Source organism: Bradyrhizobium sp. 199, assembly GCF_023073355.1.
Taxonomy (GTDB): Bacteria; Pseudomonadota; Alphaproteobacteria; order Rhizobiales; family Xanthobacteraceae; genus Bradyrhizobium.
The window spans coordinates 1,744,887-1,799,305 of record NZ_JADPJI010000005.1; the positions used below are offsets into that span (position 1 = coordinate 1,744,887).

General features: G+C 64.1%; 61 protein-coding genes and 1 pseudogene (2 of these 62 cut by a window edge). 32 read left to right on the top strand and 30 right to left on the bottom strand.

Annotated elements, in window-relative coordinates:
- Positions 1-1,098 carry the 5' portion of an aminotransferase class I/II-fold pyridoxal phosphate-dependent enzyme gene (locus IVB28_RS16890; RefSeq protein ID WP_247527627.1) on the bottom strand. 90 nt of this gene lie to the left of the window's left edge, so the window shows 1,098 of its 1,188 coding nt (coding positions 1-1,098); the start codon lies at positions 1,096-1,098; the stop codon falls past the left edge of the window.
- 194 nt (positions 1,099-1,292) lie between these two features.
- Between IVB28_RS16890 and IVB28_RS16895 the strand changes: the two genes are divergently transcribed.
- From IVB28_RS16895 to aat, 10 genes are all read left to right on the top strand, one after another.
- On the top strand, positions 1,293-2,693 hold the full coding sequence (locus tag IVB28_RS16895) for a M48 family metalloprotease (RefSeq protein WP_247527629.1): 1,401 nt from the start codon (positions 1,293-1,295) through the stop codon (positions 2,691-2,693).
- Positions 2,694-2,822: 129 nt separating this feature from the next.
- On the top strand, positions 2,823-3,590 hold the full coding sequence (locus IVB28_RS16900) for a DsbA family protein (RefSeq protein ID WP_247527632.1): 768 nt from the start codon (positions 2,823-2,825) through the stop codon (positions 3,588-3,590).
- 210 nt (positions 3,591-3,800) lie between these two features.
- On the top strand, positions 3,801-4,598 hold the full coding sequence (locus IVB28_RS16905) for a DUF1236 domain-containing protein (protein WP_247527633.1): 798 nt from the start codon (positions 3,801-3,803) through the stop codon (positions 4,596-4,598).
- Between the two features lie 255 nt (positions 4,599-4,853).
- Positions 4,854-5,321 carry a type II 3-dehydroquinate dehydratase gene (gene aroQ, locus IVB28_RS16910; protein WP_247527635.1) on the top strand — a complete coding sequence of 156 codons (468 nt, stop codon included), beginning with the start codon at positions 4,854-4,856 and terminating at the stop codon, positions 5,319-5,321.
- Between the two features lie 37 nt (positions 5,322-5,358).
- The gene (gene accB / locus IVB28_RS16915) at positions 5,359-5,847 is read left to right on the top strand and encodes an acetyl-CoA carboxylase biotin carboxyl carrier protein (RefSeq protein ID WP_247527637.1); all 489 of its coding nucleotides are present in this window, start codon (positions 5,359-5,361) and stop codon (positions 5,845-5,847) included.
- 82 nt (positions 5,848-5,929) lie between these two features.
- Positions 5,930-7,288: an acetyl-CoA carboxylase biotin carboxylase subunit gene (accC, locus tag IVB28_RS16920; RefSeq protein WP_247527638.1), complete on the top strand. Its 1,359-nt coding sequence runs from the start codon at positions 5,930-5,932 to the stop codon at positions 7,286-7,288.
- A 106-nt stretch (positions 7,289-7,394) separates the two neighbouring features.
- Complete coding sequence (locus IVB28_RS16925; RefSeq protein WP_247527639.1) at positions 7,395-8,921, top strand: ATP-binding protein; 1,527 nt, start codon at positions 7,395-7,397, stop codon at positions 8,919-8,921.
- The gene (locus tag IVB28_RS16930) at positions 8,918-9,358 is read left to right on the top strand and encodes a response regulator (protein WP_247527640.1); all 441 of its coding nucleotides are present in this window, start codon (positions 8,918-8,920) and stop codon (positions 9,356-9,358) included. The genes IVB28_RS16925 and IVB28_RS16930 overlap by 4 nt, the downstream gene beginning before the upstream one ends.
- Positions 9,355-10,458, top strand: a complete 1,104-nt coding sequence (locus IVB28_RS16935; RefSeq protein ID WP_247527641.1) for a histidine kinase dimerization/phosphoacceptor domain -containing protein — start codon at positions 9,355-9,357, stop codon at positions 10,456-10,458. The genes IVB28_RS16930 and IVB28_RS16935 overlap by 4 nt, the downstream gene beginning before the upstream one ends.
- A 61-nt stretch (positions 10,459-10,519) precedes the next feature.
- The gene (aat, locus tag IVB28_RS16940; RefSeq protein ID WP_247527642.1) at positions 10,520-11,200 is read left to right on the top strand and encodes a leucyl/phenylalanyl-tRNA--protein transferase; all 681 of its coding nucleotides are present in this window, start codon (positions 10,520-10,522) and stop codon (positions 11,198-11,200) included.
- Between the two features lie 142 nt (positions 11,201-11,342).
- Here aat and IVB28_RS16945 read toward each other — a convergent pair whose 3' ends face one another.
- Entirely contained in the window at positions 11,343-12,368 is a 1,026-nt protein-coding gene (locus tag IVB28_RS16945) for a DUF2155 domain-containing protein (protein ID WP_247527643.1), read from the bottom strand.
- Between the two features lie 207 nt (positions 12,369-12,575).
- On the opposite strand from IVB28_RS16945, the gene IVB28_RS16950 reads away from it, so the two are divergent.
- The 3 genes from IVB28_RS16950 to IVB28_RS16960 all read left to right on the top strand — a co-directional run bounded on the left by IVB28_RS16950 (position 12,576) and on the right by IVB28_RS16960 (position 14,894).
- Positions 12,576-13,523, top strand: a complete 948-nt coding sequence (locus IVB28_RS16950) for an alpha/beta hydrolase (protein WP_247527644.1) — start codon at positions 12,576-12,578, stop codon at positions 13,521-13,523.
- A gap of 13 nt (positions 13,524-13,536) precedes the next feature.
- Positions 13,537-14,544, top strand: coding sequence for a Na+-dependent transporter (locus IVB28_RS16955; RefSeq protein ID WP_247527645.1), 1,008 nt, complete (start codon positions 13,537-13,539; stop codon positions 14,542-14,544).
- Positions 14,545-14,639: 95 nt separating this feature from the next.
- Complete coding sequence (locus tag IVB28_RS16960; RefSeq protein ID WP_247527647.1) at positions 14,640-14,894, top strand: PepSY domain-containing protein; 255 nt, start codon at positions 14,640-14,642, stop codon at positions 14,892-14,894.
- A 43-nt stretch (positions 14,895-14,937) separates the two neighbouring features.
- Here the strand turns inward: IVB28_RS16960 and IVB28_RS16965 are convergent, their stop codons facing one another.
- Positions 14,938-15,876, bottom strand: coding sequence for a GlxA family transcriptional regulator (locus tag IVB28_RS16965; protein WP_247527649.1), 939 nt, complete (start codon positions 15,874-15,876; stop codon positions 14,938-14,940).
- A 95-nt stretch (positions 15,877-15,971) separates the two neighbouring features.
- Here IVB28_RS16965 and IVB28_RS16970 point away from each other — a divergent pair, with 95 nt between their 5' ends.
- Positions 15,972-16,658: a DJ-1/PfpI family protein gene (locus tag IVB28_RS16970; RefSeq protein WP_247527651.1), complete on the top strand. Its 687-nt coding sequence runs from the start codon at positions 15,972-15,974 to the stop codon at positions 16,656-16,658.
- 503 nt (positions 16,659-17,161) lie between these two features.
- Here the strand turns inward: IVB28_RS16970 and IVB28_RS16975 are convergent.
- Positions 17,162-17,572, bottom strand: a complete 411-nt coding sequence (locus IVB28_RS16975; RefSeq protein ID WP_247527652.1) for an NADH:ubiquinone oxidoreductase subunit NDUFA12 — start codon at positions 17,570-17,572, stop codon at positions 17,162-17,164.
- A gap of 244 nt (positions 17,573-17,816) precedes the next feature.
- Here IVB28_RS16975 and IVB28_RS16980 point away from each other — a divergent pair, with 244 nt between their 5' ends.
- From IVB28_RS16980 to IVB28_RS16990, 3 genes are all read left to right on the top strand, one after another.
- Complete coding sequence (locus IVB28_RS16980; protein WP_247527654.1) at positions 17,817-18,485, top strand: BA14K family protein; 669 nt, start codon at positions 17,817-17,819, stop codon at positions 18,483-18,485.
- Positions 18,486-18,771: 286 nt separating this feature from the next.
- Positions 18,772-19,188, top strand: coding sequence for a response regulator (locus IVB28_RS16985; RefSeq protein ID WP_247528570.1), 417 nt, complete (start codon positions 18,772-18,774; stop codon positions 19,186-19,188).
- Positions 19,185-21,425: a CHASE3 domain-containing protein gene (locus tag IVB28_RS16990; protein WP_247527655.1), complete on the top strand. Its 2,241-nt coding sequence runs from the start codon at positions 19,185-19,187 to the stop codon at positions 21,423-21,425. Before IVB28_RS16985 ends, IVB28_RS16990 begins: the two co-directional genes overlap by 4 nt.
- Here the strand turns inward: IVB28_RS16990 and IVB28_RS16995 are convergent.
- Positions 21,422-22,318, bottom strand: coding sequence for a DMT family transporter (locus IVB28_RS16995; RefSeq protein WP_247527656.1), 897 nt, complete (start codon positions 22,316-22,318; stop codon positions 21,422-21,424). The genes IVB28_RS16990 and IVB28_RS16995 overlap by 4 nt on opposite strands.
- A gap of 761 nt (positions 22,319-23,079) precedes the next feature.
- On the opposite strand from IVB28_RS16995, the gene IVB28_RS17000 reads away from it, so the two are divergent.
- The 5 genes from IVB28_RS17000 (at position 23,080) to IVB28_RS17020 (ending at position 30,709) form a co-directional block, all read left to right on the top strand.
- Positions 23,080-26,847 (top strand): vitamin B12-dependent ribonucleotide reductase, encoded by a 3,768-nt coding sequence (locus IVB28_RS17000; protein ID WP_247527657.1) that lies wholly within the window; start codon positions 23,080-23,082, stop codon positions 26,845-26,847.
- Between the two features lie 228 nt (positions 26,848-27,075).
- Positions 27,076-27,858: a hypothetical protein gene (locus IVB28_RS17005; protein WP_247527658.1), complete on the top strand. Its 783-nt coding sequence runs from the start codon at positions 27,076-27,078 to the stop codon at positions 27,856-27,858.
- Positions 27,859-27,946: 88 nt separating this feature from the next.
- Positions 27,947-29,224: a nucleotidyltransferase gene (locus IVB28_RS17010; RefSeq protein WP_247527659.1), complete on the top strand. Its 1,278-nt coding sequence runs from the start codon at positions 27,947-27,949 to the stop codon at positions 29,222-29,224.
- Entirely contained in the window at positions 29,202-29,879 is a 678-nt protein-coding gene (locus IVB28_RS17015) for a hypothetical protein (RefSeq protein ID WP_247527660.1), read from the top strand. The genes IVB28_RS17010 and IVB28_RS17015 overlap by 23 nt, the downstream gene beginning before the upstream one ends.
- Positions 29,798-30,709 carry a CBASS cGAMP-activated phospholipase gene (locus IVB28_RS17020; protein WP_247528571.1) on the top strand — a complete coding sequence of 304 codons (912 nt, stop codon included), beginning with the start codon at positions 29,798-29,800 and terminating at the stop codon, positions 30,707-30,709. The genes IVB28_RS17015 and IVB28_RS17020 overlap by 82 nt, the downstream gene beginning before the upstream one ends.
- Positions 30,710-30,732: 23 nt before the next feature.
- Here IVB28_RS17020 and IVB28_RS17025 read toward each other — a convergent pair whose 3' ends face one another.
- Positions 30,733-30,981, bottom strand: coding sequence for a hypothetical protein (locus tag IVB28_RS17025; protein WP_247527661.1), 249 nt, complete (start codon positions 30,979-30,981; stop codon positions 30,733-30,735).
- A 183-nt stretch (positions 30,982-31,164) separates the two neighbouring features.
- On the opposite strand from IVB28_RS17025, the gene IVB28_RS17030 reads away from it, so the two are divergent.
- Together IVB28_RS17030 and IVB28_RS17035 are read left to right on the top strand one after the other, a co-directional pair.
- Complete coding sequence (locus IVB28_RS17030) at positions 31,165-31,680, top strand: ParB N-terminal domain-containing protein (RefSeq protein WP_247527662.1); 516 nt, start codon at positions 31,165-31,167, stop codon at positions 31,678-31,680.
- Between the two features lie 293 nt (positions 31,681-31,973).
- The gene (locus IVB28_RS17035) at positions 31,974-32,423 is read left to right on the top strand and encodes a DUF2846 domain-containing protein (protein ID WP_247527664.1); all 450 of its coding nucleotides are present in this window, start codon (positions 31,974-31,976) and stop codon (positions 32,421-32,423) included.
- 50 nt (positions 32,424-32,473) lie between these two features.
- Here the strand turns inward: IVB28_RS17035 and IVB28_RS17040 are convergent, their stop codons facing one another.
- Complete coding sequence (locus tag IVB28_RS17040) at positions 32,474-32,740, bottom strand: DUF2312 domain-containing protein (protein ID WP_247527666.1); 267 nt, start codon at positions 32,738-32,740, stop codon at positions 32,474-32,476.
- Positions 32,741-32,848: 108 nt separating this feature from the next.
- Here IVB28_RS17040 and IVB28_RS17045 point away from each other — a divergent pair, with 108 nt between their 5' ends.
- Positions 32,849-33,628 (top strand): methyltransferase domain-containing protein, encoded by a 780-nt coding sequence (locus tag IVB28_RS17045; protein ID WP_276576213.1) that lies wholly within the window; start codon positions 32,849-32,851, stop codon positions 33,626-33,628.
- Positions 33,629-33,658: 30 nt separating this feature from the next.
- Here the strand turns inward: IVB28_RS17045 and IVB28_RS17050 are convergent, their stop codons facing one another.
- From IVB28_RS17050 to IVB28_RS17060, 3 genes are all read right to left on the bottom strand, one after another.
- A complete protein-coding gene (locus IVB28_RS17050; RefSeq protein WP_247527667.1) occupies positions 33,659-33,877 on the bottom strand; it encodes a hypothetical protein in 219 nt (72 codons plus the stop codon).
- Between the two features lie 88 nt (positions 33,878-33,965).
- Positions 33,966-34,271, bottom strand: coding sequence for a GlsB/YeaQ/YmgE family stress response membrane protein (locus tag IVB28_RS17055; protein ID WP_247527668.1), 306 nt, complete (start codon positions 34,269-34,271; stop codon positions 33,966-33,968).
- Complete coding sequence (locus tag IVB28_RS17060) at positions 34,268-34,465, bottom strand: hypothetical protein (RefSeq protein ID WP_247527669.1); 198 nt, start codon at positions 34,463-34,465, stop codon at positions 34,268-34,270. Before IVB28_RS17060 ends, IVB28_RS17055 begins: the two co-directional genes overlap by 4 nt.
- Before the next feature lie 399 nt (positions 34,466-34,864).
- Here IVB28_RS17060 and IVB28_RS17065 point away from each other — a divergent pair, with 399 nt between their 5' ends.
- Positions 34,865-35,569, top strand: coding sequence for a DUF1236 domain-containing protein (locus IVB28_RS17065; protein WP_247527670.1), 705 nt, complete (start codon positions 34,865-34,867; stop codon positions 35,567-35,569).
- 250 nt (positions 35,570-35,819) lie between these two features.
- Here IVB28_RS17065 and IVB28_RS17070 read toward each other — a convergent pair whose 3' ends face one another.
- The 6 genes from IVB28_RS17070 to IVB28_RS17095 form a co-directional block, all read right to left on the bottom strand.
- Entirely contained in the window at positions 35,820-36,125 is a 306-nt protein-coding gene (locus IVB28_RS17070; RefSeq protein ID WP_247527671.1) for a hypothetical protein, read from the bottom strand.
- Between the two features lie 120 nt (positions 36,126-36,245).
- On the bottom strand, positions 36,246-36,716 hold the full coding sequence (locus IVB28_RS17075; RefSeq protein WP_247527672.1) for an SMI1/KNR4 family protein: 471 nt from the start codon (positions 36,714-36,716) through the stop codon (positions 36,246-36,248).
- A 117-nt stretch (positions 36,717-36,833) separates the two neighbouring features.
- A complete protein-coding gene (locus IVB28_RS17080) occupies positions 36,834-37,115 on the bottom strand; it encodes a hypothetical protein (protein WP_247527673.1) in 282 nt (93 codons plus the stop codon).
- Between the two features lie 342 nt (positions 37,116-37,457).
- Positions 37,458-37,784, bottom strand: coding sequence for a hypothetical protein (locus tag IVB28_RS17085; RefSeq protein ID WP_247527674.1), 327 nt, complete (start codon positions 37,782-37,784; stop codon positions 37,458-37,460).
- A gap of 93 nt (positions 37,785-37,877) precedes the next feature.
- The gene (locus IVB28_RS17090; RefSeq protein ID WP_247527677.1) at positions 37,878-38,513 is read right to left on the bottom strand and encodes a cell envelope biogenesis protein TolA; all 636 of its coding nucleotides are present in this window, start codon (positions 38,511-38,513) and stop codon (positions 37,878-37,880) included.
- A 30-nt stretch (positions 38,514-38,543) separates the two neighbouring features.
- Positions 38,544-38,948 carry a VOC family protein gene (locus tag IVB28_RS17095; RefSeq protein WP_247527679.1) on the bottom strand — a complete coding sequence of 135 codons (405 nt, stop codon included), beginning with the start codon at positions 38,946-38,948 and terminating at the stop codon, positions 38,544-38,546.
- Between the two features lie 333 nt (positions 38,949-39,281).
- Here IVB28_RS17095 and IVB28_RS17100 point away from each other — a divergent pair.
- A pseudogene (locus IVB28_RS17100) lies at positions 39,282-39,362 on the top strand (PhnA domain-containing protein); the annotation flags it as partial.
- A 253-nt stretch (positions 39,363-39,615) separates the two neighbouring features.
- On the opposite strand, the gene IVB28_RS17105 reads toward IVB28_RS17100, so the two are convergent.
- The 4 genes from IVB28_RS17105 to IVB28_RS17120 form a co-directional block, all read right to left on the bottom strand.
- On the bottom strand, positions 39,616-40,536 hold the full coding sequence (locus IVB28_RS17105) for a DMT family transporter (protein WP_247527680.1): 921 nt from the start codon (positions 40,534-40,536) through the stop codon (positions 39,616-39,618).
- A gap of 68 nt (positions 40,537-40,604) precedes the next feature.
- On the bottom strand, positions 40,605-40,751 hold the full coding sequence (locus IVB28_RS17110; RefSeq protein WP_247527681.1) for a hypothetical protein: 147 nt from the start codon (positions 40,749-40,751) through the stop codon (positions 40,605-40,607).
- A 309-nt stretch (positions 40,752-41,060) separates the two neighbouring features.
- Positions 41,061-41,315, bottom strand: a complete 255-nt coding sequence (locus tag IVB28_RS17115; protein ID WP_247527682.1) for a hypothetical protein — start codon at positions 41,313-41,315, stop codon at positions 41,061-41,063.
- A 171-nt stretch (positions 41,316-41,486) separates the two neighbouring features.
- A complete protein-coding gene (locus IVB28_RS17120) occupies positions 41,487-41,690 on the bottom strand; it encodes a hypothetical protein (protein ID WP_247527683.1) in 204 nt (67 codons plus the stop codon).
- 270 nt (positions 41,691-41,960) lie between these two features.
- Here IVB28_RS17120 and IVB28_RS17125 point away from each other — a divergent pair, with 270 nt between their 5' ends.
- Positions 41,961-43,253, top strand: coding sequence for a hypothetical protein (locus IVB28_RS17125; RefSeq protein WP_247527684.1), 1,293 nt, complete (start codon positions 41,961-41,963; stop codon positions 43,251-43,253).
- Positions 43,254-43,258: 5 nt separating this feature from the next.
- Here IVB28_RS17125 and pdxY read toward each other — a convergent pair whose 3' ends face one another.
- From pdxY to IVB28_RS17155, 6 genes are all read right to left on the bottom strand, one after another.
- Positions 43,259-44,077 carry a pyridoxal kinase gene (gene pdxY / locus IVB28_RS17130; protein ID WP_247527685.1) on the bottom strand — a complete coding sequence of 273 codons (819 nt, stop codon included), beginning with the start codon at positions 44,075-44,077 and terminating at the stop codon, positions 43,259-43,261.
- A 297-nt stretch (positions 44,078-44,374) separates the two neighbouring features.
- A complete protein-coding gene (locus IVB28_RS17135) occupies positions 44,375-44,695 on the bottom strand; it encodes a hypothetical protein (protein ID WP_247527686.1) in 321 nt (106 codons plus the stop codon).
- Between the two features lie 71 nt (positions 44,696-44,766).
- Positions 44,767-44,973, bottom strand: a complete 207-nt coding sequence (locus IVB28_RS17140; protein WP_346730741.1) for a hypothetical protein — start codon at positions 44,971-44,973, stop codon at positions 44,767-44,769.
- Between the two features lie 228 nt (positions 44,974-45,201).
- Positions 45,202-45,480 carry a hypothetical protein gene (locus IVB28_RS17145; protein WP_247527688.1) on the bottom strand — a complete coding sequence of 93 codons (279 nt, stop codon included), beginning with the start codon at positions 45,478-45,480 and terminating at the stop codon, positions 45,202-45,204.
- A 158-nt stretch (positions 45,481-45,638) separates the two neighbouring features.
- The gene (locus IVB28_RS17150; RefSeq protein ID WP_247527690.1) at positions 45,639-46,607 is read right to left on the bottom strand and encodes an SH3 domain-containing protein; all 969 of its coding nucleotides are present in this window, start codon (positions 46,605-46,607) and stop codon (positions 45,639-45,641) included.
- Between the two features lie 155 nt (positions 46,608-46,762).
- Complete coding sequence (locus IVB28_RS17155; RefSeq protein WP_247527692.1) at positions 46,763-48,685, bottom strand: FAD-binding monooxygenase; 1,923 nt, start codon at positions 48,683-48,685, stop codon at positions 46,763-46,765.
- Positions 48,686-48,784: 99 nt separating this feature from the next.
- Here IVB28_RS17155 and IVB28_RS17160 point away from each other — a divergent pair, with 99 nt between their 5' ends.
- Both IVB28_RS17160 and IVB28_RS17165 read left to right on the top strand, forming a co-directional pair.
- Complete coding sequence (locus IVB28_RS17160) at positions 48,785-49,249, top strand: MarR family winged helix-turn-helix transcriptional regulator (protein ID WP_247527694.1); 465 nt, start codon at positions 48,785-48,787, stop codon at positions 49,247-49,249.
- A gap of 118 nt (positions 49,250-49,367) precedes the next feature.
- Positions 49,368-49,802: a hypothetical protein gene (locus IVB28_RS17165; protein WP_247527696.1), complete on the top strand. Its 435-nt coding sequence runs from the start codon at positions 49,368-49,370 to the stop codon at positions 49,800-49,802.
- A gap of 10 nt (positions 49,803-49,812) precedes the next feature.
- Here the strand turns inward: IVB28_RS17165 and IVB28_RS17170 are convergent, their stop codons facing one another.
- The 3 genes from IVB28_RS17170 to IVB28_RS17180 form a co-directional block, all read right to left on the bottom strand.
- Positions 49,813-49,992, bottom strand: a complete 180-nt coding sequence (locus tag IVB28_RS17170; RefSeq protein WP_247527697.1) for a hypothetical protein — start codon at positions 49,990-49,992, stop codon at positions 49,813-49,815.
- Positions 49,993-50,009: 17 nt separating this feature from the next.
- Positions 50,010-50,993 carry a hypothetical protein gene (locus IVB28_RS17175; RefSeq protein ID WP_247527699.1) on the bottom strand — a complete coding sequence of 328 codons (984 nt, stop codon included), beginning with the start codon at positions 50,991-50,993 and terminating at the stop codon, positions 50,010-50,012.
- 113 nt (positions 50,994-51,106) lie between these two features.
- Complete coding sequence (locus IVB28_RS17180) at positions 51,107-51,760, bottom strand: L,D-transpeptidase (protein WP_247527700.1); 654 nt, start codon at positions 51,758-51,760, stop codon at positions 51,107-51,109.
- Between the two features lie 307 nt (positions 51,761-52,067).
- Here IVB28_RS17180 and IVB28_RS17185 point away from each other — a divergent pair, with 307 nt between their 5' ends.
- Both IVB28_RS17185 and IVB28_RS17190 read left to right on the top strand, forming a co-directional pair.
- A complete protein-coding gene (locus IVB28_RS17185) occupies positions 52,068-53,111 on the top strand; it encodes a hypothetical protein (protein WP_247527701.1) in 1,044 nt (347 codons plus the stop codon).
- 397 nt (positions 53,112-53,508) lie between these two features.
- Positions 53,509-53,739 (top strand): hypothetical protein, encoded by a 231-nt coding sequence (locus IVB28_RS17190; protein ID WP_200454753.1) that lies wholly within the window; start codon positions 53,509-53,511, stop codon positions 53,737-53,739.
- Here the strand turns inward: IVB28_RS17190 and IVB28_RS17195 are convergent, their stop codons facing one another.
- Positions 53,740-54,419, bottom strand: the 3' portion of a protein-coding gene (locus IVB28_RS17195) for an SDR family oxidoreductase (protein ID WP_247527702.1). Its footprint extends 106 nt past the window's final position; only the last 680 of its 786 coding nucleotides appear in the window; its start codon lies beyond the right edge, outside the window — the gene reads right to left on this strand; its stop codon occupies positions 53,740-53,742.

Sequence of the window (54,419 nt, forward strand, 5' to 3'; positions counted from 1 at the left end):
AACGGGATCGAAATCGAGGCCGGGCGTTGCCGCAACGCGTGCCTGCTCCAGCATCTGCTTGGCGAACTCGAAACTGTCGGAGGTGAAGTCCGAGACGTCGGCATAGAGATAAAATGCACCATCGGCCGGCAGGAACTTGGCTAGCCCGGCTTTCGGCAATCCCTCAATCAAGATCCGGCGGTTTTCCTGATAGCCGTGCTTGATCGCCTCCATCTCGGCAGCGCCGTCGAAGGCGGCCTCGGCCGCGATCTGCGAGAGCGACGGCACCGAGATCGACAGGTTCTGCTGCAGCCGCTCGATCGGCCGCACCAGGATGTCGGGTACGACCATCCAGCCGACGCGCCAGCCGGTCATGCAAAAATACTTCGAGAACGAGTTGATCACGAGTGCGTGCTCCGAGAGCGCGGCGGCGGTCACGGCCGGAAACGCATAATCGAGGCCGTGATAGATCTCATCCGAGATGAAGCGGATGCCCGCATCTTCGGCGGCCGAAATCAAGCCCGCGAGCGCTTCGCGGGACATCATCGTCCCCGTCGGATTGGCGGGGCTGCCGACCAGCACGCCCTTCAACGGCGCCTGACGATGCGCCGCGAGCAACGCCTCGCCGGTGAGCGCATGGCGTGTCTCGTTGGTCGTCTCGATCAGCACCGGCTCGCACCCGAGCGCGGTGAGGATATGACGATAAGGCGGATAACCAGGCACCGTCACGGCAACGCGGTCGCCGGGCTCGAACATCGAGAGGAAAGCCAAGATGAACCCACCGGACGAACCGGTGGTCACCACCACCCGCTCGGGGCTGACGTCACAGCCATAGGCATCGCGATAATGGCGTGCGATGCGCTGGCGCAGACTGGGAACGCCGAGCGCGGAGGTATAATCGATCCGTCCGGCCTCCAGCGCCGCATGGGCGGCCGCAATCGCGGTTCTGGGCGCGCCGGCCGCGGGCTGGCCGACCTCCATATGGATGACATGGCCGCCAGCGGCCTCGATTCGGGCCGCCGCGGCCATGACGTCCATCACCATGAACGGGGGAACATCGCTCCGGCGGGAGGGCTCGAGCCACTGCCCCAACCGGTGCCTCAATGTCGCATCGTGCATCGACTTCTGCTATTTCGCTGGCGGACCGGCCGGTCCGGTCCGGTCCGGGAAAAGGGGGCGCTTGCGCCCCAGACTGGCCGCATTGTACGGCTCATAAGGGGACGGCCCGCAAGGGCATATCGTGGATCCGGTCCGCCGCCAATCGCCAAACCAAACACGAAACTGCTTCAAGACCGTTTGACCCAGACCGCCTGATGTTGCTCCAGATCGCATTGCGCAAGAAGGCCTCCGCCCTCACCGCCCTTGTCACGGCTGCGGCGGTCACGCTGACGCCGTTCTCGGCCGCGCATGCGCAAGCCAAAGGGCCGCCGGTCCTGCGCGACACCGAGACCGAGCAGCTGCTGCGCGAATACACGCGCCCGATCCTGCGCGCTGCAGGTCTGGAGAAGCAGAACATCCAGATGGTGATCATCAACGACAGTTCGTTCAACGCGTTCGTCGCCGACGGCCGCCGCATCTTTGTCAATTACGGCGCCATCCTTCAATCGGAGACGCCGAACCAGATCATCGGCGTGCTCGCGCACGAGACCGGGCATCTGGCCGGCGGCCATCTGTCCAAGCTGCGCGAGCAGCTCGCCGCCGCCCAGACCCAGATGATCATCGCGATGCTGCTCGGCGCCGGGGCGATTGCCGCGGGCAGCACCCAGCGCAGCAGCGCCGGCAACAATGGGCTTGCCAATGCGGGCGCCGCCGCGATCTCCGCGCCGCAGGAGGTGATCCGCCGCACGCTGCTGTCCTATCAGCGCCAGCAGGAGGAGAACGCCGACCGCGCGGGCGTAAAATTCCTGACGGCGACCCAGCAATCGCCGAAAGGCATGTACGAAACCTTCAAACGCTTCACAGGCGAGAGCCTGTTCGCCGCACGCGGCGCCGATCCCTATCTCCAGTCGCATCCGATGCCGGCCGAGCGCGTCGCCGCGCTCCAGGAGTTCGCAAGCTCCAGCCCCTTCTGGAACAAGAAGGACGATCCTGCGCTCCAGCTCCGCCACGACATGGTGCGCGCCAAGATCTCTGCCTTCATGGAGCGGCCGGAAACGGTCTACCGCCGCTATCCCCAAACCAACGACAGCATGCCGGCGCGCTATGCCCGCGCCATCAGCACCTATCTGCACGGCGATTTGCGCAGCGCGCTCACCCAGATCGACGCGCTGATCCAGGTCCAGCCGAACAACCCGTATTTCTACGAGGTGCGCGGCCAAGCGCTGCTCGAAAGCGGCAAGCCGGCCGAGGCGATCCCGGCCCTGCGCAAGGCTGTCGCGCTCTCGAACAATTCACCCCTCATCGAGATGTTACTTGGGCAGGCGCTGGTTGGAACCGATAATAAGGCCTACACCGACGATGCCGTTCGGATTCTCCGCGCCGCGGTGGCGCGAGAGCCCGAGGCTGCGCTCGGCTACACCCAGCTCGCGATGGCCTATGGCCGGAAGGGCGAATATGCCGAGGCAGATCTCGCCTCGGCCCAGGCCGCTTATCTGCGCGGCGACAACAAGACCGCCCGCGAGCTTGCCACGCGCGCGAAAACCCGTTTCGCCGTCGGCACGCCCGGATGGGTCAAAGCCGACGACATCGTCGCGGCGAAGCCGCCGCGCAATTGAACATCGTGGCGGCCAAGGCGCCACCGCGATGAAATGACTAAAACGACGCCCGACACCGACGTCACGACGCCGAGCCCTAAGTCCGCCGGGACGTTTCTCGAAACCTGCTTTGATAAGAGGATTTTGCCTATGCCTTCGCTGCGCCTGCTTGCTCCTGCGTTGTTTGCGCTCGCCCTGTTTGGCGCAGCCGCGCCCGCGTCGGCCGACAGTTTCTCCGACAGCCAGCGCACCGACATCGAGGCCATCATCAAGAGCTATCTCGTCAGCCATCCCGAGGTGCTCGAGGAGGCCATGGCCGAGCTCAGCAAGCGACAGGCCGCAGCCGAGACCCAGAAGCATGCAGCCAGCGTCGCGCAGAATGCGGACGCGATCTTCAACTCGCCGCGCCAGGTCGTGCTCGGCAACAAGGAGGGCGATGTCACTTTCGTCGAGTTCTTCGACTACAATTGCGGCTACTGCAAGCGCGCGATGGACGACATGCTTACGCTCATGAAGAGCGATCCGAAGCTCAAGGTCGTGCTGAAGGAGTTTCCGGTTCTGAGCCAAGGTTCGGTGGAAGCGGCCCAGGTCGCGGTCGCCGTACGCATGCAGGATCCCACCGGAAAGAAATATCTCGACTTCCATCAGAAGCTGCTCACCGGCCGCGGTGCCGCCGACAAGGCGCGCGCGCTTCAAGCGGCCAAGGAAGCCGGCCTCGACACCGCGAAGATCGAAAAGGACATCGGCAGCCCCGAGGTGCGCGCCACCATCGAGGAGAACTTCAAGCTCGCCGAAGCGATGGGCATGAACGGTACGCCGAGCTACGTCATCGGCAAGCAGATCGTGATCGGCGCTGTCGGCGTCGAAAGCCTGAAGGAAAAGATCGGCATCGCCCGCTGCGGCAAGGCAACCTGCTGATCAAAGTCTTACGGTACTGAAAACACGAAAAGGCCGGCCGAAAAGCCGGCCTTTTTTCTTGACGCCGCACGTTGGCGTCTTCGTGCCAAAGTCATTCATCTGGCGTTCAACAAACAAATGCCGCGGAACAGGCGAAGTTCCGGAACAACTGAAATCTCCTTTCGTTGTCGGCGCGGGCAATGACGCAATGAACCACGTGAGGAGAATTCTATGTTGAACCGCTTTATGATCTCGGTTGCCGCACTCGCACTGGTCGCAGGCACTGGTGCGGCAAACGCACAGGGCACGGGCCGCGACAGCGGAGGTGGCGCCGGCGGTGCGCAGATGCAGCAATCGCAGCCTTCCGGTGGTGCCGGCTCGACGGGCCGCGACTCCATGAGCAAAGACAAGGGTACCGTCGGCCAGACCGGCGGCGCGATGAAGTCCGGCGGGGCCTCCGACGAGAAGTCATCCGGTGCGATGGACAAGTCCGGCACCGCTGAGAAGTCCGGTGGCATGGACAAGTCCGGCTCCGGCGCGATGAACAAGAACGCGGCGGACGAAAAGGCCGGCGCAAAGGGCGAGCATGCTCAAGGCCAGACGGACAAGTCGAAGAGCATGAGCTCGGACTCCGCCACCAAGTCCGGTGCCAAGGACATGAAGGCTGAGGACAACAAGGCTGGCGGCGCCGCGAAGAGCAACAATGCCGAGAACCGTCCGGCCACCACCGATACCAAGCAGCAGACCACGACCGGCAACGCTCCGGCCACCGCCGCCGCACCGCCGGCCGAGAAGAGGACCGAGATCTCGAGCGCGATCAAGTCGACCAAGATCGAAGAGACCACTAACGTGAACTTCAACATTTCGGTCGGCGCCGCGGTCCCGGCGTCGGTCCACTTCCACCCGCTGCCGCCCCGGATCGTCGAGATCTACCCGCAGTGGCGTGGCTATGAAGTGATCTTCGTCCGCGGCCAGTACGTGATCGTCCGTCCGCAGACGCGAGAGATCGTCTACATCATCGAAGGCTAAGCTGCTTCGCTGAAGCCCAGATCAGCCCCTGCCGAGAGATCGGCGGGGGCGTTCGGCGTCTTGGCCAGCCCCTCCCACCCGTCCCGGCGGCAGCCATGGTTCGGACTGGTTAACAAGCAATTTCCGTAGCTTCCACACAGGTTTTTGCACCTGGGATGAGGTGGTTGGAGCTCCCCCGGAGGCCCTTCAAGGCTTCCCCTGCGCCACTTTGTTACCTATAACCCCGCCACGCCGAGCACCTCTTCCGGGATTGGAATGGCTGAACCTGCAACCGACACGATCCTCGTCCTGAACGGGCCGAACCTCAACATGTTGGGGACGCGCGAGCCGGACAAGTATGGCCACGCGACGCTGGCCGATGTCGAGGCGCTGTGCCGGCAGACGGCGGCGACCTTCGGTCTCAAGGCCGATTGCCGGCAGTCCAACCGCGAGGGCGAGCTGATCGACTTCATCCACGAGGCGCATGCGCGCAAGATGAAGGGCATCATCGTCAACGCCGGCGGCTATTCGCACACGTCGATCGCGCTGCACGACGCGCTGCTTGCGGCGCAGATCCCGACGGTCGAAGTGCACGTGACCAACATCCACGCCCGCGAGAGCTTTCGTCACCACTCCTACACCGCGCGCGCGGCCTTCGCCTCGCTTTGCGGTTTTGGCATCGAGGGCTACCGCCTCGCCATCCAGGGCCTTGCCGCCAAGCTTGCCATCAAGCCCAAAGTCTGAAGCTCCCTCATCCAACAGAACATTCGGATCAAAGAACATGGCGCGCCAGCCAGACGACAAAGCAGCCGCAAAATTTTCCAGCGAGGATTCCGCGCTCATCCGCGAGCTCGCTTTGCTGCTCGATGAGACCAGTCTCACCGAGATCGAGATCGAGCGTTCGGGCCTGCGCCTGCGCGTCGCCCGCAACATCAGCGTTGCTGCGACCATGCCTGTGCCGATGGCAGCTGCTCCCGCCGCCCTGCCGGTAGCGGCCGCCGCGCCTGCCGCTGCGGGGCCCGACCTGTCGAAGCATCCCGGCGCGGTCAGCTCGCCGATGGTCGGCACCGCCTATTGGGCGCCGGAGCCGGGCGCCAAGCCGTTCATCGAGGTCGGCAGCAAAGTCTCGGTCGGACAGACGTTGCTGATCATCGAAGCCATGAAGACCATGAACCAGATCCCCTCGCCGCGCGCCGGCACGGTGACGCAGATCCTGATCGATGACGGCCAGCCGGTCGAGTACGGCGAGCCGCTGGTCATCATTGAGTGAGGGCGTGGCGAACAGCGAGTAGCGAATAGTTACTCTTCCCTGTTCGCCATTCGGCTATTCCCCATTTGCCCCCTGAGGCACCATGTTCGACAAGATCCTCATAGCCAATCGCGGCGAGATCGCCCTTCGCATCCTCAGGGCCTGCAAGGAGCTTGGGATCGCGACCGTCGCCGTGCATTCCACCGCCGACGCCGACGCAATGCATGTGCGCCTGTCGGACGAGAGCGTCTGCATCGGGCCGCCGGCATCCAAAGACAGCTATCTCAACGTCCCCGCGCTGCTTGCGGCCTGCGAGATCACCGGCGCCGATGCCGTACATCCCGGCTACGGCTTCCTGTCGGAGAATGCCCGCTTCGCCGAAATCCTGTCCGAGCACAATCTGCATTTCATCGGTCCGAAGGCCGAGCACATCCGCCTGATGGGCGACAAGATCGAGGCGAAGAAGACCGCCAAGCGCCTGGGCATCCCCGTGGTGCCCGGCTCCGACGGCGCTGTCGGCCCCGATGACGACGCGATAGCGATCGCCCGCAAGATCGGCTTCCCGGTGCTGGTGAAGGCCGCGGCCGGTGGCGGCGGCCGTGGCATGAAGGTCGCGCACAGCGAGGCCGACCTCCAGGTGGCGCTGTCGACGGCGTCCAACGAGGCCAAGTCCGCCTTCGGCGATGCCTCCGTCTACCTCGAAAAATACCTCCAGAGGCCGCGCCACATCGAGATCCAGATCCTCGGCGACGGCCGCGGCGGCGCCATCCATCTCGGCGAACGCGACTGCTCGCTGCAACGCCGCCACCAGAAGGTCTGGGAAGAAGGCCCCTCGCCGGTTCTTGCCGCCGCCGCCCGCGCCAAAATCGGCGAGACCTGCGCCAAGGCGATGCGGGACATGAAATATCTCGGCGTCGGCACCATCGAGTTTCTCTACGAGGATGGCGAGTTCTATTTCATCGAGATGAACACGCGCATCCAGGTCGAGCATCCCGTCACCGAGAGCATTACCGACATCGACCTCGTGCTGGAACAAATCCGCATCGCCGCCGGCGGCGACCTGCCGGCCAAGCAGGAAGAGATCCAGGTCATCGGCCATGCGATCGAGTGCCGCATCAACGCCGAGAATCCCCAGACCTTCCGGCCCTCGCCCGGCCGCATCCTGCAATATCATCCGCCCGGCGGGCTTGGCGTCCGGATCGATTCCGCCGTCTACCAAGGCTACACGATCCCGCCCTACTACGATTCCCTGGTCGGCAAGCTGATCGTGCACGGCAAGACCCGCGCCGAATGCCTGATGCGGCTGCGCCGGGCGCTCGACGAGATGGTGGTCGAAGGCATCGAGACCACGCTGCCGCTGTTCCGCGCGCTGGTGCGCGAAGACGACATCATCAACGGCGACTACCACATCCACTGGCTGGAACAGTATCTCGCCGGCAAGGCGGAACCCGCGCCGAGATAATCTCCGCGCTTGGTGGAACCCCTTGGCCCCGATCGCGTTCTGGACGGTTGGGGCCAGTTCCAAGGGGGCGTTTTGATTCCACTGAATGTAGACCGGGTGAACCGTCGTGACGGCTGAAGCCCATCGACGGCGCACGTTCTGGCAGATCCTGCTGTTTTCGGCGGGGCTTCTAGTGCTGACCGTGATCAGCGCCGGCTCGGTCTATCTCGTCGACAAGGCGCGGCAGGACAGTAAGTCGGTGGTTCATACCATGGAGGTGGAGAACCAGATCAATGCCCTGCTGCTGGAGATCCGCCGCGCGGAAAGCTCCGCCCGCGGCTTCCTGCTGACCCGGGCGGAGAACTTCAGAATTGATCACGAAAACGCCGTGGCGGCCATCATCCCGGCCCTGGACAAGCTCACACGCCAAAGCGGCGACAATCCCGCGCAACGCGAGAACGTGGAAAAATTAAGCGCGGCGATCGAGACCCGCCTCGGCCAATTCAAGCAGGAGATGGACTTCATCCGCCAAGGCCAGCCCGATCAGGCCGCTGCGCTGATCCGCGAGGTCGTATCCACCGAAGCCACCGCCGCGATCGCCGAGGTCGCGAACGCGATGATCCAGGAAGAGGAGCGCCTGTTCCGGCTCCGCACCATCAACTCCGACCGCAGCCAGACCCTCGCTGCATCGATGACGGGAGTCGGCTCCGGCCTCGTCGTGCTGCTCGCCCTGATCTCGATCTGGCTGGTGCGGCGCTCGGCACTCGCCCGCGACGAGGCTGAGAGACGCCTGCGCGAAGGCTACGCCAACCTCGAATCCATCATCGATGAGCGCACCGCGGATCTGCGCGAGGCCAACGACGAGATCCAGCGCTTTGCCTACATCGTCAGCCACGATCTGCGCTCGCCGCTGGTCAACATCATGGGATTCACCAGCGAGCTCGATGAGCTCGGCAACGACATCTTTCGCCGCATCGGCAGCCTTGCCCAGGTCCCCGCGGACGGACCGCCACTGGCGCCCACAGGACCCGGCGAGATCGCGCTCGAGGGCGCCGACAAGCAGCTCTCGGAGGATTTTTCCGAAGCGCTCGGCTTCATCAAGTCGTCGATCGCCAAGATGGACCGGCTGATCTCGGCGATCCTCAACCTCACCCGCGAGGGCCGGCGCGAATTCCAGCCCGTGAAGATCGACACAAGCGAGCTGATCGAGACCATCGTCTCGACGCTGGCGCACCAGGCGGCCGAGGCGCAGGCCCAGATCCATCTCGAGGCCCTGCCAAATGTCGTGAGCGACCGCCTCGCGCTCGAGCAGATCTTCTCCAATCTGATCGACAATGCGATCAAATATCTCAAGCGCGGCGTGCCCGGCGAGATCAGAATACGCGGGCGGACCAAGCTCGGTTACGCCATCTTCGAGATCAGCGACAATGGCCGCGGCATCGACCCGAAGGATCACCAGCGGATCTTCGACCTGTTCCGCCGCGCGGGAACCCAGGACAAGCCCGGCCAGGGCATCGGTCTTGCGCATGTGCGTGCACTTGTGCGTCGCCTCGGCGGCACCATGTCGGTATCGTCGGAACTGAACGCGGGCAGCACCTTTACCGTCACGCTGCCGATCGCCTGGAACGTAAGCAACCGGAACGCAGATCGATGACCCAGCCTGTCACCATCATCATGATCGAGGACGACGAGGGCCACGCCCGCCTGATCGAGCGCAACATCCGCCGCTCCGGCGTCTACAACGAAATCGTCTCCTTCAAGAACGGCACGGACGCGATGCTGCACCTGTTCGGCGCTGACGGCAGCGGGCTCGTGCAGAAGGGCAATGCGCTCTTGATCCTGCTCGACCTCAATTTGCCCGACATGACCGGGATCGACATCCTGCGGCAGATCAAGGAAAACAAATATCTGAAGGCGTCGCCCGTGGTGGTGCTGACCACCACCGACGATTCCCAGGAAATCAAGCGTTGCTACGAACTCGGCTGCAACGTCTACATCACCAAGCCCGTCAACTACGAGAATTTCGCCAATGCCATCCGGCAGCTCGGCCTGTTCTTCTCGGTCATCCAGGTCCCGCCCGCCGCCCCATGAACCAGCGCACACCTACACTGCTCTACATCGATGACGACGGCGCGCTGGCGCGCCTGGTCGATCGCGGCCTGACGCGGCGCGGCTACAGGGTCGTCCATGCCGCGAGCGGCGAGGAAGGTCTGGAGCGCATCCGTCGCGCGGATACCGAGGGCGGCATCGACGTGGTCGCGCTCGACCAGTACATGCCCGGCCTCGACGGGTTGGAGACGCTGGAGCAGATCATGGCGATCCCCGGGGCGCCGCCGGTCGTGTTCGTGACGGCCTCGCAGGATTCCAACATTGCGGTCACCGCGCTGAAGGCCGGCGCGGCCGACTATCTCGTCAAGGACGTCACGGGCGATTTCATTCCCCTGCTCCACGTCGCAGCCGAGGGCGCGCTGCGCCAGGCCGAATTGCAGAAGGCGCGCGAGGAAGCCGAAGCCGAGATCCATGCCTCGCGTGACCGCTATGCCGCGCTTGCCGCCGAACGCGAGCTGCTGCTGCGCGAGGTCAACCACCGCGTCGGCAACTCGCTCCAGATCATCGCTTCGCTGCTGCACCTTCAGGCAAGCTCCGCCACGCATGACGACGTCAAGGCGGCACTGACCAATGCGATGGGCCGCGTCGCCGCGGTCGCGCAGGTACATCGGCGTCTTTACACATCGCAGGATCTGAAGAGCGTGGTCCTGAACCAGTATCTGGACTCGCTGCTCGAGGATCTGCGCCGCTCGGCTGAAGGCAACCGGATGTCGCGCCTGACGCTGAAGGCCGAGCCGATCGAGATCGATCCTGACCGCGCCGTCGCCGTCGGCATCATCGTCAACGAGCTGGTGATGAACGCGGTGAAATACGCCTATCCCGACGGCGCCGGCCCGATCCATGTCGAGCTGAATTCGAACGGCGACGATCTCCTGCTGTCGATCACCGACCACGGCGTCGGCGACAACGTCAAGGCCGATCCGCGCTCCACCGGCATGGGCCAGCGCATCGTCGCGGCCATGGCCTCCAAGCTCGACGCCTCGGTCGAGCGCGATCCCGCGCATTCCGGAACCCGGATCATTCTGAAGTTCGGTCGCGTGCCCGCAAGCCCCGGCAAGACCAGCACCGCCGCCGCGGGTTGATCTTGCGCCCCGCTGCGCAACCCATCGCAACCGCATCGCGATCCTGCTATGATTGCGAACCATGACTTCGCGCGACTCCGCCCCGTCTGAAATCACACCGGCCGTGCTGCTGCGCGCCTATGCCTGCGGCATCTTCCCGATGGCGGAAAGCGCTGACGATCCGACCCTGTTCTGGGTCGAGCCGGAGTTGCGCGGCGTCATCCCCCTCGATGGATTTCGCGTCGCCTCGCGGCTCGCGCGCACCGTGCGCTCGGATGTCTTTCGCGTCACCGTCAATACCGCGTTCAAGGCGACCATCGCCGGCTGTGCCGCGCCGCAGGCCGGACGCGAGGATACCTGGATCAACAAGCGCATCCGTGACCTCTACGGCGGCCTCTACGAGCTCGGTCATTGCCACAGCGTCGAAGCCTGGCAGGGCGAGGATCTCGTCGGCGGCCTGTACGGCGTCAGTCTGGGGCGCGCCTTCTTCGGCGAGAGCATGTTCCACACCGCACGCGATGCCTCCAAGGTGGCCCTGGTGCATCTGGTCGCGCGCCTGATCCATGGCGGCTTCGAGCTGCTCGATACCCAATATGTCACCGATCACCTGAAGAGCTTCGGCGCGGCGGAGATCTCGCGGCGGCGCTACACCGCACTACTCGACAAGGCGCTCGCCGGCGAGCCCGGCGATTTCCTCAGGCTCTCGCCCGGTGACGCCATCCCGGGCGCACGCGCGCTCGAGATCATCGCCTCGCGACAATAACGGACAGCTGGGTTTGCGGCCGAGACCCCGGGGGATTTGGCCTAAAGCATGATCCGGAAAAGTGCGCAGCGGTTTTCCGAAAAGATCATGCTTAAACAACAACCTAAAGCGCGATGGCGATTCATCCTAATCGCATCGCGCTTTAGCGGCCAAACCCGGGGATGCCGAACAGCCCTGGCCGCTGCTCAGGCGGCGGAGGTGGCGGCGGTGCCGGTTGCTGCTGCTGGATCGGCGGCAAGGGCTGCGGCGGTCGCTGCTGGACCTGCTTGGGCGCGGCTTTCTTCTGCGCGGGCGGAGGTGCGGGCTTGGTCGCGGGATCCGGCGCGGCGGTCGCAATGGTCTGCTGCGGCTCTTTGCAGTCGGTGAGCCAGATGTCGTAGATCGGATGTTCGACGCCGTGCAGGCCGGGGCTCGCCGCGTACATCCAGCCCGAAAAGATGCGCTTCACCTCGCCCTGCAAGGTGATCTCGTCGACCTCGACGAAGGCATCGGTGTTGGTGGCCTCGGTCGCCGGCCGCGTGTAGCAGGCGTCGGTCTTGACCCTGAGCGCGCCGAACTGGACCGTCTCCCCGATCTCCTCGTCGAAATTGATGATGCGCCCGGTGATCTTGTCGAGACCGGAGAAGGTCGCCTTCTTGTTCACGATCTTCTGCGCCGGCGGTTCGGTGACGACCTCGTCACCCGGCTGCAGGCTCGCCGGCGTCTGCGGCACGGCGCCCGGAGCGCCCTTCTGCTGCGGCGGGCGCTGACCCGGCGCAGCCGGGGCTTGCGGACCGGGCGGCGCAATCGCCGCGGATGGCGGCTGGTTCGGCGGCGCGACGGTGGAGCCCGGCGGCGGCGCCAGCGGCTGGGTCTCGACCGGCCCGGGCATCACATTGCCCTGCCTGCCCGGCGGCGGAGGCATCGGGCGCGACGGCAGCACACGGCCCTGCGGCGGCAGCTCCGGCACCTCTTCGTCGTCGTCGGGGACCTGCTGCGGCTGCGGCTGGCCACGCGGAATGTTACCGGGCGGCCGCAGCGGCGGATCGGAAAAGATCGTGCCGATCTGCGCCTGAGCCGGCGTCGCAACCGTCAGTGCGGTGGCGGCCAAAAGCGCCGCAAGAGTTGTCAGGGGAATGGTTCGAAACATCTCGCGCGGCTTCAACAGCGAATCGGGCTTGTTGGACATTCTACAGGGGATACCGCCGCTCGCAGGCCCTCCGGTTAACACGGCGAATACGGCGGGGGAAGGGCCGCAAACCTGCCCTTCCTGGTCTCGTCTGGCCAGACCGGCTCCCGAATGGGATAGTCGATCACCCCTCCCGGGGGTGCGAGGCGGACGGCGCCTTCCCGAACCGATGTCCGACCCTGACCTAAAACCCCGAGGCCGCTCTCCATGCCCGTTGTGCTCGATCCCGACGCCGCCGCCGTCTACAGGGCGTTCCAGGACGCCGGCCGTCCCGCCTACGAGACCCTGACCGCACCGGAAGCGCGCGCCTATTATGCGCAGGCCCGCTTTGCCACCAACCCCGAGCCGCCCGAGCTCGCCCGTGTCGCAGAGCTTGCGATCCTGGCCCCGCACGGCGCCATCCCCGCCCGGCTCTACGTACCCAAGGAGCCGCGCCGACATGACGGTCTCTCGCCGGCGCTGGTGTTCTTCCATGGCGGCGGCTGGGTGATCGGCGATCTCGACTCCCACGACGTCGTCTGCCGCCAGCTCGCAGTCGAAGGCGCGCTGATCGTGATCTCGGTCGACTACCGCCTCGCGCCCGAGCACAAATTTCCCGCCGCGATTGAGGACGCCATCGCCGCGACCAGATGGGTCGCAGCGAACGCGGTCCAGCTCGGCATCGACGCCTCACGCCTGTCGATCGGCGGTGACAGCGCCGGTGGCAATCTCACCGCAGTCGTCGCGCTGGCCGCGCGCGACGGCGATGGCCCTGCGCTCGCAGGCCAGCTGCTGATCTATCCGGCCACCGATTTCGCCATGACCCACGGCTCCCACAGCGAGCCTGAGACCAGCGTGTTGCTGACGCATTCGGTGATCCGCTGGTTCCGCGACCACTATCTCAATGGCGCCGCCGACATCCATGACTGGCGCGCTTCGCCGGCGCGTGCGCAAGACCTTGCGGGCCTGCCGCCGGCTTACGTGCTGACAGCCGGCGCCGATCCCCTGCGCGACGAAGGCCAGGAATATGCCGAGCGCCTCAGCCAAGCCGGCGTGCCCGTGACGACCAAGCACTATCCCGGTCAGTTCCACGGCTTCTTCACGATGGGCAAGCTGTTGCCACAGGCCAATGTCGCCGTCAGCGAGATCGGTGCGTGGTTGAAGCGATTGGGCTGAGACGCCGTTCCGCATGGCTTCTCCGCTCCAATCCATCGTCGCCCTCCCGCTGCGCGCACTGATCTGGCTCGGCAGCCAAGGCACACGCGGAGTAGCTGCGATCGTGTTCATCGCTGCCGCGGTGCCACCGCTCGGCGCATTGCTGCGTCCCTATCTCACCGAGGCAATCCTCTGCCTGCTCTGCATCTCGTTCATGCGGGTCGATCTGGCCGCCCTCTACAGCCATCTGCGCCGACCGGCGCTGGTTGCAACTGCCACGGTCTGGACCACGATCGGCGTGCCGGTGATCGTGGGACTGATCGCGCATGCAACCGGGCTCACGGCTCGGGCGCCCGGGCTTTCGCTCGCACTGATGCTCCAGAGCATGGCCTCACCGATGATGGCGTCCCCGGCGCTCGCCGCGCTGATGGGTCTCGATGCCACGCTCGTGCTGATCACGCTGGTGACCTCGACCGCGCTGGTGCCCTTTACGGCATCGATGTTCGCGAGCCTCTTCCTCGGTGACATGCTGAGCATCACGCCGCTGACGCTGGGTCTGAAACTGCTCGGCATCCTCGCAGCATCGCTGCTGGCCGCGAGCGCCATCCGATGGGTCTTCGGCGCCGAGGCGATCCAGCGTCACAAGACGCCGATCGACGGTCTCAACATCGTCATCCTCTTCATCTTCGCGGCCGCGATCATGGGCGACGTCGTCAGCGACCTCCTTGCACAGCCGCTTTTCACCGTCGGCCTCGCAGCTCTGTCGTTCGCGATCTACTTCACGCTGCTCGCGATCACCACGCTGCTGTTCCGCCGCATCGGCACTGGGCGCGCACTGGCGCTCGGGCTGATGGTGTCACAGCGCAATCTCGGCCTGATGCTGGCGGCAACGGCCGGCGCATTGCCCCCCACCACCTGGCTGTACTTCGCAATGACGCAGTTTCCGATTCACCTGGCGCCATACATGCTGATGCCGATCGCGCGGCGGCTGACGGCGCGCACGGTTGCGTCCAGCGAATCGGCGGCAGACAGCACCGCCTAGCCATGTCCTCACAAAATCGTTTGCGTCGCACTCACGAGTGACGGAACATCGATGCAGAGACTTCGTTGCAACCTTTCATCAACGGGAGATTCGCGATGAAGTTTGCCGCAATTCTGGTTCTCGGTTCACTTGCCCTCAGCTCGGCAGCAAGCGCAGATCAACCCGGAGCTGACTGGATGCCGATGGAGCAAGTCAAGGCGAAGGTTATGGAGTCGGGCTATACGCAAGTCACCAAGCTTGAGGCCGACGATGGCCGGTGGGAGGGTGAAGGCGTCAAGAACGGACAGAAGATGGAATTCCATGCCGACCCCAAGACCGGCCTCATCGTGAGCGAAAAGCCGGATCACTGAGCATCGTCGATGTCCGCTTTCAGGCAACGCGGACGTACAGGCCCTACCCCGCCCGGGCCGCGCGCCGCAGCGCTTGCGGCGGCTGGCCGAAGGCGCGGATGAAGGCGCGCCGCATACGCTCGGGATCGCGGAAGCCTGTGGCTTCCGCAACGAGCTCAATCCCTTCGCGCGAGGACTGCACGCGCTCGCGCGCGACTTCGAGCCGGAGCCGCTCGATCGCCTTGGACGGCGTCGTGCCGGTTTCGGCGGCGAAGGCGCGGGCGAAATGCCGCGCGCTCATGCCGGCGCGATCGGCGAGGTCCTCCACCGTCAGCGGTGCATCGAGATTTTCGCGTGCCCAGGACAGCAGCGCGCCGAAGCGGCCGTTCGGCGCCTTCAGCTCCAGCAGCGAGGAAAACTGCGACTGACCGCCACTACGGCGATGGTAGAGCACGAGGTGCCGCGCGGCCTGCCGCGCGATCTCCTCGCCATGATCCTCGGTAACCATCGCGATCGCCAGATCGATGCCCGCGGTGATGCCGGCCGACGTCCACACATTGCCGTCACGCGTGAAAATCTGGTCCGGCTCGAACTTCACCTTGGGATAGCGCGCGACGAAATCGCGCGTCCGTCCCCAATGCGTGGTGGCGCGGCGGCCGTCGAGCAGACCTGCCTCGGCCAGCACATAGGCGCCCGAACAGACGCTCGCGACCCGTACGCCGCGCCGCGCCAGCCGCTGCACGAAGGCGCGCGTGACCTCGCAGCGCGCGGCATCCGCGACACCCGCGCCGCCCGCGATGACCAGCGTCGTGATCGCATTCGCCGACTTGAAATCACGTGCCATCATCTCGACGCCCGACGAGCTGCGCACCGCGCCCGCATTCAGTGCCAGCACGCGGAGCGCAAGCGGCTTGCCGGCGCAGCGCGCTGCGACCTCGAACACCGAGATCGGGCCGGCGGCGTCGAGCAGCTGGAAATCCGGGAAGATCAGGATGCCGATCATAGCCTATGTCCGAAATAGAGGGAATTATGCCATTTCAGACACAAAGGCATCATGCCAATCTTCGCGCGTCAAGCTCAACGTTGGAGGACCTGCCGATGTCGTCACCGCTCCAGATCGGAATCCTGGTGTTTCCGCGCGTCACCCAGCTCGACTTCACCGGTCCCTTGCAGGTGTTTTCCATGGTGCCCGGCGCAAAGCTGCACCTGATCTGGAAGCGGATCGAGCCGGTGCCGAGCGATTCCGTGCTCACGCTGACCCCGACCACGACGTTCGCGGATTGCCCGCAGCTCGACGTGATCTGCGTGCCCGGTGGCGGCGGCACCAATGACCTGCTCAACGACGAGGAGGTGCTCGGCTTCCTGCGCAAGCAAGCGGAGGGCGCAAAATACGTTACCTCCGTCTGCACGGGATCACTGGCGCTCGGCGCCGCCGGACTGTTGAAGGGCTACCGCGCCGCCACCCATTGGAGCGCGATGGAAATGCTCGGCCAGTTCGGCGCCACGCCGACGAAGACACGCGTCTGCGTCGACCGCAATCGCATCACCGGCGGCGGCGTCACCGCGGGAATCGATTTCGCGCTGACACTGGTGTCCATCATGATCGATCGCACCACGGCGGAGGCGATCCAGCTCCAGATGGAATACAATCCGGCCCCGCCGTTCAATTCAGGCTCGCCCGACACGGCGTCCGCCGAGGTGCTGGCCTTGCTTAGGGAACGCGGCGCAGCGAACCAGGCGCGGCGACTTGAAGCCGTCAAGCGTGCGGCTGAGCGGGTGATGTAGCGCGCGCCCATGCTCTGATGTCCCGGACGAGCTGCGGCGTGCAACGCTGCTGCGCAGAGCCGGGACCAGGAAGCCACACCATCCGTTGCAATATGGGCCCCGGCTCAGCAGCGCACCGTCGAAGAGACGTTGCGCTGCGTCCGGGCACGACAGCTTCGTGCTGGTCCCTCAAAGAAAAAGGCCGCTCGGTTTCCCAAGCGGCCTTTCCTGTCTTACGGCGGCTGCACATTTCATCGGGCGATTTCGGAGCTTCCAGACCGGGGGCCTATCTCCCGATCGAGTCCTGGTCGGCGGCCGCTGCATTTCGGGACAGTCGCGAACTGTTGCCCGAACCGAACGCGATGGTCTCCCATCTCCGTAAGATGGGACCATTGAGCCGCATCGCTCGCATGAGCGCAACGCCCGCACAGGCAGCATCCCCGCTGTTCCCGTTGTCCACAGCGGCATGAGGCGGATGCGCATGCATCCAACGCCGCGACCACGATTCGCGGCCGCGCAGATGCTTAGTTGGTGGGGGTCCAGGGCTGATAGTCGCCGGTCGCCTTCGGCCGCTTGCCGCTGGCAAGGGTCGAGCCCGAGGGACGATAGGCCTTTGCCGTGCCGGTGAGATTGGGCTGGTGCGGCTTTTCCCACTCGCGCGGCTGATAATTGGCCTCGGTCGGCGGCACATCGACCATATGATGGATCCAGCCGTGCCAGGACGGCGGGATCCGGCTCGCCTCGGCATAGCCGTTATAGATCACCCAGCGCCGCTCGAAGCCGAGCGCCGGGTCGATCGCCCCGCCGCGCGTGCGATAGTAGAGATTGCCCTGCTCATCCTGGCCGACCAGCTCGCCGTAGCGCTTGGTCCAGAGTTGGGTGCCAAAAGTCTGGCCATTCCACCAGGTGAAGAACTTGAGGAAGAATTGTTTCATGCGGCAAGGGCCCTGCTTCGTCGGGTCCTGATGCCATCCGGACGGTGAAATGTCCAGTTCGGCGGGGGCGGCAGTGCTCTTCCCTGAATGCCCGCCGCGACACAAACGCTGCCGCAAATCGGACGCGATCCGTTCATGCGGGGTACAGGGGTCGCGAGCCAGGCTCACCTTTGCACGCAAACCGGCGTGATCCCAGGAACCCCAGCGCTTTCGCAGGGTTTGCTTCCGGGAAAGGAGTTCAACCATGAATAGTCTGAAAGTCTTGAGTGCCGCCGCAGCGTTGGCGCTCGTTCTACCCATGACCTCGCCCAGCTTCGCACAGGGGCCCGGCGGTGGCGGCCGTGGCGGTGGTGGTGGTGCCCACATTGGCGGAGGTGGGGGCGGCGGCGCTCACATCGGCGGTGGCGGTGGCGGCGCCCACTTCGGTGGTGGCGGCGGCGCGCGCATGGGCGGCGGCAGCTTCAGCGGCGGCGGAGCCCGGATGGGCGGCGGCGCCGCGTTGCAGGGAGGTGGCGGCAACTTCGCGGCCGGCCCGGCGGCGCGTCCGAGCGGCGGCACGTCCTTCACCGGTGGCGTCAACCGCAACTTTGCGACCGCCAATGGCGGCACCTGGCAAGGCAGCGGCGGCAACTGGAACGGCGGAAGCTGGCGTCATCATCATCGGCGTGGCGGCTTCTGGCCCGGCTTCGCGACGGGCGCCGCGATCGGCGGCCTCGGCTCGTACGCCTATTACGGCGGCGGCTATTACGATGACCCCTACTACTATGGCGACAGCTACTATGATGAGCCGACCGTAGCGGTCGTCCCTGATGGCGGCGGCGATGCGGCCTATTGCGCGCAGCGCTACAAATCGTACGACCCCGCCTCGGGCACCTATCTCGGTTATGACGGCCAGCGGCATCCCTGCCCGTAAGACGGCCTGAACGATCGATGCAACAAACCGCATGGGCGGCGCCGGTGATGGCCGGCGCCGCCCATCGCGCAATGGTGACGCCCTTCGAGTTTGCTGCAACCTTTCATCAAACCTGCTCGCATTCGCGTGACGCACGTCATCCGAGAGGGCGAAGCGGGCTCAGCCATGGAACCGCGTCCTCCTATTCACCGCACCGTGCATATCTACCCTTATCCAATCCAAAATTGACCCGGTGCGCGATTCACCTGTATCACCGTCGTGGGAACTTCGATTGCTGGGAAGTGTCATGCCGCGCGTACTCGTGGTTGACGACGATCCGATGGTCGGCGCGACCATCGAAGTCCTCCTTCAACGTCAGGGCTTCGACGTCACGCTGGCCGACGGTGGCGAAACAGGACTGGCTGCGCTCGAAGCGCAGGCCTTTGAAGTGATGCTGGTTGACATCTTCATGCCGCATATGCGCGGCTTCGAGTCCATCCGCATCTTCCATGAGCGCGCGCCGGCAACTCCGCTGATCGCGATGTCCGGCTACGCCTTCGCCTCATCCGCCTCGCCCTCTCCCGATTTCCTCCGCATGGCACTGGAGCTCGGCGCAACACGCTGCCTGCGCAAGCCCTTCACGCCCGAAGCGTTGCTGACCGCGATCCGGGAATGCCTCGGGGGCGAGAGCGCGCAGCCGAAGGACAAGAAAGAAGCACCTTGATCCCAACGCAGCGCGTCATTCTCGGTGCTGGACTTGCCATCCTCCTGATCATCACGGCAGCCTCGATCGCCCTCGACGTCAAATCGCGGTCCGATGCGGCGTGGGTCAATCATGCCATCCAGGTGCAGAAGAAGATCTCCGATCTGCGCGTGCTGCTGCGCCGCGCTGAGAGCGCCGCGCGCGGCTTTGAGCTCTACCGAGGTCCAGCCTTCAGCAGCGAATTCGAATCCGTCCACGCCCGGATCGCACCGGCCCTCGCCGAGCTCAAGCGCGGCGTGCGCGACAATCCCGATCAGGTCACTCTGCTGGAGGGCACCGAGCCGTTGGCGCTGCGCCGGATGGAGATCGCGGCCGAAGCGATGCGCCTGCGCGCCGCGAACGATGAGGCCGGCATTACCGCGCTCAACCGCAAGGCCGAAGGTCGCGGCCTCATGGACACGGTGATGGGCAATCTCGACCATCTGAGCGCGGAGCAAGAACGCCTGCTCGCGGCGCGCTCCCAGGATTCGCGCCGCACCGGCATCGTGCTGCTCGGCATCGACGTCGCCGGCGCCGTGCTGATCCTGCTGCTGGTCGCGCTGGTGATGCGCGAGAGCCAGCGCGCGACGGTGCAGCTCCAGAGCACGCTGACCGAGACCACGGCCGCCAAGGAGGCGCTCGCTGCGGCGGTGGCCGAGCGCACCGAGCATCTGGTCACCGCGCATGACGAGCTGCGCCTGTCGGTGAACGTGCTGCAAAGCACGTTTCACAGCATGGCGGAAGCGGTGCTGGTCATCGACGCCGACGGCAATGTCCTTCTGTCCAATCCGGCCGCAGAGCGCATGCTGTTGCATCGCACCGGCATGAACCTGCGCAATCTGCGCGCGCTATCGGACGTATTCCAAGGCGACGGCGTCACCCCGCTCAAGGCGGACGAGCTGCCCTCGGCGCGCGTGCTGCGCGGCGAGAAGTTCGAGGACATGGAGATGATCGTCCGCCCGCACAGCGGCAATCCTCCCCGTCATCTCATGATCAGCGGCCGGCCGATGCTGGACGGGCACGGCAACATTTCCGGCGCCGTGCTGGTCTATCACGACGCGACCATGTCGCGCGAGACCGAGCGGCAGCTGTACCAGTCGCAGAAGCTGGATGCGATCGGCAAGCTGACCGGCGGCGTCGCGCACGACTTCAACAACATGCTGACCGTGATCTCCGGTAACACCGAGACGCTGGTGGCGAGCCTGAAACAGCAGCCCGAGCTTCAGCGCGCGGCACAGCTGATCGACGATGCCGCCGAGCGCTGCGCCGAGCTAATCCAGCATCTGCTCGCCTTCGCGCGCCGGCAGCCGCTGCAGCCGCGCAATGTCGAGATCAACGCGGCGATCGCGGACGTCGCAAAACTCCTGCGCCCCACCCTCGGCGAGCAGATCCAGATCGAGACCGTGCTGGAACAGGGACCGATGACCGCGCACATCGATCCGTCGCGGCTCACCAATGCCGTGCTCAACATGGCGATCAACGCGCGCGACGCCATGCCGAACGGCGGCAAGCTGCTGCTGGAGACCCATCGCGTCGTGCTGGACGAGGCCTATGCGCACGCCAATGCCGACGTGGTGCCCGGCCCCTATGTCATGCTTGCCGTCAGCGACACCGGCACCGGCATGTCCGGGGAGACCCAGCAGAAGGCGTTCGAGCCCTTCTTCACCACCAAGGAGGTCGGCAAGGGCTCAGGCCTCGGCCTCTCCATGGTCTACGGCTTCGTCAAGCAGTCCGGCGGTCACATCAAGATCTACAGCGAGGAAGGCCACGGCACCACGATCAAGCTCTATCTGCCGCCCGGCGAAGGCGCGACGGATGTGGCAGCGGCCGTCGCGCCGCAGGCCGAAGGCGGCGCCGAGACCATCTTCGTCGTCGAGGACGACAATCTCGTGCGTAACTTCGTCATCACGCAGCTCCAGAGCCTCGGCTACAAGACGGTGGCCGCGCCGGACGGCAAGGCCGCGCTCGAATTGATCGACGCCGGCGAGCCGTTCGATCTGCTGTTCACCGACGTCGTCATTCCCGGCGGCATGAGCGGGCGCGAGCTCGCCGAAGAGGTGGCGAGGCGCCGTCCCGGCCTGAAGGTGCTCTACACCTCCGGCTACACCGACAACGCCATCGTCCACCACGGCAAGCTCGACGACGGCGTGATGCTGCTGACGAAGCCGTACCGGCGAAACCAGCTCGCGGAGATGATCAGGAGGGCGCTGGCTAGCTAACGCGTCGCCAGCACCACCGCCGCCAGCGTGAAAATCAGCGCGGCGATCTGCCCCGGGCCTAGCGGCTCGTGCAGCGCGATCGCGGAGGCGACGACGCCGATGACCGGCACCGCCATCGTGCCGATCGCGGCGACCGAGGCCGGCAGGCGCGCCAGCGCTGCGAACCAGCTGACATAGGCGATGCAGAACTGCACCACGGTCGAATAGACCAGCAGCCACCAGCCGAGCGGCGTCACGCGGTCCAGATGCGTGGTCTCGACCAGGAGGCCGATGATCGAAATCGGCAGGCAGCCGATCCCGATCTGCCAGGCCGCGGCCGTCAGCGGCGGCAGACGGATCGGGTACTTCTTCGAGAACACCGTGCCGATCGCAAAGCCGAGCGCGCCGCACAGCGCCATGATGATTCCGGGCAGCTTCTCGAGGCTGGCGGTGATGCCGTTGCCGCCCATGATCGAGGCGAGCCCGACGAAGGCCATCACCAGCCCCAGCGTGCGCAGCAGCGTCGGCCGCTCGCCCAGCACCGGCCAGGCGATGATCGAGGCCCAGACCGGCATGGTGTAGGCGATCAGCGCCGCCTCGCTCGCCGGCAGCCAGAGCAGCGCGAGGCCCATCAAGACCATCCAGCCGGTGACGTTGAGCACGGCGGCGGTGACGAGGCGCGGCCAGATCGCGGGATCCACCTTCAGGCTCTGCCGGCGCATGACCGCCAGCGCCGCAAGCAGGAGCGCGCCCAGCACCCCGGTCACGCCACGCAGCGTCAGCGGCGGCAGCTCGGAAAGCAGGAATTTCGTCACCGGCCAGTTGAAGCCCCAGCCGATCGAGGTGATGGCGAGGAACATCAGGCCGGCCGGGGCGATGCGCGGTCGCGGCACCGGCCTCGTCGAATCAAGCATGTGGGGTACCCGGCAAAATTGAGCGTCAGCTTGGCGCGGATTCGTGGCCCAAACCACCACCTCGGCAGGCATGCCTGCCCTCGCCTTCCGTAGGGCTACGTGAGTCCTGCTGACGCAACCCCATCGCCTAAAAATATACCTGCCCTGTGAACAGCGGGATGAAGCATCCGCGTCCCCACCGAATGCAAATTTTTTCGGTTGGGAATCCCTGAGGACTCACTGATACTTGGCTCCACTGCAGGCGCGGGCTTACCCCCTGTTATCCCCCACAATCCACCATATTTAGTATTTGATTCAGGAACTCGCACTAGTTCTTGACGGGCGCAACGGAGAGTCCTAGCTTTCGATCCGTCCGGCGCGAGTGAGTTTGCGTCCCGCCGGCGCTCCCCAAAGGGTCTCGCAAATCGACACTCCGCCCGCCAGCCAAAGGTAGCGGATGAGGGCTTGTCTGCCCTCGAAATGCGGGCTTTTCGGGCGCCAGAACGGGCCGGCAACGGGCTCGCAAGGCAGTTGTTGAAGTGACTGTGGGGCGTTGAATGCATGTCGGGCCCATCCCCTTGGGGGCGGATGTGTCTGGACATGGCGGCGGATGATCGATGCGTGCATCGAACCATTGCGCCGGCAGAACAAGGGCCGGGTCCACCGGCTGAACTGCGATGCCCAAAGGCCGAACGGCCGACAGGCGCCGCGAAATGAAATGTCGGCCCGGCACGCCTTCAACGAGGGGCGAGACCGGTCAAAGAAAAGGACGGGGCAAGACCATGCGGATTGAGCGGCGCCACACCACTTCGGGACAGTCACCTTACGCGGGAATCGATTTCCGCCTGACCACGTCGGAGATTCGCAATCCCGACGGCTCGGTCGTGTTCAAGCTGGAGAATGTCGAGGTCCCGACCGCCTGGTCGCAGGTCGCCTCCGACGTGCTCGCCCAGAAGTATTTCCGCAAAGCCGGCGTTGCCGCGCGCCTGAAGAAGGTCGAGGAGGAATCCGTCCCCTCCTTCCTGTGGCGCTCCGTGCCCGATACCGAGGCCCTTAGCCTCCTGCCCGAGAAAGAGCGCTATGTCAGCGAACTCTCGGCCAAGCAGGTGTTCGACCGCCTCGCCGGCTGCTGGACCTATTGGGGCTGGAAGGGCGGCTACTTCACGTCGGACGACGACGCGCAGGCCTTCTATGACGAGCTCCGCTACATGCTCACCATGCAGATGGTCGCGCCGAACTCGCCGCAATGGTTCAACACCGGGCTGCACTGGGCCTATGGCATCGACGGCCCCGGCCAGGGCCATTATTACGTCGACCCCTTCACCGGCAAGCTGACCAAGTCCAAGTCGGCCTATGAACATCCGCAGCCGCACGCCTGCTTCATCCAGGGCGTCGGTGACGACCTCGTCAACGAGGGCGGCATCATGGACCTCTGGGTCCGGGAAGCCCGCTTGTTCAAGTACGGCTCCGGCACCGGCTCCAACTTCTCGCGCCTGCGCGGCGAAGGCGAAAAGCTCTCCGGCGGCGGCCGCTCCAGCGGCCTGATGAGCTTCCTCAAGATCGGCGACCGCGCCGCCGGCGCCATCAAGAGCGGCGGCACGACCCGCCGGGCCGCCAAGATGGTCGTCGTCGACGTCGATCACCCCGACATCGAGACCTATATCGACTGGAAGGTGAAGGAGGAGCAGAAGGTCGCAGCCCTCGTCACCGGATCCAAGATCAACCAGAAGCACCTCAAGGCGGTGCTGAAGGCCTGCGTCAACTGCGAAGGCTCGGGCGATGATTGCTTCGACCCCGAGAAGAACCCGGCACTGCGCCGCGAGATCAAGCTGGCGCGCCGCAGCCTCGTGCCCGACAATTACATCAAGCGCGTCATCCAGTTTGCGAAGCAGGGCTACAAGGACATCCAGTTCGACGTCTACGACACCGACTGGGATAGCGAAGCCTACCTCACCGTGTCGGGCCAGAACTCCAACAACTCAGTCTCGCTCAGGGACGACTTCCTGCGCGCCGTCGAAACCGACGGCGACTGGAATCTCGTCGGACGCACCACGAAGAAGATCACCAAGACCCTGAAGGCGCGCGACCTCTGGGAGAAAATCGGCTACGCCGCCTGGGCCTCGGCCGACCCGGGCCTGCACTTCAACACCACCATGAACGACTGGCACACCTGCAAGGCGTCCGGCGACATCCGCGCCTCCAATCCGTGCTCGGAATACATGTTCCTGGACGACACGGCGTGCAATCTGGCCTCCGCGAACCTCCTGACGTTCTACGACATCCCCTCCAAGCGCTTCGACGTCGACGGCTACGAGCACCTCTGCCGGCTCTGGACCGTCGTGCTCGAAATCTCCGTGATGATGGCGCAGTTTCCGTCGAAGGCGATCGCCGAGCTCTCCTACGAGTTCCGCACCCTCGGCCTCGGCTACGCCAATATCGGCGGCCTCTTGATGACCATGGGTCTGCCCTATGACAGCAAGGAAGGCCGTGCGATCGCCGGCGCGCTGACCGCTGTGATGACCGGCATCACCTACAAGACCTCCGCGGAGATGGCGGCCGAGCTCGGCACCTTCCCCGGCTACAAGAAGAACGCCGCGCACATGCTGCGCGTGATCCGCAATCACCGCCGCGCCGCCCATGGCCAGTCCAACGGCTACGAGGCGCTCAGCGTCAATCCAGTGCCGATGGACCTCGTCTCCTGCCCGCAGGCTGACCTCGTCAGCCACGCGCAGGCGGCCTGGGATGCAGCGCTCGAGCTCGGCGAGAAGCACGGCTATCGCAACGCCCAGACCACGGTGATCGCGCCGACCGGCACGATCGGCCTCGTCATGGATTGCGACACCACCGGCATCGAACCGGACTTCGCCCTGGTGAAATTCAAGAAGCTCGCCGGCGGCGGCTACTTCAAGATCATCAACCGCGCGGTTCCCGCGGCGCTGCGCGCGCTCGGCTATCGCGAAGCTGAGATCGCGGAGATCGAGGCCTACGCTGTCGGCCACGGCTCGCTCTCCAACGCCCCCGGCATCAACGCCTCGACCCTCCGGGCCAAGGGCTTCACCGATGAAGCCATCGCCAAGGTCGAGAAGGCCCTGCCGACCGCCTTCGACATCAAGTTCGCCTTCAACAAGTGGACCTTTGGCGAAGACTTCATCCGCGACCAGCTCGGCATCAGCGCCGAGGCGATCGCGGCCCCCGGCTTCGACCTGCTCCAGGCCGTCGGCTTCACCAAGCGCGAGATCGAGGCGGCCAACGTCCACATCTGCGGCGCGATGACGGTGGAAGGTGCTCCGCACCTCAGGGCCGAGCACTATCCGGTGTTCGACTGCGCCAATCCCTGCGGCAAGATCGGCAAGCGCTATCTGTCGGTCGAGAGCCACATCCGCATGATGTCGGCGGCGCAGCCCTTCATCTCGGGCGCGATCTCCAAGACCATCAACATGCCGAACGACGCCACGGTGGAGGACTGCAAGTCCGCCTACATGCTGTCGTGGAAACTCGCATTGAAAGCCAACGCGCTCTATCGCGACGGCTCCAAGCTCAGCCAGCCGCTCAACTCGCAGCTCATCAGCGACGATGAGGACGAGGACGATGCGATCGAGTCCCTCTACGAGAAGCCGATGGCGGCGCGTGCCGCCCAGGTCTCGGAGAAGATCGTCGAGAAGCTGGTCGAGCGCATCATCGTGATGCGCGAGCGCGAGAAGATGCCGGACCGCCGCAAGGGCTACACCCAGAAGGCGGTCGTCGGCGGCCACAAGGTATACTTGCGCACCGGCGAATATGACGACGGCCGTCTCGGCGAGATCTTCATCGACATGCACAAGGAAGGCGCGGCACTGCGCTCCTTCATCAACAACTTCGCCATCGCGGTGTCGCTCGGCCTGCAATACGGCGTGCCGCTCGAGGAATATGTCGACGCCTTCACCTTCACCCGCTTCGAGCCGGCGGGCCCCGTGCAGGGCAACGACAGCATCAAATACGCGACCTCGATCCTCGACTACGTCTTCCGCGAGCTCGCGGTGAGCTACATGTCGCGCTTCGACCTCGCCCATGTCGATCCGACCGAGTCGAACTTTGACGCACTCGGCAAGGGCGTCGAGGAAGGCAAGGAGCCGGAGGACCAGAACCACCAGGCGACCAGGCTGGTGTCGCGTGGCCTCACCCGCTCCCGCACCGACAATCTGTTCGTGATGCGCGGCGGCTCGACCGTCGTCGCATCCGGCAATGACAGCGCGCCATCAGGCGGCAGCAAGGTCACGGCCCTGGCGCACGGTGCCTCAGCCCGCGTCGGCGACGCCATCGAAGGCGCCGTCGCCCTGAAGCAGGAAGTCCAGCACGACCTCTCGCCGACGGAGAAGCTGGAGCAGCTGCAGTGGAGCAAGGCCGGCAGCGCCGCAACCGTCGCCGTCCCCAGCAAGGCCGAGCGCCGCGCGGAAGCCAAGGCCAAGGGCTACGAGGGCGAGATGTGCAGCGAGTGCGGCAACTTCACGCTGGTGCGGAATGGGACCTGCATGAAGTGCGATACTTGCGGAAGCACGACGGGGTGTTCGTGAGGGGCGGGCGCAACGAACTAGGTGTCGTTTTCACCAAAGAAAGCCCGCGACTCCCACTCTAATGCCTGCGATCGCGGGCCTTCAATCCACGGATCCCCGCTACGCGGGGTTTCCAGCCGGCGAGAGGCCTGATTGGCCTCTCGCCGGCGACGTTTGAGCCGGGCCAATGGCCCAGGTGCCCCGAGGCACCACTGATGAAGAATTGTTCGTTTCGACGAGGTCAATTCGATGTCGAGTGACGATTTCATAGTCGATCCGCTGCGGGACCTCGAAGTCCACGGGCACGCGAAGGCTCTGCGCAGCTCTCTGGGCTGGGAGAACTCCGAACGGGTCGATCCCCTCGACCTCGAATCGGTCAACGAGATCTGGACTGTTCGCGGGAAAAAGCCGTTCAGGTTCGAAGTCGTGTCCGATGCCGAGCTCCCGGACGATTCTGGGCTGACCACTTACGACGGCACATGCATCGTCGTGAAGATTCCAAGGCGGATCCGCCACAAGGCGTTCATGGGTGACGGCTATGCGCGATACACCATCGCCCATGAGCTCGGCCACGCCGTTCTTCACATCGATCAGCTGTTAAAGGGAGCGACGCTTCCACGGCGTCGCGTGGGGAATGCGACCCCCGCCTGGATCCCAAAGTTCAAGTCCGCCGAGCACCAGGCCATGGTCTTCGGCGGGGCGTTCCTTATCAACGACGCTACCGCGCGCGTACTCTCCTCGGCAGACGAGGTATCCGTACAGGCCGGCGTGAGCTTGATTGCCGCGCGCATTTACTTCGAGCAGGTGCAGGAGGAGCTGGCGAGACCGGTGGTTGCAGCGCGGGTCCAAAAGATCGCCGACGAGGTTCAGGAGATCTTGTCGTCAAATCCCGTCCCTCCGCAAACTTCGTATTTGAACGAGGTCTGCTCCTGCTGCGGTCAGCAGAAGCTCTTCCCCGTCGGCCACAAGTTCATGTGCCAAGCCTGCGACACGGTGTACGACCGGTTCCAAGACGGCGACGAGGTCCAGTAACGTAGCGTTCCTACACCGAATGGTTTTAGCGGTACTGGGGCGCGGAACGAAACAGGAATTGAAGCTAGAGTTGTAGAGGAGCGTCGATATGAATTATTCCGATCGCTATCTGCGTCAGATCGCGAACTACTCCACGATGGACGTCATGCTGGCGGACGTCGCGATCCGGATCCAACTCGGTCCGACCGACTACCAGCTCGCCGTCGACCACTACCACGCGATCAACGATTGGCTCGAGCGGGACGATAGCCCGCTCAAGGGCTATGTTCGGGACTTCTACACGCAGGGCGGCTTCGCGATCGGCGCCACCGTCGCGCGCCACTCCAGTGATGACGAATTCGACATCGACGTCATGGCCGACCTCGCCTTCCGCGCCGACGTCGACCCCGAAGATGCACTCGCGACACTGCACGACGCGATCCGCGGCGAGCGCGGCTCGCGCTACCACCTCAAGACCGATCGGAAGACTCGCTGTAGCACCGTCAATTACGACGGCATGCATCTCGACGTGACCCCCACCGTTCGCCTCCCGGGCACTATCGAAAAGACGGGACTTATCTTCCACTCGAAGCCGGAGGAGCCGTGGGCGAAGAAGTCCCTGTTCGCGAACCCGCATGGGTTCGCGCAGTGGTTCATGTCCAAGACCCCGCCGGATCAGGATTTCGGCAACTTCTTCGAGCGACGGTCACTGGACTACGATCGCGAGCGCGCGATCCTCTCAAAGCGCGCAGACGCTGTCCCCGTGCCACAGCAGAGTCCGGCATACCAGAAGTCGCGTGCCGTCATCGCGCTGCAGTTGATCAAACGCTGGCGCAACCTGGCCTACGACAAGCGGCACCCGAATCGGCGGCTGCCGCCTTCGGTGTTGCTCGCCTATTACGTGGCCAATCATGCCAATCGGGCGAAGTCGCTGGTGGAGGAGCTCTGTTTCCAGGCCGAGAGCATGCTGGCCATCCTTGGGGAGGCGCACGACCACGGCGAGAAGGTCTTCGCCAGCAACCCGGTGTGTAACGATGACATCCTCACGGACCGCTGGCCCACCGACCTGAGCGACCAAGCCATCTTAATTCGCGAACTAGGCGACCTCACCGGCAAGCTACGACGGCTCAGCGGCGAAATCCGTCTGCCCGAGATGCAGCAAATCCTTGAGGATCTGTTCGGCGAGAAGCCAGCGCGATCCGCGGTGAAGGACCACGTTTTGCGCGTCGGCAAGGACGTCGGCTCGAACGGCAGCCGCTTCATGCCGGGCAAGGCGACTATCTCAGCCGCCGTGGCCGGCGGCGCAGCGGCACCGAGCGTCGCCTTCTCGGCGCCGCCGCACCGATTCTTCGGCGATCACCCCGATGACTTACCGAACCATCAATGAGCAAGACGGCGAGATTCGGCGCGTCTTTCCCGACTTCCGGCTGACTGCACATGCCGATTGGATCGCCGTATGGGAAGGGCCGCTCAAACCGGCCTCGAAGAGCTACCGCGTCCGTATCGTCCACTTTGCGAAAACGATCTTCACCGGATGGATTCTTGCAAACAACTACGTGACCGTCCACGTGGTCGATCCCCTCATCGGCGGGGACATGTTGGTGAACGAGAAGCTTCTGCCGCACATTTATTGGAATGATCGCAATCCTGCTTGGCCAGCGCTGTGCTTGTGGGATCCGGCTGAGATGTTCTGGACGCCGGAGATGTCGATCGCGAAGACGATCATCCCGTGGACCTCGGAATGGTTGCTGTTTTTCGAGTACTGGCAGATATCGGGCGAATTCTTGGGACCTGGCCGACACCCGCCGAGGAGACGTAAAGAATGCCTAAGCCTGCCGACTTATTCGGACCCGGAGACCCACGCTCGAAGGGCGCGATTCCGCAACGTTGAATTCCACAGGATTGGCCGAAGGGTCGGCGTTTTCGGATCTTATCTCTGGATGGGGGCGGCATTAAAGGCCTGTTCTCTGCAACTGTTCTCTCCGAGCTCGAACAGCGGTTTCTGGACGGCCAGCCAATCACCAAGCATTTTGATTTGGTGACCGGCACGTCAACCGGGGGAATTATCGCGCTCGGCCTTGGAGCTGGCCTGAGGGCGTCAGAACTCGTCGAAATGTACTCACACCGCGGCGCAGAGATTTTTCCCGAACGCGGCAGCGTTCGCAGAAATCTGCAAGCGTTTCGAAATCTTGTTCACTATTACTATGAACGAAATGCCTTGGAGAACGTCCTACTGGATGTTTTAGGGGCGAAGCTCCTTGGAGATTCGATTGTCCGTCTTTGTATTCCCGCTTTCGAAGGGAGGGACAGCGAAGTCTTCGTATTCAAGACACCACACCACGCCGACTATAGGGTAGATCGCTTAGAGCCTATGGTGAAGGTTGCCCTAGCAACCTCCGCTGCACCTACCTTCTTTCGCCCCTTAGAGCACGAGGGCTACACGCTGGTAGATGGAGGTGTGTGGGCTAACAATCCCATTATGCTGGCGGTTGTTGAGGCTCTGATTTGCTTTAATCTTGAACGTGATCAGATCGATGTACTGAGCATAGGTTGCGGCGACGACCCATACATTGTCTCAGAAGCACAACTGAATTCCGGTGGTAAACTAGCCTGGAACGATGTGATCTTCGCAGCGATGCGCCTGCAATCCCTGTCTGCGACCAACCAAGCACGACTTCTATTGAGCCCAGCGGCCGTTCGGCGCATCGATCCGCCATTCCCAGCCGAACCAATTGCCCTTAATGACTTCCGTAGATCTCTCACGGAACTTATTCCCGCCGCTCGAGCGATCGTTGACCAGCATGGAGATCAACTCGCGAGAGACTTTCTCTCTACACCGGCGCCTTGCTATAGGCCTCAACCGATGACGTAACCGTGCGCGTCATCGCTCGCTCGCTATTTGCGCCGGAATGTTACATGTCTGCGCAATCGATCGACCTCGGCAGTGAAACCGGCGGTTACCCAGGCCTTGCTCTGCGAGTGAGTCGTTTTCTCAGGATCTTCGTTGCTCCACCACTCGTCATAGTCACGAGAAGAGGGCGGAAGTGGGTGCCCAATTAAGGCTTCGATTTCCTCGAACGATAGAGCCAGTGAGTCTTCCCGGAATGCGGTCAATCGGCTTTTAAGCGGATCATATTTGGACATTTCTCGCCTCCTTCGGCGGAGCGAACCGATACTAATTACCACCTAATCAACAAGCATGATGGGTTTCGCAAGAGCGAAACCCACCTAAGAGCCGAATAGCCTTTGCGGTCGAGCCCTTCCCTTCTAAACTCAGACCTCCGCCGGCTTGAGTTCCGACGGCCCCGGTAGAAGCGGAGTCAACTTATGCCCAAACCGGAAAGCTTCCCGATCGAGAAGATCTTCGTTCCCACGAAGCAGAAGAAGGCCATCAAGCCCGAGATCGTCGGGGAGATCGCGGAAAGCATGCTGGACATCGGGCAGCAGGAGCCCATTTCCGTTCGGCTAGACGGAGACCGCCTCGTTCTGGTCGAGGGACTGCATCGGTTAGAGGCCTGCAAGGCGCTCGGCGAGACGACCATACTCGGTGTCCTGGTTCCGGGCGAGCTTGCGCAGCACAAGCCGCTGCTCTCCGAGCGGCCCGAAGTCGAGGCAGAGCGCATCAAGATGGCGCGATTGAAACAGTTGCGCCTCGAGAAGGAAGCCGCGGAGGCATCGATGTCTGCCCCGAAGCGCGTCAGCGCAACGGAAGCGCTGCGCGCGCGTCCGACCAAAGGCGCTCGCGACAACGCGAAGACATCGCCGGGCCGGACTGCGAAATCGACGTCGAGATCATTGTCGGACTGGATCACGCAGCAAAAGGGAAGTGGCAACCGCTATTGATTGCCGGCTCGTTGCCAAAGAAGCAGCCCGTAGGATGGGTAGAGCCCTTGCGAAACCCATCATTCCGCGACGGCTATTGATGGCTTTGCTTCGCTTGACCCATCCTGCGAGCCGAAGATGTCTACCCATACTTCGTCTTCCCGCGCGCGGAAATGATTGGTAGGCTCTCCAACTGATGCTTGCATGAACCGGTTTGGGGCGCAGTATGATGACACTTGAATGCGGGTGGTCCGCGCGGACCACTCGGTCGTTCAATAAGATGCTCAATTCGATTTTTGCGTTGAGCACGCTTGGTGTTGCTGCAAGCCGCCTCAGAGACCTCCGCCTTCGCTCAAAACCAGGCATCGGACACGCGGCAGGGCCACATCTACTTCATCCGGCACTCCAGCGTTTTGAGCCGGCTTGGCAAACCGGACATCAAGGTCGATGGCAAAGTGGTGGGCGAGCTCGCCGTTGCCACATACATCCTCGTCGATCGGCCGGCAGGGCCACACACCATCACGGTCGTTGGTGCCATGGATTCAGTGGGGTGCGAGGCCGAGATTCGCGTGCAGCCCGGCATGTCCCACTATTTCGAAATGGGGCCGATCGTGAACATCAACATGGATACGTTCAATATTGCCTCGATGGGCGTCACCGGACGGCCTGTCCCCTGCCGCAACAGGCATAACACGCCCTACATGTTCTACTCGCTTGATGCGACTGCTGGAGCTGCCGCGGTCGCAAGGATCAAGGGCCGGTAGCCGCAATCTCAGACCGCGGCCACCTCTCCTCGCCGATCAACCCGATCGTCTCACGCCGCTTTCGCCTGCTCCGGCGATGCCGTCTCCATCGCGCGCATGTAGAGGTCGAGCAGGCTTTCGCGCTCGTCGCGCTCGTTCTTGTCTTCCTTGCGCAGCTTGATGATCTCCTTGAGGATTTTCACGTCGAAACCCTCGCCCTTGGCTTCCGCGAAGATCTCCTTCTTCTGTTCGCTCAACTCCTGCATTTCGCTGTCGAGGTTCTCGATCCGCTCGACGAAGGAACGGATCTTGCCGCCGGGAATGGTGATGTCGGACATGGTACCTCTTTGCTGACTGAGGTCGCGAAAATGACCGCAAAGACATGACCAATGTGTTAACCTCGCCGCCCGCGCATTGCCGCGCTGAAACGCCGAGGGAGCTGTTGCATGGCCGAGCTTCGCTTCGATGACGGTGCCGCCTATGAGCAGATGATGGGCGTCTGGAGCCGTTCGGTCGGCGAGGTCTTTCTCGACTGGCTGAGGCCGGCCCAGGGGCTGCGCTGGATCGATGTCGGCTGCGGCAGCGGCGCCTTCACCGAGCTCATCCTTGAGCGCTGCGCCCCCGGCGATGTGCAGGGCATCGATCCCTCGGAGGGCCAGCTCGCCTTTGCCCGCACGCGTCCGGGTGCACGCGGCGCCGTGTTTCAAACGGGCGATGCCATGGCGCTACCGTTTCCGGCGGCAAGTTTCGATGTCGCCGTGATGGCATTGGTTCTCGTGTTCGTGCCGGATGCATCGAAAGCTGTCGCGGAGCTGGCGCGGGTCGTTCGTCCCGGCGGCTTAGTAGCGACCTACATGTGGGACATGCTGGGCGGCGGATTTCCGCTCGATCCGATCCTTGGCGAGATGCGCGCGATGGGGCTGTCGCCGACGCGTCCGCACGTGGAAGCGTCCAGCCTTGCGGCGCTTCAGGGTTTCTGGAGCGCGGCCGGGCTTGAGCAGATCGCGACCCGCGAGATCACCGTGCAGCGGACGTTTGCCGATTTCGACGAATTCTGGAAATTGGAGACGAAGGCCCCCTCCACCACGGCGGTGATCGCAGCCATGCCGGCGGCCGATGTCACCGAACTCATGCAGCGCGTGAGGGCGCGCCTGCCCGCAGACACGGACGGCCGCATCACCTACAGCGCCCGCGCGCACGCGATCAACGGACGCAAGCCGGGCTGAAGAAGTGGCGAAGACCGTCGCCGCTAGATGTCAATAACGCGTCGAGATCTGAAGCTCCATCAGCGCCATGCGCTGCAGGATCATGGGGTCCCGCTCGCCATCCTTCGCGGTGCGAAGGATGGTTTCCGCGATGGCCTGAATGTGCGCGGAGCTGACCGGGGCAGGCAGTGACGCAACCGCCGTGTCCAGCGCAGCCTTCATCACGTCGATCGTTTCAGGTGAAAAAGATCCGTTCGAAAAGTTTAGCATGCCGGCACCGATCCGCAGGTGATCACGGGCGTCTTCCTCGCCCGCGCCTCACCGGCGCCGGCGCCTGATGCTGCCGCCTGGGTATGGGTCACCAGCGCCGACCCCAGCTGCCGCGCCAGCTGCTTCCCCATCCGCCGCCACCGCGAACCAACCGGACGACGAGGAGCAGCAGCACCGCACCCACTGTGGCGTTGACGATCGCACTGATGGTGCCGCTGCCGAGATGCACGCCGAGCTGAGGCAACAACCAGCTGCCGACAAACGCGCCCAGGATTCCGACGACGATATCACCGACGATCCCAAAGCCGGTCCCGCGGACGATCTGGCCGGCCAGCCAGCCGGCGACGAGACCTACGACCAAGATGACCAAAAGGCTTTCGCCGGACATATTCATTTTGTGACCTCACTCGGTTGGTTCAAATGGCTGCTGATCTGCGCAATCTGCTCGACGAGAATCGTCAGATGTCGCGGTAACGGGTCGTGCTCGCCGCGGAGGCTGACCCGCAGGCGGTCTCCGATTTCGTTGCAGATTGCCAGGCTGCAGCCGGGGTCGATCTGAATGGCGATGCGAACGTTGGGGCGATCCATGGCGATTTCCGGTTGGTACGCACGGAAGCTGACGCTTCGCGCCGGGCCGACTGGCTCTCGGAACGCGACCGGTGTCGTTATTGAAGGTGCGGGGTTCGGGTGATCTTTCGGACGTGCGATCCTACGCACCGCCGGGGCTCACTGACACAACGGCTGCAATGACCAAGGGTTCCGTCCGAATACAACCTATATTTGAATCTTACGGTCGCGCCCGAGCCGACACGTAGAGATTGGACACCGCCGGCTCGCGATCACTCCTTTTTCCACTGTATTCCTGCATCGTGGCTCCCAATCGTCATTAAACCAGAAATAGAACCGGAACTTCAGCTCCTCGAGGCCGTTCGCTCCCCATGGCTGACGTTTGTCGGCATCATATTCAAATGAATTGGAAAAGATCAGATGAGACATACTTTGATGGTTTCTGTCGCCGTTGCAGCCTTGTTTGCTGCGATCGGTGTTGCGATGGCTCAAGGCGCCAACCAGAGCGGAGCAAAGGGCGCGGAGGCTCCCGCCGCCGTTGCGCCGAAGGCTGACACCGCGGCCCCTCACGGCTCGCCGGCACAGGCAACGCCGCAGCACGCACAGGGCGCGCCTGACGCAAAGCGCGTCGGGGACGTCAAGGCCGACGGCAAGCCGAAGACCTCGGAAACAATGGCCCCGGCGACCACTTCGAAGGACGGGATGAAGCCGACAGCCGACAAGAAGACGACCGGCGAGATGAAGTCGGATGGGACGACAAAGGCGCCCGATTCGGCCACCACGTCGAAGGACATCAAGAGCCCGACCGCCGAGAGCAGGCCTTCGGCGCCCGAGGGCAAGACGACCGGCAATGCCGCTACCACGGCAGTCGCGGCGCCTCCCGCCGAAAAGCGTACCCAGATCACTTCGGCCATCAAGCAGGAAAAGGTCGAGGAAGTCACCAACGTGAACTTCAATTTGTCGATCGGCACCGTCGTCCCGGCCAGCGTCCGTTATCACGCGTTGCCGAGCCGCATTGTCGAAATCTATCCGGAGTGGCGCGGATACGAGTTCATCCTGGTGCACGGCAGGTACGTGATCCTTCGCCCGCACACCCACGAGATCGTCTATATCATCGAGGGCTAAAGCATGATCCGGAAAAGTGCGCAGCGGTTTTCCGAAAAGGTCATGCTGAAACAAAACCTAAAGCGCGATGGCGATTCGTCCTAATCGCATCCGCGCTTTAGGCGCAATCAGATCACGCGCAAACCCAAGGGCGGCTTAACAGCCGCCCTTTTTGCCGTTCAGCCCGGTTCGGTTTGCATGAACACCAGGGCCGAAACGCGCAAAGGCCGCGGATTTCGCCGCGGCCTTCAGTAAGTTGTGGTTGTTAAGCTCAGTAGCGGCTGCCGCCGATGCCCACGCTCACGCCGGGAGCGCTGAAGCCGATTCCGCCGCGGTCCTCGTAGCCACGGCGCTCAATGTAGCGCTCGCGAGGAGCGTACCCATAGGACTCGCGAACGATGACCCGTCGCTGGCCGCGTTCACGCCAGCAGCGGCCGTTTTCGTTGCAGACCATGCGAACGTTCTGAATGTCGCTATCCGAGCCTATGGATTGATCAACAACGAGAGGCGCTGCCGAAGCGGCAGTCGCAAGGAGCGCGCTTGTAGCCACCGCGAAAGCGATTGCAATTTTGTTCATGATGTTCTCCGGAGGGAATGTGTCGTGGATGCAACGGGCCAGCCACAGCTTAGTTCCCTCCCCCGGAAAACAACGACGCAGCCGATCTCACCAGCAGATGCTCGACCACCGGCCAGTCCTTCACGCCTCACCCAAACCGAGAATGAAGGTCTCAAGATCGGGCGCGAGTTCGTTTGTATTCGGGAAGTCGGCGAACATCTCGCCACCGTCCGGTGGCTCGCGCTCGTGGTCCCAGTAGAACACCTTGCCATAGCTGTCCTGCTCCAGACTGAGCAGGAACAGGTCACCGCCTGGATCAGGCGCGAAGGGGCAGCTCAGCCGCGGGATTCGATTCATGCTCCGATACACATCGTAATTGTCGATGACGCCGTAGCTATCGGTCGGATGGGTTGTGAACAGCACGTCCAGAACGGTGCGGTCGTTGCGCCAGGGCAACTCGACGCCGCAAGGTTCGAAGCCGCCGCCATCGGACTGCGCAAGCAGCGCCTTGTAGGGTGCGGGCAGCGGCGCACAGATATGTTGTTCGAGCGCGCGAATCGCATCGAAGGACGCCGGCGGGCGTCGGTCGTCCATGAGATCCAGATAGTTCATGTGGGACCGCGGCGTCTCTCGATAGGCCGTTGAGTAGACTTACCTTCCGCGAGGGCTATTGGTGGGTTTCGCTCCGCCTACCCACCCTGCCACGCACCCATCATTCCGCGTGGATGCCTACCACCAATACGGCCAGCGCCAGCCCTCGTAGCGCACATAGGACGGCACCAGCGGCGGGCCGTAGGGATCGACCTTGTCGTCCTCGGGGCGATAGCGATAGCGCGGAACGACGTTGTAATCCCACGGCGTCGGCCTCAGCACGGGCGCGGTGACGATGAGCCGCTCTTGCGGTGCGCGAACGACAACGGCTTTCCGCGTCCGGGCTTCAGCGCCTGATGTTGCAAGGCTGCACAGCACCAGGGCGGTTCCGAGCGCACAGGCGGCGGTCTTTTTTGTCATGCGTTGGGTCTCCATTCGCTACGAAGAGTGCAAAAGGACGGGCGGCAAGGCAAGCAAATTTCGCGCGAACTTTTTTCTGCGGCCATCCTTCGAGACGCCCGCTTTGAGCGGGCTCCTCAGGATTAGGGCTGAGTGCGCGGCAACAGCTTCGGCAGGCGCCATTGCCGCTTAGCCTCATCCTGAGGAGGCGCGTCAGCGCCGTCTCGAAGGACGAGGCGCTCGCTCCGGCGCTTTAACGGTCGTGGCCCGGATGGCCCTACGCCGCGTCGATATCTTCAGGCACATCGCCATGGTAAAGAAATTGCTGCCCGCTTCGCCTCATCGCGCGGCGCAGATCGCACGTCACCCGCCGGCTTCGCCGTCCAACAATTCCAGAACCCGCGCCACCTGGCCGCGGTCCGCAACCAGCACATATTCCTGCCGCGCCAGACTGGCGCCGCTCGCGACGACGATCGCTTTCTTCGGGCAGAGGCCGAAGCATGCGGTCACGATCAGCTTTGCCGGCTTGTTGCCGTCGCGCTTGCTCGCCTTCAGTTCGGATTTCAGCGCACGCCTAACCTCGCGGCCCTCATCGCTGCGCTTGAGGCACTTCCGGCACACCAGAACCGGGGCCGCGCGGCGCGGGCGCACGAGCATCGGGCTTGCGGATTTCGGGGACTTTTCTTGCATGGAGAACCTGTATGAGACATCAGCTCATATAGGGATGGAACCGCGCATCCGCCGCAGCGAGACGATGCAAATTGGTCAAAGCGCTAGCGCGCCCTACTCGCGCGCCCGACGCAAAGCCTCCTGCAGCTTGATCCGCTGCTTGTCCCAGCGGTCCTGTTCCGCTTCGGCCCGCTGGTCCAGCGCGGCACGGGCGGCCTCGATTTCCTCGGTTCGCGCCTCGTGCTCCTGCTTTGCCTTGTTCAGCGCCGCCTCGGCCGCGGCCGCCGCCTTGTCGCGGCGTGCGCGCGCCTTGGCACGGGTGGCCTCCTCCTTGCGGCGCTCGGCCTCGCGCCGCCGCTCCTCCTTCTCGAACGCGGCGGCAGCCTTGCGCGCCGCCTGTTCGTCGACCTTGCGGGGCGGTTTCTTTGCAGACTTGGCCGGACGCTGCTTCGACGTCGTCCTGCTTTTGGGCTTACGTTTCGGCTTGGCGTCGTCCTCGGCAAGATCGGTGGGCAGCTCGGCGCTTTCGGTGAACGGGCCGTTGGATCCGACCGGACGCCTGAGCACGACACCCGGCTTCGCCATGGTCGCCGCGACGATGTCAGGATCGTCAGTCTCCGTTGCGGCGCCCTGATGGAACAGGTTGGAGCTGGCGCCCCAGGCCTGAAGCGCCGCCTTCATCGAGGGCGCGGCGATCGCCTGGTCGTAGAAGCCGAGCGAGGTCTGGTAAGTCTTCAGTTTCTTTGGCATGTCGCCCCGTTAGCGAGCGTAGATCACGAACTACGAACGTCCCACCAACGCGTCATACCCCTGCTCGCTGAACGCCAGCAAACAAAACCCGTGCCCGAACGGATCGGCCAGCATCGCGATCCGGCCGTAGGGCGCATCGCTCGCCGGCACCTCCAGGATCGCGCCGGCGCGCAACGCGCGTTCGACGGCGGCATCGACATCGTCGACGACGACGTCGATATGCATGGGCGTCCAGTGCCGCTCGTAACGGCGGCGGTCGGCGCCGGCACCTAACGTGCCGGCCTTCTTGGTCAAGAGATAGACCGGCGCGGGCCAGCCGAGCAGCTCGACGAAGTCTGTGCCGAAGCGGCGGCTGACCGTGAGGCCGAAGGCTTCGGTGTAGAACGTCGTGGCCTGCGCGACATCGGGGACGTCGATGTTGAGAAGAAAGGTCATGAAGCACTCGCTGCGAGGTTTGTGCGGCGAACCTAGCCCGGATGGAGCGCAAACAAAATCCGGGATGATGCCGCACGCTCGGCGGGCGGATTTCGCTGACGCTTCATCCTACGCAGGGCTCTCCTCGTCACCTACCATCGCCAGCAAGACATCATGCCACCGTTTTGCCCGACGGGTCAAATCTTGTTCGGCGTTACCGAAATTGCGGAGCGTTATCAAGATGTGCCTACTGTGCATGGGGTTGTTTTCGAGATTCGATGAAGAGGCACACTGCTTCGGTGATATCGCACCGGCAGGGGATGGCGGCGCGATGCGTCGGCAGCTTTCCCTTGCGACGGACACACAACATCGCCTTGCAAGATCGACGGCATCGGCGCGATGAACTTGAAGTCGGAGTTCGTGAGAAAGGCGTAGCGGCAAGACAGCCCGCGCGTCGCGCCATTGCGGGTTGCGGGTTCCTGCGCGGGAACAAACAATGTTCTTATCGCTGTCGCAAATCTGTGTAAGCTGACGGATGCCGGGCAGGCGTTTCTAGCGCGTATCTATTTTTTCAACCCGGGGCTGGCTTGTTGGTTCACCTGTTCGATTGCATCACAGGCTTTCAGACTTCAGCGGCCGCCCTCCTCGGGCGGCCTTCCTGTTTGACGCGCGCAGAATCCGCAGCGATCTAGCGCTGCCGCTGCGCCAGATAAAATCCGCACAGCACCGTCACGAGCCCCGCGCCCTGCAATAGCGTTGGCGCCTCGCCGAGCAGCAGCCAGCCAGTGAGCAGCGTCAGCGCCGGCACGCAGGCCGGAAACACCGCGGCGCGGGCAACGCCGAGGCGCTGGACAGAGACGGCGTAGAGATAAAGCGCGGCGGGACCGGCGAGCACGCCCTGCGCCAGCGCCTGGATGGCGTTCTCGGTGATGCCGATCGCCGCAACATGGGCAAGGCCGACGGTCGCGATGTAGACCGGCAGCAGCAGCAGCGACAGCACGCTGATGACGAGCGCGGCCGACACGGGCGAGACGCGCCAGTGCCGCAGCGCTGCGCCGAAGCCGGCGAACATCAATCCCGTCAGCACGAAGATCAGATCGCCCAGCACGCCGTCGGCACCGATATGGCCGATCGATTCCGCGCCGATCACGCCGAGGCCACCGACGATGACGATCGCGCCGGCAAGGCGCGAGGCGGAGACATGTTCCTTCAGCACCAGTGCTGCGAGCAGCAGGCCGCCGAGCGTCGCGCAGGAGGGCTGGATCACGCTGCCATGGCCGAGCGGCACGAACAGGAAGCCGGTGTAGGAGATCAGCGACATCACGGGGCCGCCGAGCACCATCAGCACGAGGCCCCTGCTCCAGCCGATGCCGCAGAGATCGCCAATGCCGGCGCGCAGCACCAGCGGCAGGAACGCGATGCCCGACCAGACATAGCGATGCACCAGCAGATCGACCGGCGTGAAGCCGACCTTGAGCCCGTGCCGCGTGCCGGCAAAGCCGAGCGCCCAGAACAGCGCCGCGGCAAGGCCGCAGACCACGCCGAGCAGTGCCGGCGCTGCATCGTTGTTTTGAGAAAGAGCGTCAGCGCCGCTCGTCCGCTGATCCATCGATCAGGCTTAGGCCAGCGCGCCGATCGGCTCAACCCACGGCGCTGCAGGGCTGGCACGCGGAGGGCCTAGAAAAATCCCGGGCTGAGATCGAGGCCGTATGTCAGGCAGAGCACGAACACGAACAGCCCGGCGGCGGCGAACAGGGCGGTGTGCTTGAGAATGAACGCACGCGGCGAAGCGGTGGCAACAACGGCTTTCTGCGCAACGGGCATGACGGTCTCCATTATGATTTCAAAAATTGGCCGCCGGGAATGCGGCCGTCGCATCAAGCAACGCGATTGTGCAAAGCAACTGTTAAATGGATCACGCCCGTTATGAACGGGGATACATAACCGGCACATTCACGCGAACTTGTTCGCGGCCGGATTCTCAATCAGCGCATCGGTGTCAATTCATCGTGCCGAGACATCGCACGCCGCGCGCCGGCGCGAAATACACAGGCAGTGTCGATGTCGAAAAGTCTGATGCGGCAGCGGGTCCCGCCTCTAGGCGGAACCCACCTGCCGTCACGCGATCTCAGATCAGCGGGCAGCGCTGGTCGTGACGTCGGCCGTCTTCACCTTGCGCGAGCTGAGCACCTTCGCCTGGTGGACCGAGGCAACGCTGGTCGGCGCAGCAATCTGCTGCTCGACATGCGCGGCACCGAGCACGCGAACCTGTAGGGGCGAGACCGGAAATCCGTTGGCCTCGTAAGTCGGCAGCTCGGCGGCGAAAGCCGCGGTGCTGCCCGCGATCGTCAGGATGGCGGCGGCGATCGACAGAGTCTTCTTGTTCATTGGTAATGCTCCTGAGGGGAAGTGTCGGAGCATATTTAGGCCCGTTTTGTTGCGATGCGACATCCTTTGTTGCATCGCAATATAGCGTGCGACGCATGGCGATATGTTTAACGCGTACAGGGAGTTGCCCGAATCACGGTCGGCCGCGACATGACGGTTTTATGGACGTGCTCAGCCACCGAGCACATTGCCCCAGCCATCGAACAGATAGTCCTTCCAGGCTACGGTTCCATCGTCGCTCCTGCGGCTGGCCTGCCGGTAATCGTCGGCCTGCTCAGCGGTCCAGGTGATGATCGTGTCCGTAAGGCGATCGTGCAGGATGGCGGGCTCGGTGGGGTCGAAGGCGTCCATGGAACGAAGCGAGGAATGCGTCATGGGCGACCAAACGCGTCAGCCGCAACAAAGTTGCGCGTAACGGGTAGCGAAGTTTCCCCTCGGGAACCGCAATGGAACTCGCGTTGCACCTCAGCAACACCCGCTCGAAAAGCCGGTTTTCGCCAACTTGCGCTATTGCGCCGCCACACCATCCTCCGAACAATCAAGGCGCTGCGTGCCTTTCCGTGCAAGACTGTTTTCGTCAGACTGTTTGCATCATGACTGTCCGGACAAGACGGGTTCGGGCAGAACCGTTTGGAGGCAGGGATCATGAACGATCGGCGGTCTCTTTTAGTGGCGGTCACTTGCCCTTCGGCGGTGCTCGCCGGCTGGCTAGCGCTTTCTCTCTCCGCCTATGCTCCTGCCCTCATCGAGAACAGCGGTGCCAATGCGGCCGCCGTTTCGCGCGCGAAGGATCTCAGCCGCCTCGACCTCGCCGACGTGCCGCGCGCTGCAACGATCGAGGACGGCATCGCCTTGACCACCGACATCGCGGCTGCCGTCGCCGCGGCGCCGGTCCCGACGATCACTGAGACGCCCGCCCCCGCCGTCAAGCTCGCCGCGGCCGATCCGGCGCTGATTTTGCTGACCGAGGCACCGCTCGCGCCACAAATGTCGCCAGAACCAGAGCCCGTCGTCATCGAGGCGGCGCCGGCAGCGGCGCCGGAGCCAGTCAAACTGGCATCCGCCGATCCCACCGAGCTCCTAATGACGGACGCGCTGTCCTCCGCGGCGATCGCGAGCGGCCCTGTCACGCCCGTAAGCAAGGCATCACCTCCGGCCGACACCGTCGCCGTGCTCGACGAATGCTTCGTCATGGATGCGTGCATCGATCGCTATCTCTGGACGCTCTATCAGCGCACCGCAAAGGAGGACTCGATCAAGGTCCAGGCGCGCCGTGCCGTCACCGTCAAGCGCAAGGGCAAGACAATCACGGTAATGCGCAGCTTCACGAAGCTGGTCGATGAGGATTTCGGCTGGAAGGATCCGAAGGCGGCCGAGCACGCCGGCATGTCAATGATGGATTACGTCATCGGCGGCATGGACAAGAGCTTCAAGCGAAAGCTGTTTCGCACGCTGCTTGCCGCGGAAGCCGTCGGCCTCTCGCCCGGGATCACCAGTGCGTTCCGCGACGATTATCGCCAGTCGATCGCGAGTGGCCTGAAGGCCGCCTCCGACCGTTCGTATCATGGCGGCAGCACGCGCGGCGGCTACGGCCACGGCATGGCCGCCGACATCGTCAGCACCCAAGGGAATAATCGCGCGCAGCGTTGGGTCTCGACCGAAATCCTGTGGAAGTGGGTCGACGCCAACGGCAGGGCGTACGGCATCGGCCGGCCCTATCTCGGTCGCGATCCGCCGCATGTCGGCCCGGTCGACGGCCAGGAATACATCTCGCGCCGTGGCACGGGCGACGGAAAGCAAGTGGCCAGCGTGAAGTCCAGGAAGGTGATGCGCGCCGCGGCCCATGCAAAACCACCAAAGGCCCAGGCCGCACGCGAGCAGAGGGTTCCCGCGAAGCCGCAGAAATCGGCGCAATCGACCGGCAAGCGCGCGACCTGACACCCTTACGGTGCGCGGCCCGGCGTCGGCAGCGGCACGAGCCGCATCTCGGCCGTGCCGGCGTCCTGCGTGCGCACCAACACCGCAAAAATCGTCTCGACCGCGAGCCGCACCGCTGCCTCGATCGCCTGGCCCTTGGCCAGATGCGCCGCGATCAGACCGGTGAGGAGATCGCCGGTGCCGTAGGGGCGGATCGGCAGGCGCGGCGTCGCCAAGCGCGACAATCGCCCGTCGGCACACAGGATCGTCTCCACCTGCCCCGCCGCCGTGTCGGCGAGCGTGCAACCGGTGGCGACGACATCGATGCGGCCGGTCGCCGCCAGCGCCGCACACGCGACGCGCAGGCCCCGCGCATCAGGGATCGTGAGGCCTGAGAGCAGCTCGAGCTCGAACTGGTTCGGCGTCGTCAGGTCCGCTGCCGGCAGCAACCGGTGCCGGACCACGTCCAAAATGCCCTCGGCGACATAGACGCGGCCGTCATCGCCGATCACGGGATCGCAGAGATAGACGAGCTTCGCATTTCGCGTAAGCGCCCGCTCGACGAAATCGGCGATCACGGCGGCATTGCCCGGCGAGCCGAGATAGCCGGTCACCAGCACGGCCGCCTCGTCGACGAGGCCGCGTTCCTCCACACCCTTCAGAAGGTCGGCGACGAGCTCGGTCTCCAGCACCCGCCCGCGCAGGCTCGGGTAGCGCGGATGGTTGGACAGCAGGGTCGTCGGTACCGCCGCAACGTTCACACCCTCCGCCTGCATGGCATAGGCGGCCGCGCTGTTGCCGACATGGCCGTGGACCACCTGGCTTTGAATGGAGATAACAAGCATGAAGGAGGTCCGTAGGGTCTATTGTCGAGCGACACAAGCAGGGCAATCGTAGCCCGGATGGAGGGGGCGCTCCATCCGGCTTACGAGCCTACGGCATCCGGCGAGTTCTGAAAATCATCGCGCAAAGGCCGCGATCTCCGCCTCGCTCCGCGTCTCTTCCGAGAAACTCTTGCCGACCTCGCTGTGCGTCCTCTCCTATGTCACGACGGCACAGACGCGCATGAGCGCCGATCTTCGCGCCGTGCACGCAAGGCTGCTCGCTCAGACTTATCGACGCGGCTAGCAGGAGGTGGCAGCCTACTGGGTCTGCACCGGCTTGGGCGGACGCGGCGCGGATCGCGCGGGCTTCTTGGCGGGCTTGGCCGGCCCGCGCGGCGGCGGCTCGTCGACTGACTGCAGATAGGCGGCAAGCACCCTGGCCGAGTCCGAGCTGGTCGCGTAGTGGTCCTTCAGAAACCAGGACAACGTCAGGCTGAAGCGACCCTTGGCAAGGCCGCGCGGACTGCGATGGCAGCTCGCACAGCCGTCAGCGAAGAGCTTGGCTGGCGACTTGCCGGCGTCGAGATTTTGCGCGGCTGCGACCGTCGCCGTGAGAACGACGACGGCGGCTGCACTCATCACGGGCACGATCCGGTCGCGTCCCGGTCGAAACAGTGATCTCAAATGTCGCCCCTCGCCCCGGCCTGCGGTCACGCCGCCGACAGCTGATCGAATTCGGGCGGTGCGTAGGCCTTACCGTCCTGATCGGTGATGACGACCCGCCACCCCTCGCTCGCCCACACCTTGGCCTTTGCCACGATGAGCAGCCGGCTCTCGCGGTCGAAACTGCACTTCTCGTTGTCGCGTTCTGCGACCATTCTGTAGGCCAATTCGCATCCCCTTGCGTCGCCCTGCACCCGGCCTCGTCGTGGCAGCGGGCTTTGGCGGCAATTCGCCGGGAGCGTGGCAATTTGGTGCCATCCGCAAAGCATGGCTCTGGCGGCTGGTCACATCAGCAATGGAACCGATCGTCCCATGCGCGAGCTTCGCTAAAGCATGATCCGGAAAAGTGCGCGGTCTTCCGAAAAGATCATGCTTAAACGACAACCTAAAGCGATGGCGATTCATCCAAATCGCATCGCGCTTTAGTGCACGCGGATGATGTGTGGGCGGCCGAGATCGATCAGCCCCTGCACGGCTGAGAGGCGATCGTCGAGGGCTGCTATAGTGAGCAGCAGGTTGTTCCGGCGTTCGTCGAGCAAACCCATTTCGGCGCCGGTGAGCTTCATGCTCGTCCGTTCCTTTTGAATCGCTTCGAGGGATTCGCGCAATCCGGCAATCAGGCCGGTCAGCTGTTTGGCCTCTTTCGTCATCGAACGCTTCGCGACATTTTGGCGGCGAGACACCGCCTGGCTCTGTCTCATGTCATCCTCCCGTGCCCCGCTGCCCCGAGTGGATGCTTACACCTTTGGGTAGACATGTTACGATCGATGAAATCTTCCCCCGAAAAACCGAATTAAATTGTCGCGACCTCAACATGGCGTGGAAAAGCCCGGCGCCAGGGCCGGGCTTTCATACTACGCTAGTGCTTCTGATGGCCGCCGGGGCCGCCGACCGGTGCACCGCCGCCAGGGGGCGCGGCATTGATGTGGGGAGCACCGCCGCCGCCGGGGTGCGGCATTGCAGGTGCCGCCGCGCGCGGCGCCGGCATCTGGGCATGAGCGTTCGTCGGTGAACCATGGCTGACATTAGGCTGGGCCACGTGGGGCATCGCAGGTCGAGCCGCAGGCGCGGCGGAAACGCGCGGCGCCTCATGCGCACGCGTCATCGGCTCCGTGCGCATTGCGGCGCGGCCCGCAGCATGGTCGCGCATCATGCGCCCCTGCGCCTCACGCGGACCACGGGTCTGCACGGCAGCGCGCTCATTCACGATGCGCTCGCTGCGTCCGGCGCGAGTCCGGTCGGCCGTCGCCGCAGCATCGCGCTTGATGGCGGCGTCCGGCCGCGCCGTTGTGGCATCACGCCGGGAGATCGCCTCCGCACCCTTACCGTGCACGCCGCTACGTTCGAGTGCGCTCGCCGCGTCGCGAGTCGCCGCGCGACCGATGCGGGCCGCGCGCGGATCAATGGTCATCCGCGTCGCGACGCTCTGATGCGAGCTCCAGTAATTATTCCAATAGGCGTGGCGGCGATACCAGGAACGTCCGCCATAATGGCTCGACCAGTACGACGTCAGCACGAAGGGGACGATGGGAACGTCGATCTCACCGACATAGTCGGGCAGATAGACGTAGTGATTGCGATAGAGATATTCGAGATATTGCGATGACACCCAGCCGCGATCGTCTGAGAAGCTGACGTCGCACCAGGCATTGCCGCGCAGGCAGCCATGGATGTTGACGCGGGCGCCCCCGGGGATGCGATCGACCAGCGGAAAGCCCGTGCCCGGCCCGGCGCGCAAGCCGGTTGAGACGGTGACGATGCCCGGCGCGGCCAGTGCGGCTGTTGGCGCGAGCAGCAATGCAGCAATTAAAACGCTCTTGAATTTCATGGCGCGCTCCTCCTCTTTCGAGTCGGAACGCGCAAGCGGAACGGGCGTTCCGTGCGGGAGGGCTTCATCCGTCGAAAGAATGAAACGCGTGCTGCGCACGGTTCAATATTCATTCGCCGTTCATCGACACTGCGCGCGCAAGAGCTGCCGGTTGGTCAGTTCACCTGTAGCATGAACCCGTCGAAGTACGACGCAAGCGCAGCAAAGTCGTCGAGAGGCAGCACGTTCGCGACATACTGGTCGGGCCGCACCACCACCAAGCAGCCGGCTGTCCGATCGATGCCGCGCATGGTGAAAACGTCGTGGCCGCTCTTGAGGTCCGGACAGAACATCTTTTCGTAGTCGCGCAAGCCATAGCGCCCCTTGCGCGGGAGCAGCAGTGGCGGCATCGCCTCGATGGCGAGCTCGCGATGGCCTTGCTGGAACACCGCGCGCAGATCGATCAAGCTGTCGATGTCGGCCCCGTCAGGCGTATATCGCCGGACCGGCGAGTCCCGGGAGTCCGCGAGGAAATTGCACAATGCGCGAATGGCCGAGCCTGCGGCGGCAGGATCTTCGGCGGGCGAAAACGCGTAGAGGCGGAAACGGCCATCGGCCTGTGCGGCGTGACCGAGATGGACCGGCTTTGCATCGGCAAGCCGGATCACCGGGGCGGAATGGAAGCGCTTGCCGATGACGAGGCCCTGCGCGAGGTGCTGATGAGACGCTGCGCCGGTGAGAAGCGACTGGCCGTAATGCGTGGCCGTGCCGGCGGTGTAGCGGCCGTGCCTGACGAAATAGTCCTGCGTCCTGGCGGCGTCGGCGCCGCCGGCCTTGGCGGCGGAGGCGAGAATTCCCGCCCACTCGCGGTCGAAGTCGATCAGCTCCTTGGCAACTGCCTGGCGCTCGGCCGAATAGGAATGCAACAGGTGTGGCGCGCACTGCTTCCGCATGACGGCGGCGAGCTTCCAGCCGAGATTGAAGGCATCCTGCATCGAGACGTTCATGCCCTGCCCCGCCTTCGGACTGTGGGTGTGGCAGGCATCGCCGGCGATGAAGATGCGCGGCAGGCGGCTGGCGACCTCGCCCTCCGGCACGTCATCGAACTTGTCGGTCAGACGCTGGCCGATCTCGTAGACCGACCACCAGGCGATCTCCTTCACCTCGAGCGTATGCGGCTTGAGGATGCGCCGCGCCTTGGCAATCACGTCATCGGCGGTGATGTTGCGGCTAGCGACGCGTTCGCCGGCCTCGAGCCTGGCGAGCTCGACATAGATGCGGACCATGTAGCCCCCTTCTCGGGGAATGATCAGCAGGCTGCCATCCTTTGCCGACTGGACGAGCGACTTGAAGCGGATGTCCGGAAAATCGGTCACGGCCAGCACGTCCATCACGCCCCAGGCGTGGTTGGCGGAATCGCCGTGCAGCTCGCGGCCGATCGACTTGCGCACCGTACTGCGGGCGCCATCGCAACCGACGACATGACGCGCCCTGATCGTCTCGATCTTTCCTTCATTCGCGGCATCGACACGTTCGAGCCGCACGGTCACGGCATGATCGTTGGCCTCCGCAGACCGATCGACTTCGATATCGACCAGACGACGGCTGTAGTAGGGCTCCAGCTCGGCCGGCGCTTTGCGCATGATATCGAGAAAGCCGTCATGGATGCGCGCCTGATTGAGGATGACGTGCGGGAATTCGGACAGCCCGTCCTCGACGTCCTGCACACGGCCGCTGCGGATGATGGTCTCGGGGGAGCGTTCGTCCGGCTTCCAGAACGTCGTCTCGTTGACCCAATAGGCCTCCTTCAGCACGCGCTCGCTGAAGCCATAGGCGTGAAACATTTCCATGGTGCGGCAAGCGATGCCGTCGGCTTGCCCGACCAACAGCCGTTCAGGCTTCTGCTCGACGATGCAGGTCTTGATGTCAGGGAATTGCGCAAGCTGGGCGGCGAGCGTGAGGCCCGCAGGACCACAACCGACGATGAGGACATCGACCTCGTCCGGCACGGCGCCCGCTGCGCCCGAGGCCTGAACGCGCCCGGCGAGATCGGCGATTTCAGGATCGCCCGGCTGAAATCCATTCAGATGAAATTGCATGAACCTCTCCCGGCAAATTTCTGTTTTGATATTGCTCAGTATGCTGACTATCAGTATACTTGTCAATGATCGCGCTGTCCTTGTCCAACGGAGAATTCGGTGAAAGACAACAACGACATGCCCGGGCATCTGGCGCGCCGGTTCCAGCAGATCGCGGTCGCCGTGTTTCTGGCCGAGGTCGAGGAAGCCGGCTTCGACCTGACGCCGGTGCAATACGCCGCGCTCGCGACCATCAAGGCCAATCCGAGCCTCGACCAGGTGACGCTCGCGGGATTGATCGCCTATGACCGCACCACCATCACCGGCGTGATCGATCGCCTGGTGCAGAAGGGGCTGGTCGAGCGCCGCGCCTCCAGCCGCGACCGCCGCGCCCGCGAGCTCGAGATCACCGGCGAGGGCCGGCGCGCGCTGCGCAAGGTTACACCGGCGGTGAAATCGGCCCAGCGCATCCTGCTGCGTGGCCTCAGCGCGAAGGAGGGCGAAGAATTGATGCGGCTGCTGCGCAAGGCGATTGCCGCCGGTAACGATCTGAGCCGCGCGCCGCTCCGCGACATGCCGGCATGATCCGGTATTTTGTACGTATTGTCGCAGCGCCCTGAAACCAGGAACTAACCTTCGGCTGTTAGGGTCGGCAACATTCTGCGCTTAACGCGCGATTAACTCTGCGGTTTGGGAGTTCCGGATGTTCAGGTTCCTCGTTGCGGCCGCGGCCATCGCGCTCTCGACCGGCCATGCGCTGGCAAACGGCCATGGCGGCGGCGATGCCGCTGCTCCGCCCAAGCCCGAGGCGGCGACGGCACCGGCAAAAGTGGTCATCACCAAGCAGGGTCCCAAGCTGGTCGATCCCAAGGGCATGACGCTTTACTATTACGAGCACGACACCACCGGAAAGACGTCGAACTGCAACGGCAAGTGCACCGAGAGCTGGGTGCCGCTCCCCGCCACGGCCGACGCCAAGGCCGTCGGCGACTTCACCGTGATCAGCCGTAACGACGGCAGCAGGATGTGGGCCTACCGCTACCGTCCGCTCTACACCTCCGCCGCCGACAAGACACCGGGCGATGCCAATGGCAACGCGACGACGCTGCAATGGCGCATCGCCCGTCCCGAAAATTAGGCCGAAATCGTCAGCGGTTTTCAGGACCGGTCGGGGCCAGTTCGGTCGGAACAGGCCTGAACGTCGGCATACTCGCGCTCGGCTGTAGCGGCCTGAACTCAGCGTTCACCACCACGGGTCCGGTGGTGAACCAGAGCGCCGCCACGGCCGCGATCGCCAATCCCGCGCCCAGCGCCGCAAGCTCTTTCACGTTTCCGTCCCTAAAGATCAGTTGCTGAGGATGACGCCATGCTGGTGCCGCGACGGATGATCGGCACCGACCAGCGTGTTCGGATCGGTTGCGATCACGGCTTCCGGTAGCGGCATCGGCTCGAGGCCGGCGAAGCGGCGATAGATCGCGCCCATGACAGCTCCGCAGAATGCCGCCGGCACCACGAGAAAGGCAAGCAGCGGCACCGCGAACGCAAGCAACAGCGTACAGGCGAACGCCGCAATGCCGCCAATCGCCGCGTATCCCCAGGCGTTGCGGCGGCTCATGGCTCGCGCGACGTGGTGAACGCAGAGCATGAAGATGCCCGCAGGAATGACCGAGATCGCCATCATGACCATGAAGGTCTGCGCCGGGATCACCGCCGCGAAGATGTGTGCGGTGCTTTTGTCTCCGAAACCGTTCATCAGCAGCGGCACCAACGTATAGGGCAGCAGAGTTGCAAGCACTGTCGGCATCAGCGCGGCGATGACGATGCCTGCAAACGACGTGCGGACGCGGACCGGCCCGGTAAACGCCAGTGGCGGCTTTCCTGGTGAATCGGCAGCGGAAGCTTCCGCGGCTGTGCGCGCAGCCGGGCTCAGCCCGGCGAACTGGCCGTAGAGGAATCCACCGATCATTCCCGCGATGGTCGGCAACAGACCGATCGTCATCACCGTGCCGTCACCGGGTGCTGCCAGCTGGATATGGTTGCGGATCGCAATGCCGTAGCTCACCGCCGCCATGACGCCGCCCATCAAGCCGTAGGCGAGCCGGCTTGAGACCGTCCACTGCCGTAGCACCATATGCCCGGCGAAGAGCAAGGCCGCGTTCATCGCCATGCGGCCGGCATACAACATCAGAATCTGATCCGGGGCCGGCACGCCGACCGGATCCGTCACCTGCCCGCTTGCGATCGCGTAGACCAGCAGCACGGCTTCGACGATGGCCAGCGGAATCAGCGCAGCGAACAGCGCGCGCGGCGAATTCTTGACGAGATACATGCGAGCAACCCCTTGCTCGCTGCACGCTAGGCGCGAGACGTTAGCGACCGCGCAAAACAATGGCTAAAATTGTTGGCAAACACCGCGGCGGGCGGTGCACGCCGGCGCAGCCTTCAGCCTCGCCAGCTTCCGCCCACCTCGGCCTGCGCGCTCTGTCCGGGCGGCAGCACCACGACCATCGAATTGAGCTTCACCCGATCGTACAGATCGATCACGTCCTCGTTGCGCATGCGGATGCAGCCTGACGAGATCGCCTGCCCGATATATTCCGGCTGGTTGGTGCCGTGAATGCGGTAGAGCGTGTCCTTATTGCCGGCATAGAGATAGATGCCGCGCGCGCCCAGCGGATTGGCGGGACCGCCGGGAACGCGCGCCGGATAGGGTCCAAGCCGCGCCTGGATATCTGCCGTCGGAACCCAGTCCGGCCATTCCGCAAGGCGGCCGACCCGCGCAACGCCGGAGAACGCCATGGCTTCCTCCCCGACCGCAACGCCGTAGCGGATCGCCTTGCCCTCCGGCAGCACGTAATAGAGGTAGCGCGCGTCGGTATCGACCAGGATGGTGCCCGGCTGCTCCTTGCGGTGGTAGTCGACGACATGACGGAGATACTGCTCGGGCACGTTCGCCTTCGCGTAAGGCGTATGCGCGAGCAACTGCCGGTCGCGCGGCGTCATGCTCGCGTCCGTCGATGGCGAGAGTGTCGTCTGCATGCAGCCGCCCAGCGGCAGCAAGGCAACGACGAATAGAGCGATTAAAGATCTTGGCACCGCCGGCCCCTGATAGCGGATAGCAGCGCCCCCAGCTTCCCCACATGCTGCCAAAATCGTGCTGAAAACAAGGCAGTACGGAACAATTGGGCGTGTTCGACAAGGTGGGTTCCATCACCACAAACGGCGGAAGAGCGTCGCATCATCTCCATCCTCGCGCCTTGCTTTGGTCAAACCCGGCTGGACTCGTGCGTCATCGGCCGGGCTCATCGGTTTGGAGCTCGCCGCAATAGGTCGGCTCGCGCCAATGCGGACGACCACGACTTAACATCCGGGTTTCAAACATCCGGGCCTCAAAGGAGCTGCGATGCTCGCGACGTTGAACCCTAAGCAAATCGTCGATGAGATCGTGAAGGACACGGTCAAGGACAATGATCCGCACGACGCGATTCAGATTTCGCCCGACATCGTGCTGGCCTCGCGCCCCATCAGCGTTGCGCCCGCGCTGACGCCTGACGTCACGACGCGCCCGGAGCCGAAATTCGCGCCCGAGCCCAAATTCTCGCTGGAGCGCAAAATCTCTCTTGAGCCCAAGTTCAGTCCTGTCTCGGAGCCGCCGGCGGCACCGCCCCACTCCGTCGACACGGCCGTACGCGTAGCAGCGGGCGACGGTCATGGCCCGCGGAAGCGGTCTGCCGTTGGCAGGTGGATGCGCGGCGCGTTCGTCACGTTCGTGTTTGCGGGAGGAAGCGCAGCCGCCACCGTCGCGTGGGAGAAGCACGGCGACACGGCCAAACAGATGCTCGCCGAATGGACCCCCGTCGCGGCGTCGCTGCTGCCATCCGTATCGCAGACCGCCACATCGCAGACCGCGCCGGTCGCCGCCGCGCAGGCCTCGCCAGCCGCGGAGCAAGCTGCCCCGCCTGCGGCACAAGCGGCGGTCGATCAAACCGCCGACCAACCTGTAGCGCCGCCTTCGAGCCAGGTTGCAGCCGCCAGGCCTGCGGCAACACCGCCCGATGCCGGGCAGTCGGTGCAATCGATCACGCGCGACCTTGCCGCGATGGCGCAGCAGATCGAGCAGCTCAAGGCCAACATCGCCGAGTTGAAGGCCGGACAGGAGCAGATGGCGCGCGAGGCGAGCAAGCCGCCGAAGCCGATGGCTGAGGTCAAGCCCGTCGATCCGCGCGCACACGCTGCTGCGGTCTCGCCACGAGCGCCGTCACCACCGCCGGTTCGCAAACCGAAACCGGTCGTATCGCACACTTACATGCCGGCCTATTCGCCTGCGCCACTCGCACCTCCGCCGCCGCCCTCGCAAGCTTCCGCGATGCCGCCGCCTGTCACCACGACTCAAGCCGTTGCCGATGACGACGGACCGATCGTGCGTCCGCCGATGCCGTTGCGCTAAAACCAGCCGCGCAGCAACGCGGGCGCGCTGCTACAACGTCGCGTACGCTGTCCGAGTCGGTGTCATGCGTTGAGTCCGGGTCATTACGGAAAGCGATGCGCAGATCATCTTCCGTTCAAGAGAAAAGGCCGTCGGGAGCTATGCCGGCGGCCTTCTCTTGCAGCTGCCGGTTCCCGGAGCCCGGTTCTGCTGCAATTCCATGCCTCATGATCACGCCACGTATTTAATAAAGTCTTAATGGACCAACACGCTGCACATCATTTCTGCGCTATAAGCACAGAGATTGCGCGGCCTGTTCATTCGATAGATATCGACTCAGTGGTACCATTCCGGACGTGTCGAGATTTCCATTGAAGACTCGTTTTTCAAACTTGGTTCGTCACACCGGGGAATTCGGATGCCTTACTACTCCTTCGACCTTGTGGTTGGTGAAGAGTTCAGAAACCAGGGCGGAATCATTCTCGAAGACATCGAGGTTGCCTCCGACCGCGCCGATCAACTGGCGACCGAGCTGTCGCAGGTCAAGCCGGAACTGCAACAGAAGGGCTGCGCGGTGCGGGTCACCGATCGCGATCACAACGAGCTCTATCGAACACCGCTCGATCCGGTGCCGGCCTGGCGACGCTGACTATTCATCAAAGGACGGCGGCTCGAACCAGTTCGTCAGGGACAATCCGCCGTCGACGACGAAAGCCGCACCGGTGACGTAACCGGAAAGCTTGTTCGACAGCACCGTGACCGCCATGGGTGCGAGATCATTGGCCTCGCCGAGACGCCCGAGCGGAATGTGCCGCGCCAGCGCGGGATCCGCAACGAAGCCGCCGGCCGCGATCGCGCCGGGCACTAGCGCGTTGACGCGGATGCCGTAACGGCCAAACGTTTTAGCCAACTCCTTCACCAGCATCGCCATCGCCGCCTTCGCCGTCGAATAGTGCGGCAGGTTGCGCGGCGTGCCCGCGTGCAGCGAGGTGAGAAACAGGAACGAGCCCGGCCGCTTCGCCGCGATCAGCCGCTTTGCGAGTTCGCGCGCCAGGTGAAAGCCGGCATCGAGATTGACGGCATGCATCTGCTGCCAGATCCTGCGATCGACCGCGAGCGCATGATCGGCCTCCCGCCGCGGCGGCGATGCACTGTGGACCAGATGCGTGATATCGCCCAACGCTGCGTGCGCGGCGGCAAGCAGTGCATCGCACGCATCGAGCTCCGCGAGATCGCCGACCCAAGGCACCGCCAGTTCAGGCCGCGGGCTGGCGCTGATCGCGGCGGTTACCCGCTCGGCGCTGACATCGGCGAACACGGTGCGGACGC

Coding starts and splice junctions, on each gene's coding strand:
- IVB28_RS16895 (WP_247527629.1), top strand. CDS start 1,293: ATGTTGCTCCAGATCGCATTGCGCAAGAAGGCCTCCGCCCTCACCGCC.
- IVB28_RS16900 (WP_247527632.1), top strand. CDS start 2,823: ATGCCTTCGCTGCGCCTGCTTGCTCCTGCGTTGTTTGCGCTCGCCCTG.
- IVB28_RS16905 (WP_247527633.1), top strand. CDS start 3,801: ATGTTGAACCGCTTTATGATCTCGGTTGCCGCACTCGCACTGGTCGCA.
- aroQ (WP_247527635.1), top strand. CDS start 4,854: ATGGCTGAACCTGCAACCGACACGATCCTCGTCCTGAACGGGCCGAAC.
- accB (WP_247527637.1), top strand. CDS start 5,359: ATGGCGCGCCAGCCAGACGACAAAGCAGCCGCAAAATTTTCCAGCGAG.
- accC (WP_247527638.1), top strand. CDS start 5,930: ATGTTCGACAAGATCCTCATAGCCAATCGCGGCGAGATCGCCCTTCGC.
- IVB28_RS16930 (WP_247527640.1), top strand. CDS start 8,918: ATGACCCAGCCTGTCACCATCATCATGATCGAGGACGACGAGGGCCAC.
- IVB28_RS16935 (WP_247527641.1), top strand. CDS start 9,355: ATGAACCAGCGCACACCTACACTGCTCTACATCGATGACGACGGCGCG.
- aat (WP_247527642.1), top strand. CDS start 10,520: ATGACTTCGCGCGACTCCGCCCCGTCTGAAATCACACCGGCCGTGCTG.
- IVB28_RS16945 (WP_247527643.1), bottom strand. CDS start 12,368: ATGTCCAACAAGCCCGATTCGCTGTTGAAGCCGCGCGAGATGTTTCGA.
- IVB28_RS16950 (WP_247527644.1), top strand. CDS start 12,576: ATGCCCGTTGTGCTCGATCCCGACGCCGCCGCCGTCTACAGGGCGTTC.
- IVB28_RS16955 (WP_247527645.1), top strand. CDS start 13,537: ATGGCTTCTCCGCTCCAATCCATCGTCGCCCTCCCGCTGCGCGCACTG.
- IVB28_RS16960 (WP_247527647.1), top strand. CDS start 14,640: ATGAAGTTTGCCGCAATTCTGGTTCTCGGTTCACTTGCCCTCAGCTCG.
- IVB28_RS16965 (WP_247527649.1), bottom strand. CDS start 15,876: ATGATCGGCATCCTGATCTTCCCGGATTTCCAGCTGCTCGACGCCGCC.
- IVB28_RS16970 (WP_247527651.1), top strand. CDS start 15,972: ATGTCGTCACCGCTCCAGATCGGAATCCTGGTGTTTCCGCGCGTCACC.
- IVB28_RS16975 (WP_247527652.1), bottom strand. CDS start 17,572: ATGAAACAATTCTTCCTCAAGTTCTTCACCTGGTGGAATGGCCAGACT.
- IVB28_RS16980 (WP_247527654.1), top strand. CDS start 17,817: ATGAATAGTCTGAAAGTCTTGAGTGCCGCCGCAGCGTTGGCGCTCGTT.
- IVB28_RS16985 (WP_247528570.1), top strand. CDS start 18,772: ATGCCGCGCGTACTCGTGGTTGACGACGATCCGATGGTCGGCGCGACC.
- IVB28_RS16995 (WP_247527656.1), bottom strand. CDS start 22,318: ATGCTTGATTCGACGAGGCCGGTGCCGCGACCGCGCATCGCCCCGGCC.
- IVB28_RS17000 (WP_247527657.1), top strand. CDS start 23,080: ATGCGGATTGAGCGGCGCCACACCACTTCGGGACAGTCACCTTACGCG.
- IVB28_RS17005 (WP_247527658.1), top strand. CDS start 27,076: ATGTCGAGTGACGATTTCATAGTCGATCCGCTGCGGGACCTCGAAGTC.
- IVB28_RS17010 (WP_247527659.1), top strand. CDS start 27,947: ATGAATTATTCCGATCGCTATCTGCGTCAGATCGCGAACTACTCCACG.
- IVB28_RS17015 (WP_247527660.1), top strand. CDS start 29,202: ATGACTTACCGAACCATCAATGAGCAAGACGGCGAGATTCGGCGCGTC.
- IVB28_RS17025 (WP_247527661.1), bottom strand. CDS start 30,981: ATGTCCAAATATGATCCGCTTAAAAGCCGATTGACCGCATTCCGGGAA.
- IVB28_RS17030 (WP_247527662.1), top strand. CDS start 31,165: ATGCCCAAACCGGAAAGCTTCCCGATCGAGAAGATCTTCGTTCCCACG.
- IVB28_RS17040 (WP_247527666.1), bottom strand. CDS start 32,740: ATGTCCGACATCACCATTCCCGGCGGCAAGATCCGTTCCTTCGTCGAG.
- IVB28_RS17045 (WP_276576213.1), top strand. CDS start 32,849: ATGGCCGAGCTTCGCTTCGATGACGGTGCCGCCTATGAGCAGATGATG.
- IVB28_RS17050 (WP_247527667.1), bottom strand. CDS start 33,877: ATGCTAAACTTTTCGAACGGATCTTTTTCACCTGAAACGATCGACGTG.
- IVB28_RS17055 (WP_247527668.1), bottom strand. CDS start 34,271: ATGAATATGTCCGGCGAAAGCCTTTTGGTCATCTTGGTCGTAGGTCTC.
- IVB28_RS17060 (WP_247527669.1), bottom strand. CDS start 34,465: ATGGATCGCCCCAACGTTCGCATCGCCATTCAGATCGACCCCGGCTGC.
- IVB28_RS17065 (WP_247527670.1), top strand. CDS start 34,865: ATGAGACATACTTTGATGGTTTCTGTCGCCGTTGCAGCCTTGTTTGCT.
- IVB28_RS17070 (WP_247527671.1), bottom strand. CDS start 36,125: ATGAACAAAATTGCAATCGCTTTCGCGGTGGCTACAAGCGCGCTCCTT.
- IVB28_RS17075 (WP_247527672.1), bottom strand. CDS start 36,716: ATGAACTATCTGGATCTCATGGACGACCGACGCCCGCCGGCGTCCTTC.
- IVB28_RS17080 (WP_247527673.1), bottom strand. CDS start 37,115: ATGACAAAAAAGACCGCCGCCTGTGCGCTCGGAACCGCCCTGGTGCTG.
- IVB28_RS17085 (WP_247527674.1), bottom strand. CDS start 37,784: ATGCAAGAAAAGTCCCCGAAATCCGCAAGCCCGATGCTCGTGCGCCCG.
- IVB28_RS17090 (WP_247527677.1), bottom strand. CDS start 38,513: ATGCCAAAGAAACTGAAGACTTACCAGACCTCGCTCGGCTTCTACGAC.
- IVB28_RS17095 (WP_247527679.1), bottom strand. CDS start 38,948: ATGACCTTTCTTCTCAACATCGACGTCCCCGATGTCGCGCAGGCCACG.
- IVB28_RS17105 (WP_247527680.1), bottom strand. CDS start 40,536: ATGGATCAGCGGACGAGCGGCGCTGACGCTCTTTCTCAAAACAACGAT.
- IVB28_RS17110 (WP_247527681.1), bottom strand. CDS start 40,751: ATGCCCGTTGCGCAGAAAGCCGTTGTTGCCACCGCTTCGCCGCGTGCG.
- IVB28_RS17115 (WP_247527682.1), bottom strand. CDS start 41,315: ATGAACAAGAAGACTCTGTCGATCGCCGCCGCCATCCTGACGATCGCG.
- IVB28_RS17120 (WP_247527683.1), bottom strand. CDS start 41,690: ATGACGCATTCCTCGCTTCGTTCCATGGACGCCTTCGACCCCACCGAG.
- IVB28_RS17125 (WP_247527684.1), top strand. CDS start 41,961: ATGAACGATCGGCGGTCTCTTTTAGTGGCGGTCACTTGCCCTTCGGCG.
- pdxY (WP_247527685.1), bottom strand. CDS start 44,077: ATGCTTGTTATCTCCATTCAAAGCCAGGTGGTCCACGGCCATGTCGGC.
- IVB28_RS17135 (WP_247527686.1), bottom strand. CDS start 44,695: ATGAGTGCAGCCGCCGTCGTCGTTCTCACGGCGACGGTCGCAGCCGCG.
- IVB28_RS17145 (WP_247527688.1), bottom strand. CDS start 45,480: ATGAGACAGAGCCAGGCGGTGTCTCGCCGCCAAAATGTCGCGAAGCGT.
- IVB28_RS17150 (WP_247527690.1), bottom strand. CDS start 46,607: ATGAAATTCAAGAGCGTTTTAATTGCTGCATTGCTGCTCGCGCCAACA.
- IVB28_RS17155 (WP_247527692.1), bottom strand. CDS start 48,685: ATGCAATTTCATCTGAATGGATTTCAGCCGGGCGATCCTGAAATCGCC.
- IVB28_RS17165 (WP_247527696.1), top strand. CDS start 49,368: ATGTTCAGGTTCCTCGTTGCGGCCGCGGCCATCGCGCTCTCGACCGGC.
- IVB28_RS17175 (WP_247527699.1), bottom strand. CDS start 50,993: ATGTATCTCGTCAAGAATTCGCCGCGCGCGCTGTTCGCTGCGCTGATT.
- IVB28_RS17185 (WP_247527701.1), top strand. CDS start 52,068: ATGCTCGCGACGTTGAACCCTAAGCAAATCGTCGATGAGATCGTGAAG.
- IVB28_RS17190 (WP_200454753.1), top strand. CDS start 53,509: ATGCCTTACTACTCCTTCGACCTTGTGGTTGGTGAAGAGTTCAGAAAC.